This window comes from Hydrogenovibrio crunogenus (assembly GCF_004786015.1).
Classification (GTDB): Bacteria; Pseudomonadota; Gammaproteobacteria; order Thiomicrospirales; family Thiomicrospiraceae; genus Hydrogenovibrio; species Hydrogenovibrio crunogenus.
The window spans coordinates 865,074-922,744 of the sequence record NZ_CP032096.1 but is presented as its reverse complement, the minus strand read 5'-3'; the positions used below and the strand labels follow the sequence as shown (position 1 = coordinate 922,744).

At 41.7% G+C, this 57,671-nt stretch carries 58 protein-coding genes and 2 tRNA genes (2 of these 60 cut by a window edge); 18 read left to right on the top strand and 42 right to left on the bottom strand.

Going from position 1 to position 57,671, the window contains the following annotated elements; all coding sequences use genetic code 11:
- The 8 genes from GHNINEIG_RS04370 to rlmE form a co-directional block, all read right to left on the bottom strand.
- On the bottom strand, positions 1 to 315 hold the 5' portion of the coding sequence (locus tag GHNINEIG_RS04370; RefSeq protein ID WP_135795513.1) for an NADH-quinone oxidoreductase subunit A. The gene continues 42 nt to the left of window position 1, outside the view; the window shows 315 of its 357 coding nt (coding positions 1-315); it begins with the start codon at positions 313 to 315; the stop codon falls past the left edge of the window.
- A gap of 99 nt (positions 316 to 414) precedes the next feature.
- Positions 415 to 499: transfer RNA gene (locus tag GHNINEIG_RS04365), tRNA-Leu, on the bottom strand.
- Between the two features lie 19 nt (positions 500 to 518).
- Positions 519 to 839, bottom strand: coding sequence for a preprotein translocase subunit SecG (gene secG, locus GHNINEIG_RS04360; RefSeq protein ID WP_135795512.1), 321 nt, complete (start codon positions 837 to 839; stop codon positions 519 to 521).
- 1 nt (position 840) lies between these two features.
- Positions 841 to 1,602 carry a triose-phosphate isomerase gene (gene tpiA, locus GHNINEIG_RS04355; protein WP_135795511.1) on the bottom strand — a complete coding sequence of 254 codons (762 nt, stop codon included), beginning with the start codon at positions 1,600 to 1,602 and terminating at the stop codon, positions 841 to 843.
- A 71-nt stretch (positions 1,603 to 1,673) separates the two neighbouring features.
- Complete coding sequence (gene glmM / locus GHNINEIG_RS04350) at positions 1,674 to 3,008, bottom strand: phosphoglucosamine mutase (protein WP_135795510.1); 1,335 nt, start codon at positions 3,006 to 3,008, stop codon at positions 1,674 to 1,676.
- 23 nt (positions 3,009 to 3,031) lie between these two features.
- A complete protein-coding gene (gene folP / locus GHNINEIG_RS04345; RefSeq protein ID WP_223260937.1) occupies positions 3,032 to 3,859 on the bottom strand; it encodes a dihydropteroate synthase in 828 nt (275 codons plus the stop codon).
- Positions 3,860 to 3,919: 60 nt separating this feature from the next.
- Complete coding sequence (gene ftsH / locus GHNINEIG_RS04340) at positions 3,920 to 5,875, bottom strand: ATP-dependent zinc metalloprotease FtsH (protein WP_135795509.1); 1,956 nt, start codon at positions 5,873 to 5,875, stop codon at positions 3,920 to 3,922.
- Positions 5,876 to 6,027: 152 nt separating this feature from the next.
- The gene (gene rlmE, locus GHNINEIG_RS04335; RefSeq protein WP_135795508.1) at positions 6,028 to 6,648 is read right to left on the bottom strand and encodes a 23S rRNA (uridine(2552)-2'-O)-methyltransferase RlmE; all 621 of its coding nucleotides are present in this window, start codon (positions 6,646 to 6,648) and stop codon (positions 6,028 to 6,030) included.
- 178 nt (positions 6,649 to 6,826) lie between these two features.
- Here rlmE and yhbY point away from each other — a divergent pair, with 178 nt between their 5' ends.
- Positions 6,827 to 7,132, top strand: a complete 306-nt coding sequence (gene yhbY, locus GHNINEIG_RS04330; protein WP_135795507.1) for a ribosome assembly RNA-binding protein YhbY — start codon at positions 6,827 to 6,829, stop codon at positions 7,130 to 7,132.
- Between the two features lie 46 nt (positions 7,133 to 7,178).
- Here the strand turns inward: yhbY and GHNINEIG_RS04325 are convergent, their stop codons facing one another.
- From GHNINEIG_RS04325 to leuC, 15 genes are all read right to left on the bottom strand, one after another.
- Positions 7,179 to 8,372, bottom strand: coding sequence for an O-succinylhomoserine sulfhydrylase (locus GHNINEIG_RS04325; RefSeq protein ID WP_135795506.1), 1,194 nt, complete (start codon positions 8,370 to 8,372; stop codon positions 7,179 to 7,181).
- Complete coding sequence (gene purF / locus GHNINEIG_RS04320; RefSeq protein ID WP_135795505.1) at positions 8,362 to 9,873, bottom strand: amidophosphoribosyltransferase; 1,512 nt, start codon at positions 9,871 to 9,873, stop codon at positions 8,362 to 8,364. Before purF ends, GHNINEIG_RS04325 begins: the two co-directional genes overlap by 11 nt.
- Before the next feature lie 31 nt (positions 9,874 to 9,904).
- Positions 9,905 to 10,519 carry an SPOR domain-containing protein gene (locus GHNINEIG_RS04315; RefSeq protein WP_135795504.1) on the bottom strand — a complete coding sequence of 205 codons (615 nt, stop codon included), beginning with the start codon at positions 10,517 to 10,519 and terminating at the stop codon, positions 9,905 to 9,907.
- Positions 10,512 to 11,789, bottom strand: a complete 1,278-nt coding sequence (gene folC, locus GHNINEIG_RS04310; RefSeq protein ID WP_135795503.1) for a bifunctional tetrahydrofolate synthase/dihydrofolate synthase — start codon at positions 11,787 to 11,789, stop codon at positions 10,512 to 10,514. Before folC ends, GHNINEIG_RS04315 begins: the two co-directional genes overlap by 8 nt.
- A 24-nt stretch (positions 11,790 to 11,813) precedes the next feature.
- Complete coding sequence (accD, locus tag GHNINEIG_RS04305; RefSeq protein WP_135795502.1) at positions 11,814 to 12,668, bottom strand: acetyl-CoA carboxylase, carboxyltransferase subunit beta; 855 nt, start codon at positions 12,666 to 12,668, stop codon at positions 11,814 to 11,816.
- Between the two features lie 63 nt (positions 12,669 to 12,731).
- The gene (trpA, locus tag GHNINEIG_RS04300; RefSeq protein WP_135795501.1) at positions 12,732 to 13,550 is read right to left on the bottom strand and encodes a tryptophan synthase subunit alpha; all 819 of its coding nucleotides are present in this window, start codon (positions 13,548 to 13,550) and stop codon (positions 12,732 to 12,734) included.
- 1 nt (position 13,551) lies between these two features.
- The gene (trpB, locus tag GHNINEIG_RS04295; protein WP_135795500.1) at positions 13,552 to 14,757 is read right to left on the bottom strand and encodes a tryptophan synthase subunit beta; all 1,206 of its coding nucleotides are present in this window, start codon (positions 14,755 to 14,757) and stop codon (positions 13,552 to 13,554) included.
- A 43-nt stretch (positions 14,758 to 14,800) separates the two neighbouring features.
- The gene (locus GHNINEIG_RS04290; protein ID WP_317616031.1) at positions 14,801 to 15,442 is read right to left on the bottom strand and encodes a phosphoribosylanthranilate isomerase; all 642 of its coding nucleotides are present in this window, start codon (positions 15,440 to 15,442) and stop codon (positions 14,801 to 14,803) included.
- A gap of 10 nt (positions 15,443 to 15,452) precedes the next feature.
- Positions 15,453 to 16,241, bottom strand: coding sequence for a tRNA pseudouridine(38-40) synthase TruA (truA, locus tag GHNINEIG_RS04285; protein WP_135795499.1), 789 nt, complete (start codon positions 16,239 to 16,241; stop codon positions 15,453 to 15,455).
- Between the two features lie 5 nt (positions 16,242 to 16,246).
- A complete protein-coding gene (locus tag GHNINEIG_RS04280) occupies positions 16,247 to 17,269 on the bottom strand; it encodes an aspartate-semialdehyde dehydrogenase (protein WP_135795498.1) in 1,023 nt (340 codons plus the stop codon).
- A 10-nt stretch (positions 17,270 to 17,279) separates the two neighbouring features.
- The gene (locus tag GHNINEIG_RS04275) at positions 17,280 to 17,780 is read right to left on the bottom strand and encodes a bactofilin family protein (RefSeq protein WP_135795497.1); all 501 of its coding nucleotides are present in this window, start codon (positions 17,778 to 17,780) and stop codon (positions 17,280 to 17,282) included.
- Positions 17,702 to 18,652 carry a M23 family metallopeptidase gene (locus GHNINEIG_RS04270; protein WP_135795496.1) on the bottom strand — a complete coding sequence of 317 codons (951 nt, stop codon included), beginning with the start codon at positions 18,650 to 18,652 and terminating at the stop codon, positions 17,702 to 17,704. Before GHNINEIG_RS04270 ends, GHNINEIG_RS04275 begins: the two co-directional genes overlap by 79 nt.
- Before the next feature lie 83 nt (positions 18,653 to 18,735).
- Positions 18,736 to 19,809 (bottom strand): 3-isopropylmalate dehydrogenase, encoded by a 1,074-nt coding sequence (gene leuB / locus GHNINEIG_RS04265; protein WP_135795495.1) that lies wholly within the window; start codon positions 19,807 to 19,809, stop codon positions 18,736 to 18,738.
- 28 nt (positions 19,810 to 19,837) lie between these two features.
- Positions 19,838 to 20,482 carry a 3-isopropylmalate dehydratase small subunit gene (leuD, locus tag GHNINEIG_RS04260; RefSeq protein ID WP_223260936.1) on the bottom strand — a complete coding sequence of 215 codons (645 nt, stop codon included), beginning with the start codon at positions 20,480 to 20,482 and terminating at the stop codon, positions 19,838 to 19,840.
- 2 nt (positions 20,483 to 20,484) lie between these two features.
- Positions 20,485 to 21,909, bottom strand: a complete 1,425-nt coding sequence (gene leuC, locus GHNINEIG_RS04255; RefSeq protein WP_135795494.1) for a 3-isopropylmalate dehydratase large subunit — start codon at positions 21,907 to 21,909, stop codon at positions 20,485 to 20,487.
- Positions 21,910 to 22,154: 245 nt separating this feature from the next.
- Between leuC and queE the strand changes: the two genes are divergently transcribed.
- Positions 22,155 to 22,811, top strand: coding sequence for a 7-carboxy-7-deazaguanine synthase (gene queE, locus GHNINEIG_RS04250; RefSeq protein ID WP_135795493.1), 657 nt, complete (start codon positions 22,155 to 22,157; stop codon positions 22,809 to 22,811).
- A gap of 14 nt (positions 22,812 to 22,825) precedes the next feature.
- On the opposite strand, the gene GHNINEIG_RS04245 is transcribed toward queE, so the two are convergent.
- Positions 22,826 to 24,076 (bottom strand): D-alanyl-D-alanine carboxypeptidase/D-alanyl-D-alanine-endopeptidase, encoded by a 1,251-nt coding sequence (locus GHNINEIG_RS04245; protein WP_223260935.1) that lies wholly within the window; start codon positions 24,074 to 24,076, stop codon positions 22,826 to 22,828.
- Between the two features lie 268 nt (positions 24,077 to 24,344).
- Between GHNINEIG_RS04245 and GHNINEIG_RS04240 the strand changes: the two genes are divergently transcribed.
- Positions 24,345 to 25,001: a DUF6475 domain-containing protein gene (locus GHNINEIG_RS04240; protein WP_135795492.1), complete on the top strand. Its 657-nt coding sequence runs from the start codon at positions 24,345 to 24,347 to the stop codon at positions 24,999 to 25,001.
- A 14-nt stretch (positions 25,002 to 25,015) separates the two neighbouring features.
- Positions 25,016 to 25,717, top strand: coding sequence for a hypothetical protein (locus GHNINEIG_RS04235; RefSeq protein WP_135795491.1), 702 nt, complete (start codon positions 25,016 to 25,018; stop codon positions 25,715 to 25,717).
- Here the strand turns inward: GHNINEIG_RS04235 and GHNINEIG_RS04230 are convergent.
- The 4 genes from GHNINEIG_RS04230 to GHNINEIG_RS04215 all read right to left on the bottom strand — a co-directional run bounded on the left by GHNINEIG_RS04230 (position 25,704) and on the right by GHNINEIG_RS04215 (position 27,471).
- The gene (locus GHNINEIG_RS04230; protein WP_135795490.1) at positions 25,704 to 25,946 is read right to left on the bottom strand and encodes a GDCCVxC domain-containing (seleno)protein; all 243 of its coding nucleotides are present in this window, start codon (positions 25,944 to 25,946) and stop codon (positions 25,704 to 25,706) included. The two genes, GHNINEIG_RS04235 and GHNINEIG_RS04230, sit on opposite strands and share 14 nt — an antisense overlap.
- Before the next feature lie 24 nt (positions 25,947 to 25,970).
- Complete coding sequence (efpL, locus tag GHNINEIG_RS04225) at positions 25,971 to 26,549, bottom strand: elongation factor P-like protein EfpL (protein ID WP_135795489.1); 579 nt, start codon at positions 26,547 to 26,549, stop codon at positions 25,971 to 25,973.
- A gap of 23 nt (positions 26,550 to 26,572) precedes the next feature.
- Entirely contained in the window at positions 26,573 to 26,920 is a 348-nt protein-coding gene (locus GHNINEIG_RS04220; protein ID WP_135795488.1) for a YggL 50S ribosome-binding family protein, read from the bottom strand.
- Between the two features lie 113 nt (positions 26,921 to 27,033).
- The gene (locus GHNINEIG_RS04215) at positions 27,034 to 27,471 is read right to left on the bottom strand and encodes an RrF2 family transcriptional regulator (protein WP_135795487.1); all 438 of its coding nucleotides are present in this window, start codon (positions 27,469 to 27,471) and stop codon (positions 27,034 to 27,036) included.
- 134 nt (positions 27,472 to 27,605) lie between these two features.
- Here GHNINEIG_RS04215 and hmpA point away from each other — a divergent pair, with 134 nt between their 5' ends.
- Positions 27,606 to 28,793 carry an NO-inducible flavohemoprotein gene (gene hmpA / locus GHNINEIG_RS04210; RefSeq protein WP_135795486.1) on the top strand — a complete coding sequence of 396 codons (1,188 nt, stop codon included), beginning with the start codon at positions 27,606 to 27,608 and terminating at the stop codon, positions 28,791 to 28,793.
- A 46-nt stretch (positions 28,794 to 28,839) separates the two neighbouring features.
- Here hmpA and GHNINEIG_RS04205 read toward each other — a convergent pair whose 3' ends face one another.
- On the bottom strand, positions 28,840 to 29,385 hold the full coding sequence (locus GHNINEIG_RS04205) for a hypothetical protein (protein ID WP_135795485.1): 546 nt from the start codon (positions 29,383 to 29,385) through the stop codon (positions 28,840 to 28,842).
- A gap of 87 nt (positions 29,386 to 29,472) precedes the next feature.
- On the opposite strand from GHNINEIG_RS04205, the gene GHNINEIG_RS04200 reads away from it, so the two are divergent.
- On the top strand, positions 29,473 to 29,910 hold the full coding sequence (locus GHNINEIG_RS04200; protein WP_135795484.1) for an Rrf2 family transcriptional regulator: 438 nt from the start codon (positions 29,473 to 29,475) through the stop codon (positions 29,908 to 29,910).
- A gap of 11 nt (positions 29,911 to 29,921) precedes the next feature.
- Here GHNINEIG_RS04200 and GHNINEIG_RS04195 read toward each other — a convergent pair whose 3' ends face one another.
- The gene (locus tag GHNINEIG_RS04195) at positions 29,922 to 31,430 is read right to left on the bottom strand and encodes a sensor domain-containing diguanylate cyclase (RefSeq protein WP_135795483.1); all 1,509 of its coding nucleotides are present in this window, start codon (positions 31,428 to 31,430) and stop codon (positions 29,922 to 29,924) included.
- Positions 31,431 to 31,606: 176 nt separating this feature from the next.
- Here GHNINEIG_RS04195 and GHNINEIG_RS04190 point away from each other — a divergent pair, with 176 nt between their 5' ends.
- The 6 genes from GHNINEIG_RS04190 to GHNINEIG_RS04165 all read left to right on the top strand — a co-directional run bounded on the left by GHNINEIG_RS04190 (position 31,607) and on the right by GHNINEIG_RS04165 (position 37,384).
- Complete coding sequence (locus GHNINEIG_RS04190) at positions 31,607 to 32,131, top strand: peroxiredoxin (protein WP_135795482.1); 525 nt, start codon at positions 31,607 to 31,609, stop codon at positions 32,129 to 32,131.
- A 179-nt stretch (positions 32,132 to 32,310) separates the two neighbouring features.
- The gene (gene msrA / locus GHNINEIG_RS04185; protein ID WP_223260934.1) at positions 32,311 to 33,570 is read left to right on the top strand and encodes a peptide-methionine (S)-S-oxide reductase MsrA; all 1,260 of its coding nucleotides are present in this window, start codon (positions 32,311 to 32,313) and stop codon (positions 33,568 to 33,570) included.
- A gap of 30 nt (positions 33,571 to 33,600) precedes the next feature.
- Positions 33,601 to 34,464 carry a TIGR01777 family oxidoreductase gene (locus tag GHNINEIG_RS04180; RefSeq protein ID WP_135795480.1) on the top strand — a complete coding sequence of 288 codons (864 nt, stop codon included), beginning with the start codon at positions 33,601 to 33,603 and terminating at the stop codon, positions 34,462 to 34,464.
- Between the two features lie 185 nt (positions 34,465 to 34,649).
- Complete coding sequence (locus GHNINEIG_RS04175) at positions 34,650 to 35,201, top strand: cytochrome b (protein WP_135795479.1); 552 nt, start codon at positions 34,650 to 34,652, stop codon at positions 35,199 to 35,201.
- Positions 35,202 to 35,248: 47 nt separating this feature from the next.
- Positions 35,249 to 35,839, top strand: a complete 591-nt coding sequence (locus GHNINEIG_RS04170) for a YceI family protein (RefSeq protein WP_135795478.1) — start codon at positions 35,249 to 35,251, stop codon at positions 35,837 to 35,839.
- 216 nt (positions 35,840 to 36,055) lie between these two features.
- The gene (locus tag GHNINEIG_RS04165) at positions 36,056 to 37,384 is read left to right on the top strand and encodes a DEAD/DEAH box helicase (protein WP_135795477.1); all 1,329 of its coding nucleotides are present in this window, start codon (positions 36,056 to 36,058) and stop codon (positions 37,382 to 37,384) included.
- Positions 37,385 to 37,431: 47 nt separating this feature from the next.
- Here the strand turns inward: GHNINEIG_RS04165 and GHNINEIG_RS04160 are convergent, their stop codons facing one another.
- Positions 37,432 to 37,683, bottom strand: coding sequence for a DUF6868 family protein (locus tag GHNINEIG_RS04160; RefSeq protein WP_135795476.1), 252 nt, complete (start codon positions 37,681 to 37,683; stop codon positions 37,432 to 37,434).
- 285 nt (positions 37,684 to 37,968) lie between these two features.
- On the opposite strand from GHNINEIG_RS04160, the gene GHNINEIG_RS04155 reads away from it, so the two are divergent.
- Positions 37,969 to 40,098, top strand: coding sequence for a methyl-accepting chemotaxis protein (locus GHNINEIG_RS04155; protein WP_135795475.1), 2,130 nt, complete (start codon positions 37,969 to 37,971; stop codon positions 40,096 to 40,098).
- Positions 40,099 to 40,207: 109 nt separating this feature from the next.
- Here GHNINEIG_RS04155 and GHNINEIG_RS04150 read toward each other — a convergent pair whose 3' ends face one another.
- The 9 genes from GHNINEIG_RS04150 to GHNINEIG_RS04110 form a co-directional block, all read right to left on the bottom strand.
- Positions 40,208 to 42,817 (bottom strand): bifunctional diguanylate cyclase/phosphodiesterase, encoded by a 2,610-nt coding sequence (locus tag GHNINEIG_RS04150; RefSeq protein ID WP_223260933.1) that lies wholly within the window; start codon positions 42,815 to 42,817, stop codon positions 40,208 to 40,210.
- A gap of 184 nt (positions 42,818 to 43,001) precedes the next feature.
- The gene (locus GHNINEIG_RS04145; protein WP_135795474.1) at positions 43,002 to 44,171 is read right to left on the bottom strand and encodes a glycerate kinase; all 1,170 of its coding nucleotides are present in this window, start codon (positions 44,169 to 44,171) and stop codon (positions 43,002 to 43,004) included.
- Positions 44,172 to 44,247: 76 nt separating this feature from the next.
- Complete coding sequence (locus tag GHNINEIG_RS04140; protein ID WP_135795473.1) at positions 44,248 to 46,017, bottom strand: sugar phosphorylase; 1,770 nt, start codon at positions 46,015 to 46,017, stop codon at positions 44,248 to 44,250.
- A gap of 30 nt (positions 46,018 to 46,047) precedes the next feature.
- The gene (locus GHNINEIG_RS04135) at positions 46,048 to 47,259 is read right to left on the bottom strand and encodes a glycosyltransferase family protein (protein WP_135795472.1); all 1,212 of its coding nucleotides are present in this window, start codon (positions 47,257 to 47,259) and stop codon (positions 46,048 to 46,050) included.
- Complete coding sequence (locus GHNINEIG_RS04130; RefSeq protein WP_223260962.1) at positions 47,259 to 48,059, bottom strand: HAD-IIB family hydrolase; 801 nt, start codon at positions 48,057 to 48,059, stop codon at positions 47,259 to 47,261. The genes GHNINEIG_RS04135 and GHNINEIG_RS04130 overlap by 1 nt, the downstream gene beginning before the upstream one ends.
- Before the next feature lie 32 nt (positions 48,060 to 48,091).
- Positions 48,092 to 48,955, bottom strand: a complete 864-nt coding sequence (locus tag GHNINEIG_RS04125) for a hypothetical protein (RefSeq protein WP_135795470.1) — start codon at positions 48,953 to 48,955, stop codon at positions 48,092 to 48,094.
- Between the two features lie 150 nt (positions 48,956 to 49,105).
- Positions 49,106 to 50,335: an EAL domain-containing protein gene (locus tag GHNINEIG_RS04120; protein WP_189636927.1), complete on the bottom strand. Its 1,230-nt coding sequence runs from the start codon at positions 50,333 to 50,335 to the stop codon at positions 49,106 to 49,108.
- Positions 50,336 to 50,429: 94 nt separating this feature from the next.
- Positions 50,430 to 51,074 (bottom strand): ANTAR domain-containing response regulator, encoded by a 645-nt coding sequence (locus tag GHNINEIG_RS04115; protein WP_135795468.1) that lies wholly within the window; start codon positions 51,072 to 51,074, stop codon positions 50,430 to 50,432.
- A gap of 275 nt (positions 51,075 to 51,349) precedes the next feature.
- A tRNA-Arg gene (locus tag GHNINEIG_RS04110) sits at positions 51,350 to 51,426 on the bottom strand.
- An 816-nt stretch (positions 51,427 to 52,242) separates the two neighbouring features.
- Here GHNINEIG_RS04110 and GHNINEIG_RS04105 point away from each other — a divergent pair.
- Positions 52,243 to 52,557: a helix-turn-helix transcriptional regulator gene (locus tag GHNINEIG_RS04105; protein ID WP_135795467.1), complete on the top strand. Its 315-nt coding sequence runs from the start codon at positions 52,243 to 52,245 to the stop codon at positions 52,555 to 52,557.
- Positions 52,558 to 52,623: 66 nt separating this feature from the next.
- Here the strand turns inward: GHNINEIG_RS04105 and GHNINEIG_RS04100 are convergent, their stop codons facing one another.
- Together GHNINEIG_RS04100 and GHNINEIG_RS04095 are read right to left on the bottom strand one after the other, a co-directional pair.
- Positions 52,624 to 52,899: a hypothetical protein gene (locus tag GHNINEIG_RS04100; RefSeq protein WP_135795466.1), complete on the bottom strand. Its 276-nt coding sequence runs from the start codon at positions 52,897 to 52,899 to the stop codon at positions 52,624 to 52,626.
- Positions 52,896 to 53,141, bottom strand: coding sequence for a hypothetical protein (locus tag GHNINEIG_RS04095; protein WP_135795465.1), 246 nt, complete (start codon positions 53,139 to 53,141; stop codon positions 52,896 to 52,898). Before GHNINEIG_RS04095 ends, GHNINEIG_RS04100 begins: the two co-directional genes overlap by 4 nt.
- A gap of 154 nt (positions 53,142 to 53,295) precedes the next feature.
- Here GHNINEIG_RS04095 and GHNINEIG_RS04090 point away from each other — a divergent pair, with 154 nt between their 5' ends.
- The 4 genes in view from GHNINEIG_RS04090 to GHNINEIG_RS04075 are tightly spaced (at most 14 nt apart) and all read left to right on the top strand, a layout consistent with a single transcriptional unit that may run on beyond the window.
- The gene (locus GHNINEIG_RS04090; protein ID WP_189636926.1) at positions 53,296 to 54,009 is read left to right on the top strand and encodes a TnsA endonuclease N-terminal domain-containing protein; all 714 of its coding nucleotides are present in this window, start codon (positions 53,296 to 53,298) and stop codon (positions 54,007 to 54,009) included.
- Positions 53,999 to 55,888 carry a Mu transposase C-terminal domain-containing protein gene (locus GHNINEIG_RS04085; RefSeq protein WP_135795463.1) on the top strand — a complete coding sequence of 630 codons (1,890 nt, stop codon included), beginning with the start codon at positions 53,999 to 54,001 and terminating at the stop codon, positions 55,886 to 55,888. Before GHNINEIG_RS04090 ends, GHNINEIG_RS04085 begins: the two co-directional genes overlap by 11 nt.
- Before the next feature lie 14 nt (positions 55,889 to 55,902).
- Entirely contained in the window at positions 55,903 to 56,823 is a 921-nt protein-coding gene (locus GHNINEIG_RS04080) for a TniB family NTP-binding protein (protein WP_135795462.1), read from the top strand.
- On the top strand, positions 56,816 to 57,671 hold the 5' portion of the coding sequence (locus GHNINEIG_RS04075) for a TniQ family protein (protein ID WP_135795461.1). 218 nt of this gene lie beyond the right edge of the window; the window shows 856 of its 1,074 coding nt (coding positions 1-856); the start codon lies at positions 56,816 to 56,818; the stop codon falls past the right edge of the window. The genes GHNINEIG_RS04080 and GHNINEIG_RS04075 overlap by 8 nt, the downstream gene beginning before the upstream one ends.

Here is a 57,671-nt window from a genome sequence, read left to right as displayed (position 1 = left end):
ACCGACAACTAACAATGTTAGAAAAACTCCCATAGCCAGCAAACCAAATGTACCGACTTCTTCTAATGCAACCGCCCATGGAAATAGAAAAGCAATTTCTAAATCAAAAATAATGAACAAAATTGCGACTAGGTAAAACCGTACATCGAACTTCATTCTGGAGTCTTCAAATGCTTCAAAACCACACTCATAGGGTGAAAGTTTTTCAGAATCCGGTCTTTGTGGACCCAGTAAGTAACCTACTAAAATAGGCCCCACTCCAAAAAGAATCCCAAGTACGACAAATACTAGGATAGGTAAGTAATTTTCTAGCATAGGTTTCAAGCCTCTTCTCGTTCAGAGTTTTGACTCTGACACTTTTAGCAGTTGTTTTACAACCACCAGATCAACAGTTAGCAAAATGCTATTTTAATATGGTGCCGATGGCCGGAGTTGAACCGGCACGGCTTACGCCACTACCCCCTCAAGATAGCGTGTCTACCAATTCCACCACATCGGCAAATTCTTTTTTCAGCTTATTAGTTCGGCACCACTGGCTCATTGGTATCTGAATCAGTCGCTTTCTGCTCTGCAGCAGGCTTTTGAACCACACTCTGATACCCTTTCGCTTGTTGAGCACCTAAATAAGCAAGAGCCAAACTCGTTATAAAGAAAATAACTGCGACTACAGAAGTCATTTTCAACATAAAGTTATTAGACCCACTACTTCCAAATACGGATTGCGAGGAACCACCACCAAAGTTAGCGCCAGCATCAGCGCCTTTACCTTGCTGTAGCAACACCAACACAATCAGAATAAATGCGATGACTAAGTGAATAGCCAGAATAATTTGAAACATTTTATTGCTCTCCTGCAGCCTGACATATTGCGATAAAGTCATCTGCATTTAATGAAGCACCACCAATCAATCCACCATCGATATCTGGCTGACTAAATAATTCAGAAGCATTATTAGGTTTAACACTTCCACCGTATTGAATAATGACCTTTTCAGCAACGGAAGGATTCAACTTCGCTAGTTGCCCACGAATAAAAGCATGAACATCTTGTGCTTGTTGCGCACTGGCTGTTTTCCCAGTTCCAATTGCCCATACAGGCTCGTAAGCAATCACAACATTTGAAAACTGATCAATACCTACTTCCGCAACAGCCGCATCTAACTGCTGTGAAATAACCGACTCAAGCTGACCTGACTCACGTTCTTCAAGCGTTTCACCCACACATAAAATAGGCGTTAACCCAGAAGTTAATGCAGTCTTAACTTTGGCTGCGATTTCTTGATCAGTTTCGCCATAAATAGCTCGACGTTCTGAATGCCCAAGAATGACATATTGGCACCCAACATCTTTTAACATCGCAGCGGATGTCTCACCGGTATAAGCACCTTGCATAGGCTCAACCGCCATATTTTGACCACCTAATGCAATGTTATCTACCATTAAACAGTTTTTTGTATAATCAAGATAAACTGCAGGCGGACATACCGCTACCAACACATCCCCAACACTGTCTGCTTTCGCATTCAACCCAGTCACAAGTGTTTTAATGGAGGCTTTATCACCATGCATTTTCCAATTACCAGCAACAAATAACTGTCTCATTCTGTTTAGTCTCCGACGCAAAATTCCGCCTATATTAGCGGTTTCTTTTTAAAAAAACAATCTTGACAATGTTAACAAAATTCTGTTTTAACCAGTTCAACCAGGCTTTTCACTTCTGATTCGATCATTGATCTAGTGTCACCTTCTACCATCACCCGAATAAGAGGCTCGGTGCCTGAAGCCCGAATCAGCACTCTACCCTTGCCATCCATACGATCTTCTGAAGCTTGCACGGCTTTTTTCAATGCAACATTAGTGTCTAAACCAGCTTTGCTTTCAACTCTAACATTCTGCAAAATTTGTGGGTATTTTGTCATCCCTTGTCGTAATTCAGTTAACGTTTTACCCGAATTAACCATAATCGAAACCACTTGAAGGGCTGCAACAATACCATCTCCAGTTGTTGTTTTATTTAAACACAACACATGGCCTGAGGATTCTGCACCTAAAACCCACCCTTTTTCGCGAAGCGCTTCCATAACATAACGATCCCCAACTTGGGTTCGAATCAATTCAATATCTTTTTCTTTCAGGGCGACTTCTAATCCTAAATTACTCATCAAAGTTCCTGCCACACCTTTTACAGGAAGAGTCGTGCCTGTAGCGAGGATATATAGAATCTCATCACCATCAACCACTTCCCCTTGAGCGTCCACCATCATAACGCGGTCACCATCGCCATCAAATGCAATACCAAAGTCAGCCTTTTCTGCCACAACTCGTGCTTGAAGTTGTGCTAAGTCTGTCGCTCCACAGTTTTGATTAATATTAATACCGTCTGGCTCTACACCAATCGCAACCACTTCAGCACCCAGTTCTTTAAATACCATTGGCGCAATATGATAGGTAGCGCCCTGTGCGCAATCTAAAACAATCTTGAACCCGTCTAGTTTTTTGGCACCTTCATATGTACTTTTACAAAATTCGATATAACGACCAGCTGCATCATCAATTCGTTTGGCTCGCCCTAAATTTGAAGAAGGAACGATGCTCAAGTCTTGCTCATATGCTGCTTCGATTTCATGTTCTATCGCATCTGAAATTTTTTGACCCTTCGTTGAAAAAAACTTGATGCCATTATCACAATGCGGATTATGCGATGCACTAATGACAATGCCGGCATCGGCATGGAATGTTTGCGTTAAGTAAGCAACAGCAGGTGTTGGCATAGGACCAAGCAACATAACATCAACGCCTGCTGCAATAAAGCCAGCTTCTAGAGCTGATTCAAACATATAACCTGAGATGCGAGTATCTTTACCAATCATCACCACCGACTCTCCGTGGTCTTTGATAACTTTTCCTGTGGCCCAACCGAGCTTTAAAATTTTATCTGGGCAAATCAAGCCTTTACCAACTTGATCTCGAATCCCATCCGTTCCAAAATATTTTTTTTCTTTTTTCATTTTTCGACCTTTCTAAAAAAGGGTTAAAGCAAAGCCATCGCAACTTTCATTGCTTGCATTGTTTCTTTGACATCATGCACTCTTAAAACCTTAGCACCTTTCAGAGTTGCTAATACGGCGGCAGAAACGCTTCCAACGACTCGCTCTTCAACAGGCACACCACCTAAAAGTTCACCAATCATCGTTTTTCGCGACACCCCAACAAGAAGCGGGTATTGTAATTCAGAAAACCCTTCTAAATTTTCAAAAAGCTCAATATTATGGTGTAATTTTTTACCAAAACCAAAACCTGGATCAATCACAATATTTTCAGGCTGAATGCCTGCTTCTAAACAGTGCGCGCTTTGTCTAGATAAAAACTGATAAACATCTTCAAAAACACCTTCTTTATATTCAGGCGAGTGTTGCATATCTTTTGGCATCCCCTGCTTGTGCATTAAACAAGCCATAACACCGGATTCTCGCACAATTTCAATCGCACCGTCGGCCTGCAAGGCATTCACATCGTTAATCATATCGATCGTTAGTTTGGTGGATTCTTTCATCACCTCAGGTTTATAGGTATCAATGGAAATATAAGCATCCGAAACAGCTTTCACTGCTTCAATCGCAGGTAAAACGCGATCTAATTCTTCTTGCAAGCTGACTATTTTTGCACCAGGCCTGGTTGATTCTCCACCAATATCAACAATGTCTGCTCCAGCATTCGACATTTTTTCTACTTGTCGCTTTATAGCGTCCATTGAATTGAATTTCCCACCATCGGAAAAAGAATCTGGCGTGACATTCAAAATGCCCATTATTAATGGGTGATCTAATGTTGGATCATGTAATTTATCAGTTAATCTCACTTAACTTTCCCCATAAAAAAAACCCCATTCAAGGGGTTTTATATCGAATCAACCAACAGGTTAGTGTAACTTTGGCTCACCATTCTCAACCGAATCATCTGAACTCAAATCTGTTTTTGTATCGGATGCAGAAGAAGCATCAACCTCTGCACCCGTTTGAGCTGTACCATCATGATCATCAGAGCGATCTTCCCAGTCCTTAGGCTGACCAGGTTCTTCACCTGCCATCAATTTTTTAATTTGTTCAGAATCAATGGTTTCATACTGCAACAATGCTGCTGACATTGCATGCAGTATCGAAATATTATCCGTTAAGATTTTTTCTGCCCTTTTATAATTACGATCAATAAAGTGGCGCATTTCTATGTCAATTTCATTTGAAATCTCACTTGAAACATTGGCATTTCGAGACGTACCCATCAAAGAACCATTATCCTCTTCTTCATACATGAGAGGACCTAGCTTTTCGGACAAGCCCCATTTTGTCACCATATTGCGCGCAATCTGAGTGGCTCTCATAATATCGTTACTTGCACCCGTGGTTACCGCTTCCTTACCAAAGATCATCTCTTCGGCAATACGACCACCATACAAACTCGATAACTGACTTTCTAGCTTACGTTTACTGTAACTATAAGAGTCTTCTTCCGGTAAATACATCGTCACACCAAGCGCTCGGCCACGAGGCATAATACTGACTTTGTAAACTGGATCGTGCTCCGGTACTAAATACCCCACAATCGCATGTCCAGCTTCATGATAAGCAGTCAGCTTACGCTCTTCTTCACTCATGACCATACTCTTACGCTCAACACCCATCAATATCTTATCTTTAGCTTTTTCAAAGTGTTTCTGCGTAACTAAACGGTCATTATTTCTGGCGGCAAACAACGCTGCTTCATTTACCAGATTGGCCAGATCAGCCCCTGAAAAACCTGGCGTTCCTCGCGCTATCAGGGCTGGCTTCACATCATCCGCCAAAGGTACTTTACGCATATGTACTTTTAAAATTTGCTCACGACCACGAACATCCGGCAACCCAACAGTGACTTGTCGGTCAAAACGACCTGGGCGCAATAATGCCGGATCAAGTACATCTGCACGGTTTGTCGCAGCAATAACGATGACGCCTTCATTACCTTCAAACCCATCCATCTCAACCAACATCTGGTTTAATGTCTGCTCTCGTTCATCGTTACCACCGCCCATTCCGGCACCACGGCTTCGACCCACAGCATCGATCTCATCAATAAAGATAATACAAGGAGAGTGTGCTTTCGCCTGTTCAAACATATCTCTCACACGAGAAGCACCGACCCCGACGAACATTTCAACGAAATCAGACCCAGAAATACTAAAGAAAGGGACTTTCGCTTCACCAGCAATGGCTTTTGCTAATAAAGTTTTACCTGTCCCCGGAGGTCCGACCATCAAAACACCACGCGGAATATTTCCCCCTAAATTCTGGTATTTTTCAGGGTCTCTCAAGAAATCAACAATTTCACCCACTTCTTCTTTGGCTTCATCGGCACCAGCAACATCATCCAAAGTCACTTTGACCTGATCATCACTCAACATTCTGGCCTTACTTTTACCAAAGGACATAGGGCCGCCTTTGCCTCCCATTCCGCCACTCATTGAGCGCATGAAGAAAATCCAAATGGCAATCAGTAGCAACATCGGGAACCAAGAAATAAAGATTTGCATCAAAACACTTTGTTTTTCAGGTGGGCGCGCAACAACCTTGACATTATTATTCAATAAGTCACCCATCAATCCTGCATCACCCGGATTATAGGTAGTAAATGCTTTTCCATCGGTATAAACCCCATGGATAGTACCACCTTCTATAGATACTTGACTGACAGAGCCATCTCGTACACGGTCGATAAAGTCGGAATAGGCAAGTTGTGAACTTCCCCCCATTTTCTGACCACTGAAATGGTTGAAGATCGACAACATGACAGTCGCCACCACAGTCCAAATCAAAATATTTTTCAACATATCATTTTTCATAATTCACCTTCGGAATCATCTATATTCTATTTTTGTATTTATGTAGATAACTTTACCACAAAAACATATTAATATTCTTTATACATAAACACAGAAATCGTATTTTTTCTGCGTATCTAAGCGGAATTACTCAGTTCTTAAACCCTCTTAGATTAAGCTTTTTTACCTCGCGCTAGCAGATAAATCTCCTTGCTTCTAGGGCGTGATGCTTTAGGTTTTCGCGTGAATACCTTTTGATATTTTTCATGCAAGTTTTTTAATAGTTGATCATAGCCTTCGCCTTGAAAAACTTTCATTAGTAAATCGCCATTGGGCTTGAGAACCTGATCTGCCAAGTCAACGCATAACTCTACTAAATACATTGCTCTTGGAATATCGACCCCTTTATTGCCTGTCATATTCGGTGCCATATCAGACATCACCAAGTCAACTTCTCGTCCATCCAAAGCGTCTAACAAGGACTGGTAAACATCGTCTTCCTGAAAATCTCCTTGAATAAAGGTCACACCAGCAAACGGCTCAACCGGTAAAATATCCAATGCAAAGACACGCCCTTCATCACCTGTCTGGTGAGTGGTCCATTGCGACCATCCTCCTGGCGCAGCCCCTAAATCGATAACAGTCATCCCCTTGGAAAACAACCGGTCCTTTTCATCGATCTCTTGTAACTTATAAATCGCACGAGAACGCCAGCCGTCCTGTTTCGCCTTATTTACATAATAGTCGTCAAAATGCTCTTTTAGCCATCCTGCACTTGATTTACTTCTTGCCATTCGTTTTAAATCACTTTTTCTTATAGAATATATATGCTTAAATGAGCGACTTAAAAGGAAGCACTCATAAAACAGCTTCTTTTCTATCCCAGTAATGAGATGAGAATACATTTTCAAACAGACTTGTTTAAAAAACACGTCTGTTCGATACTTCATAATAATAAGTTTTGGAAAATCAATGTCACAAAGCAAAAAACTTTCTAAAAACCAGATCAAATTCTTAAAAGGAATTGCACATGGTTTAAATCCCATCATTATCATCGGCGCTAATGGCGTCACTGACAGCTTAATGGAAGAACTTGAAAAAACGTTAGAGCACCATGAGCTACTTAAGATTAAAATGGCTTCGGCTGAAAGATCTGATCGAAAAGAAATTATCGATTATATTTTGCAAAACACGGGCGCACAACTGGTTCAATCGATTGGTAAAACCGTTGTCATTTTCCGGCCAAGTGAAGAGTCTGAGCTTCAACTACCAAAGTAGTGATCAATCCCTGTCTTATTTTTCTTGAAGATAAGACAGGGGATTTCTATACAAGCTGACTTAACCCTCTCTCCAAGTCTGCTTTAATGTCTTCAACGCTTTCCAGCCCGACAGACACCCTTAATAAGTTATCGGTAATACCAGATTTGGCGCGCTCTTCCGGACTGATTCGTCCATGAGTTGTCGTGGCAGGATGAGTGATACTGGTTTTCACATCCCCTAAATTTGCCGTAATAGACACCATTTTAGTCGCATCAATCACCTTCCAAGCCTCCTGCTGACCACCTTTCACTCGGAAAGAAAGTAGTCCACCCGCGCCAGTCTGCTGGCGTTTAGCCAACGCATACTGGGGATGTGAAGATAACCCCGGATAAAAAACACCTTCTACCGCGTCATGCTGATTTAACCATTCTGCTAGCTGCTGAGCTCGCTGACAATGTGCCTCCATTCGAATAGACAAGGTTTCCAACCCTTTTAAAAACACCCAAGCATTAAACGTACTCATGGTTGGACCTGCTGTACGCAGGAACCCTCTGACCGCTTCTTCAACAATCGCTTCAGATCCGACTACGGCCCCCCCTATGACTCGCCCTTGTCCATCCAAAAACTTCGTTGCTGAATGAATGACAATATCTGCACCTAATGTCAGTGGTTTCTGTAACGCAGGTGTACAAAAGCAATTATCCACTACCAAAAGCGCGTCATTTTGATGAGCTAACGCTGCCAGTGCTGTAATATCTGCTACTTCCGTTAGGGGGTTTGATGGACTTTCCAAAAACAAGGCTTTGGTATTCGGTTGAATCGCCTGTTGCCAGTCTGTTAAATCCGTTTGAGAAACAAAGGTAATTTCGACACCGAATTTTTTTAAATACTTATTAAACAGGACTTGCGTGGTGCCGAAAACGCTTTGCGAAGAAACGATATGATCTCCCGATTCCAACAATCCCATAAAGGTCGATAAAATCGCTGACATGCCTGAAGCGGTTGCAACACAAGCCTCTCCTTGCTCAAGAGCTGCTAAGCGTTTTTCAAATGTTCTGACCGTCGGGTTCGTAAAACGAGAGTAAACATTTCCTTGCTCAACCCCACCAAAACGGTCAGCAGCTTGCTGGGCCGATTGATAACGGAAGCTTGACGTTGGAAAGATCGCTTCTGAATTTTCTTGCTCATGGGTTTGCTCGTAACCTGCACGAATCGCTAGGGTCTCGAGCTCATACAACTCAATTTCATTATCCGCCATTATAAATTCCTACTGGCTCCTGCCCTACTTTTTTCTGTTTTGATTGAGCATCATCATTTCGTGTTTTATCCAGTGAATCCAAATATTCTTGCGTAATGTCGCCTGTCACATAACACCCACTGAAACAGGATGTATCAAATTCTTTAATCGATTTATTTCCTTGCCATACTGCTTCAATCAAATCATCTAAATCTTGATAGAACAGTTTGTCGGCACCAATATAGTCGGCAATCTCGTCAATTTCACGACCATTAGCGACCAATTCAGAAGCACTAGGCATATCAATTCCGTACACATATGGGTAACGAACCGCTGGTGCAGCTGAAGCAAAATACACTTTTTTAGCGCCTGCATCTCGCGCCATTTGTACAATCTCACCCGATGTTGTGCCTCGAACAATCGAATCATCGACCAATAGAATATTTTTTCCTTCAAACTCTAAGGTCACTGGGTTTAATTTCTGGCGCACAGATTTCTTGCGCTGTTTTTGCCCAGGCATAATAAAAGTACGGCCGATATATCGATTCTTTATAAATCCTTCACGGTAAGGCTTACCGAGTTTATCAGCTAATTGTAACGCCGATGTACGACTGGTATCAGGAATTGGCATAACCACATCAATATCATTATCAGGCCAATCGCGCATAATCTGTTCAGCCAGTTTTTCTCCCATTCGTAACCGTGATTTATAAACGGAAATATCATCAATCATCGAATCAGGGCGAGCAAAATACACAAATTCAAAAATACATGGACTGTATTGCGGATTGTCGGCACACTGCTTAAACTGGACGGTTCCCTGCTCGGTCAAAACAACCGCTTCACCTGGTTCCAAATCTTTCAGTAATTCAAAACCGGCCGCATCCAGTGCCACACTTTCGGAGGCCACCATGTAGTCGATACCGGCCGGTGTTTCTCTTTTCCCAACAACAATTGGTCTGAGCGCAAACGGATCACGAAATGCAAACAGTCCCGTACTTGGAATGATACCCACTGCGGCATATCCGCCTCTTGCGCGCTTGTGAACACGATGAATTGCATTAAAGATATCTTCTGGCTCGATAAATAATTTCTTTTGCTGCATCAACTCGTGAGCAAAAATATTAAGCAACACCTCAGAATCGGAATTAGTGTTCAGATGGCGTAAATCCTGCTCATAAATTTCTTTACTAAGCTGCTCGGCATTGGTGATATTACCATTGTGCCCCATGGCAATCCCATAAGGAGAGTTCACATAGAACGGCTGAGCTTCTGCACTTGAAGCCGATCCTGCGGTTGGGTAACGTACATGACCAATCCCCATGTTGCCACGTAAATCTCTCATATGACGTGTACGAAAGACGTCTTTCACCATCCCATTATCTTTGCGTTGGTATAAACGGCCGTTATCACAAGTTACGATACCCGCCGCATCTTGTCCGCGATGCTGCAAAACAGTCAAGGCATCATAAATTTCTTGATTAACAGGTGAATTTGATACGATTCCAACGATCCCACACATGGTGATACTTCTCCGATTTCTTTACCCAGCTTTAACGGTTAAGCGATTTGGGTGATAGCTTAAACTTAACCAGTTCAGATTGAATTCGTAAAACTCGATCCAAACGTTGTTGATCTTTTACGGCTTCCTCCTTGGAAGCATAAGGCCCGACTCGTACAGAGTAATAATCATTTTCAGGAAAATGCTTAATAAAGGCTTCATAATCATATTTCAAGCGTTGCTGCAACGCTTCGGCCAATTCTTTTTTTCGATAAGCCACTAAACGAATAATCCATTCATACTGTTCAGCGCTTGCAGCTTGATGACCTGCAACACGACTTTGTTCAACAGGTGCATCAACTTTTTGTTGCACACCTGCATCCGTTTTTTGAGAAGTTGACGTAGCTTGCTCGTCAATTGAGTTGTTCAATTCTTTTTTGGCGGCTGTGTCATTTGTTTGATGCTCAGGCAAAACAAAAGGCTTTTCAATCAGCACCGACTTTTTAACAGCTGCTTCCTCTTGCTTGACCGGATCAAAATTCACTGGATTGCTGTACCAAATCGGCACAATAATCACCAACAACCCCAACCAAAAAATGGCGCCTGTTAAACGGTACTTCAGTGCCGTTTGATTTGATAATTCTTGATCGGATTCTAAATCAATCATTCTGAAAACAAGCCAATGTTTGTGAAACTGTAAAAAATGACCCCCAGACTAAAACATCTTTTTTCGATGTTTGACGATTATGCGCAACGGCCTCTGAAATATTAGAACATTTTACAATATTCTCAGGCAACACGCCCGATTGAAGTAGTACTCTTTCAAGCTTATCAATCGACAAGGCCCGAGGAACCCCCAAATCGGCAATAGACCATTTTTTAACATAAGGTTTAATGGCTTCAATCATAGGGGTTACATCTTTATCCTGCAACACAGAAAAGATGGCATCTGCCTGTATGGAGGCTTGTTTTAGATAATGTGCAAGAACCTCCGCTGCCTGCGGGTTATGCGCCACATCAATCAACCAGTTTTGATGATCTAATTGCATCTTTTGCAGGCGCCCCGGGTGCTTTACTTCGTTTAATCCCTGAGATAATTGATCAAAGGATACCGGAAGTTCAGCCTGCAGTGTCTCAATCAAAGCAACCACGCCTGACGCATTTTGAATTTGAAAGTCTCCTGAAAGTGCGGGTAATGCCAGAGTTTGATATACCAGTTGATTTTCAGAGTCTAAGAATGACCAGGCCTGGTTGTTTTTATGATAAAAGAAGTCTGTATCGAGTCTTTTTAAAGGCACATTATGCTGGCTTGCATACTTAACTAAGGTTTCCGGGATGTCATTATCGGAACAAACAGAGGGTTTTCCCGACCGCATAATGCCAGCTTTTTCCACTGCAATCTGGTTCCGATCACTGCCTAACCAATCTTCATGATCGATGCCAATCGCTGTAATCAAACTGGCATCGGCATCCACTAAATTAACCGCATCCAAACGTCCGCCCAACCCAACTTCCAACAGGATGACATCCAATGAATATTGAGCAAACACCCACAACGCTGCCAGCGTAGAAAATTCAAAATAGGTTAATTTGGTTTGCCCTCGCGCCGCTTCGATCTCGGCAAACGCTTGCACAATTTGCTGATCATCCGCTAAATGACCTTGAATCCGAATACGCTCATTGAAATGTAATAAATGCGGTGACGTATAAACCCCCACCTGATACCCAGCGGCTTCATAAATAGAGGCCAGCATTGCAATGCTCGACCCTTTTCCATTCGTTCCCGCGACAGAAATAACAACAGGGCTTGGAGAAGCCAGATTCATGGCCTCTGCAACCGATTTCACTCGATCGATTCCAAGGTCAATTTCATCTGCATGCAATGAAACTAACCAATCAATCCATTCGGTTAAAGACGTCGTCTCAGTGGGTTTCACTTAATTGAACTCACCCAGCGGTTTTCATGCTGTTTTTTGTAGCAACATACGGCAAATAGAAGCCAATTCATCACTGAGGTTATGACGATGTATAATGCGATCAATAGCACCATGTTCTAGCAAAAATTCACTGCGCTGAAAGCCTTCTGGAAGCTTTTCACGAACCGTTTGCTCAATAACACGCGGCCCAGCAAACCCAATCAACGCCTTCGGTTCAGCAATATTCAAATCCCCTAACATGGCAAAACTGGCTGAGACCCCACCCATTGTTGGGTCGGTTAAGACGGAAATAAACGGCAATTTATGTGCTCTCAAGCGGCCCAGCGCAGCACTCGTCTTGGCCATCTGCATCAAAGAAAACAACGCTTCTTGCATTCGAGCGCCACCACTGGCCGAAAAAACAATTAAAGGACAACGTTTTTCAATCGCTTCATTCACTGCTCGAACAAATTTTTCTCCCATTACCGACCCCATTGAGCCGCCCATGAATTTAAATTCAAATGCGCCTGCCACGACTTCTAGCCCTTGGATCTTTCCTGTCATCGTAACAAAAGAATCTTTTTCACCCGTGGCTTTTTGCGCTTGTGCAATGCGAGTTTTATAAGGTTTTATATCTTTAAACTTTAACGCATCTACAGGTGTAACTTCTGCTGAAATTTCAACCCCGGTTCCTTCATCGAAAAACGCTTCAAGACGATCACGTCCACCCAAACGCATATGATGATCACATTTTGGACAAACTTCCAAATTGCGTCTGACTTCTGCACGATATAAAGTGCTTTCGCATTTAGGGCATTTTGTCCACAAGCCTTCTGGAACATTTTTCTTACGTTCCGTTACCTGTTTAATACTGGGTAAAATCTTTTCAAACCAACTCATTTTTTTCTCCAAAGAGTTTTGTTTTTACTGTGTGCCAACGGTATGCACCGACACCATTCAATTTTATTCGTTATCTGCTTTATCAATTGCTTGTCTGAATTCGCGCATTTTATCACTTAATACCTGTTGAATCACTTCAGAGTCTTCTGAAGCATTCTGTTCAATCAAACTAACCAACGCTGAACCAACAATAATAGCATCACCAAGCTTGGCCATTTCGTAGGCTGTATTGCCATCACGAATACCAAACCCAATGGCTACAGGCATCGACATCCTTTCTCTCAAATGCCCAACATGATGAGCTACATCCTTAGCATCCAAGGCTTTTGAGCCGGTGACACCTTTTAAAGAAACGTAGTAAACAAATCCACTGCCTTTTTCACTGACGGCGTTGAGTCGTCCATCAGGTGTCGTCGGCGAGACGAGGAAGATTCGATCGAGTTGTGCTTGTGACAAGTTTTCAAAATACCCTTCACTTTCTTCCGGTGGCATATCGACTGTCAAAACTGCATCTACGCCAGCTTCAGCTGCCGCTTTCGCAAACACATCGCTCCCCATAGCTTCAATCGGGTTTAAATACCCCATTAAAATCACCGGCGTTTGCGCATCTTTCTTACGAAATTCAGTCACATACGCTAAAACATTTTTTAAACTAACATTATGTTCTAAAGCTCGTTCTACCGCTTTTTGAATGACGGGGCCATCCGCCATCGGGTCTGAAAAAGGCACACCGAGCTCAATCATATCTGCGCCCTGCTCAACCAAGCTGTGCATCAACGTTACTGTCATCTCAGGGTGGGGATCACCTGCTGTAATGTAAGGAATCAAAGCTGTCTTTTTTTCTGACTTCAAGGCCTTCAGCGTTGCATCAATTCTACTCATTTTAAATCTCAAACCCCTCAATTTTCGCTATGGTTCCCATATCTTTATCACCACGACCCGATAAATTGACAATGATAGTCTGATCTTTTGACATGGTTGGCGCCAGCTTGGTGGCATAGGCCAATGCATGACTCGATTCCAATGCTGGGATAATTCCTTCAAATTTTGTTAAATCACGAAAGCCTTGCATGGCTTCATCATCATTAATCGCAACATACTTGGCGCGACCAATGTCTTTTAACCAAGCATGCTCAGGACCAACACCTGGGTAATCTAATCCCGCAGAAATAGAATGTGTTCCTAAGATTTGTCCATTCTCATCTTCCATTAGATAGGTTCGGTTACCATGCAGTACGCCAGGCTTTCCTTCACACAAAGGCGCAGCGTGTTGCCCGGTTTCCAACCCTAGCCCACCGGCTTCCACTCCATAAATTTCGACCGATTCATCTGGTAAAAAATCGTAAAACAGACCGATTGCATTTGAACCTCCGCCCACACAAGCAATCAATGCATCAGGTAATTTACCTTCTTTTTCCATGTGTTGTTGCTTGGCTTCACGGCCAATAATCGCTTGAAAATCACGTACCATAGCCGGATAAGGGTGGGGCCCTGCTACGGTACCGATAATATAGAAGGTATCATCCACATTCGTTACCCAGTCACGCATGGCTTCATTCAGTGCATCCTTCAAGGTACGCGTCCCTGATTCAACACCGATGACTTCTGCTCCTAACATTTTCATCCGTGCCACATTCGGTGCTTGACGAACAATATCATCCGCCCCCATATAAACCACACACTCAAGTCCCAGTCTGGCCGCAACGGTTGCACTGGCAACCCCGTGTTGCCCCGCACCGGTTTCTGCGATAATACGTTTTTTACCAAGGCGTTTTGCCAGCAAGGCTTGACCAATAGTGTTATTGATTTTATGAGCACCGGTGTGATTCAAATCTTCTCGCTTCAGATAAATCTTGGCACCACCTAATGAGTCTGACCATCGCTCCGCATAATACAAAGGAGAAGGACGACCAACATAATCTTGAAAGTCCTTAGTCAATTCAGCGATAAATGCTGGATCGTTTTTGACACTTTCATACTGTTGGCTCAATTCTTCTAATGCAGCCATTAGAGTTTCGGGCGCAAAAATACCCCCATAAACTCCAAAATGTCCTTTTTTATCAGGATATTGCGAATAATCAATACTCATTCTATTAAATCCACTTTCGTTTTATCAAAACGGTAATCAAGCATTACCGAACATTATTTACAGCTTGAATAAAAGCTTGTATCTTTTCTGATGATTTTTGTCCTGGCACCGATTCCACGCCGCCACTGACATCAACTGCCCACGGATGAACAGAGCGGATGGCCTGCTCGACATTATCTTCATTTAACCCACCCGCCAAAATAACAGGCAGCGTCACATTCAGCCGTCTTTCAGGTGCCACCCAGTTCCAATTGAAGGCCGCTCCTGTTCCGCCAGGAACACCTTTAACATAAGTATCAAGTAGCAACCCTTGGCTCGAAGCATATTGAACAGCCAATTGTTCCAAATCCGTTTCCGCCTGCATCCGAACCGCTTTTATATAAGGTCTCGAAAATTGATCGCAAAATGCAGGGGACTCATCTCCATGAAACTGCAACAAGTCTATCTTCAAATCTTTGATAACTTTTTCAACCAAAGAGACATCCGGATTCACAAACAGCGCAGTCGTAGTAACAAAAGCCGGCAGTTTTTCAAAAACCGCCCAGGCCTGGTCAATTGTCACGACTCTAGGACTTTTGTCATAAAAGACGAACCCCAGTGCGTCAGCCCCTGCCTGAACGGCAGTTGTCGCATCCGTTATGTTCGTAATGCCGCAAATTTTAACACGCGTTCTATTTTGCATCATCTAACTCTTTTTAGGCTTGCCAAAGCAGCTCATCCAAAACAACCTGAGGGAGCTGGAACGATTCCGGATACAAAGCATTCACAAAATACAAACCCTCCGCTGGCGCTGTCATACCGGCCTGAGTTCGATCTTGTTTTTTTAACAATTCCAACACCCACTCGACCGGTTTCTCCAACCGCCCTACTTCCATCAAGGTACCGACAATGTTTCGAACCATATGATGTAAAAAAGCATTGGCTTGAATATCAACAAAGACAAAATTGCCTTGACGTGAAACCTGCAAAGACTGCACATTACGATTGGCGTGAGAGGCTTGGCAACCTGAGGCACGGAAAGATGAAAAATCATTTTCACCTAATAACCCCTGAGCGGCAATGTGCATTTTTTCCACATCTAAGGGACGATTCTCCCAGGTCACACGATTGGCTAAAATGGCAGAATGAACAGGACGGTTAAAGATGACATACCGGTATTGTCGAGCAATAGCAGAAAAACGTGCATGAAAGTCTTCAGGCATCATTTTCACCCAGGTTACCCGAATATCACTGGGTAACCGGGTATTAACGCCTTGAATCCAAGCTTTATCCGGCCGATTAACAGCCGTTTCAAAATGCGCAACCTGACCGATTGCATGCACCCCCGTATCTGTTCGACCTGCACAATTCAAACCAATCGGTTCATCGGCGATATAAGATAATGCCTTTTCAAGTTGCTGCTGAACAGAATCACAATGTTTCTGATGCTGCCAACCACAATAGGCGGTGCCTTGGTATTCAATACCAATCGCCAATAAAGCCATGTCTATTAGATATGATCTTTGATCAACAGCTCAGCAATTTGAACTGTATTTGTAGCGGCACCCTTACGGACATTATCCGCCACAACCCATAGATTCAAACCTTTCTCAAAAGAAATGTCTTCACGCACACGTCCAACATAAACTGGGTTCGTATCCGCAGCATCAGTAACAGCTGTCGGGTATCCGCCATCAACATGCTCATCAATAAGAACGATTCCGTCAGATTTTTTGAACAGCTCTTTCGCTTGCTCTGCTGTGATTTTTTCTTTTGTTTCTAAATGGATGGCTTCGCTGTGACCGAAAAATACCGGGACACGCACAGCCGTTGGGTTAACAAGAATCGATTCATCTTCCATGATCTTTTTCGTTTCCCAAACCATTTTCATTTCTTCTTTTGTGTAACCATTATCTTGGAACACATCGATTTGAGGAATACAGTTAAAGGCAATCTGCTTAGGATAAACTTTTGCCTCAACCGGCTTCATATTCAACAAATTAGCTGTTTGTGTTGCCAATTCATCAATCGCTTCTTTACCGGAGCCAGAAACTGCTTGATACGTTGATACATTGATACGCTCAATCCCGACAGCATCATAAATAGGTTTTAACGCAACCATCATCTGAATGGTTGAACAGTTAGGGTTGGCAATAATGCCTCGATTTTTATACCCAGCAACCGCATCAGGGTTGACTTCTGGGACCACTAAGGGAATGTCTTCGTCGTAACGAAATTCCGAGGTATTATCGACAACAATACATCCTGCCGCCGCAGCTTTTGGCGCATATTCTCTAGAAACACTGGCACCTGGTGAGAACAATCCGATTTGGGCTTTTGAAAAATCAAACGTTGCCAAGTCCTGAATCTCAACCCAACCGCCATTAAATTCCAGCTTTTTACCTGCAGAACGACTACTGGCCAGCGGATATAAATTACGAACTGGGAAATTACGCTCTTCAAGTACTTTTAAAATTGTTTCACCTACGGCACCCGTTGCACCTACAACGGCAATATCATACTGCTTTGTCATATTTTTCCCTTTACTTGCTTTTTACTGCTTCGGCTTCAGAGGGTTGTAGATCATCCATTATGGAAGCTTGATTTTTAATCATTTCAACAACCGATCTTGCCTGATTCTCTAATTTTTGTTTTTCATTTTCCGGAAAGCTGACAATCAACCCGCCTTCTGTCAGCTCACGGCTTTCACCAATGAACTTACCACCGGACTCAATCATCATCTCTCCACAAACCACTTCGCCCAAGAGCTTGCCTGTGGCAAGGATATCAATACTTTCACACGCCACCTTGCCTTCCAAAGTACCGCTGACAACAATGGTCTTTGCTTTAATCAGTCCAGTAACGATTCCTTCATCACCGATAGAAACATCGTAGTCCGTTTCAACGACACCATCAATATGGCCATCGATATGCAGAGCACCATCTAGGTCTTTAATTTCACCATTTATTTTACATCCCGCAGCAATAATTGTTTTTCCACCTGCTGGACGCGATTTTGAACCACCTGACTTAAAGATCCCCATGGCACACCTTTTACCTTTTTAAATATTTCATCATAATGTTTTAAATCCCAGTTAATAAATGGCACTGGATTCAGTTTACGCTGCACAAAACTCACCTCATAATGCAAGTGAGGTCCTGAAGACAATCCGGAAGAACCAATTTCACCAATAAGCTCTCCTTTTTTAACCACCTGACCGGTTTTCACATGCAATTTACTCATGTGTCCGTATAGTGTCTTAAACCCATTATCGTGGGAAATGATAATCAAACGCCCATAACCACTTCTTTTATGGTAGCCTGCGTATTCAATCGTGCCGCTAGCCGTGGCAATAACACCATCACCACGCTTACCACGATAATCAATTCCCCGATGAAATTCCTTCGTCCCCTTAACTGGGTGAATCCGCCAGCCAAAACTACTGCTCACACCTTGATATTTTTTAACAGGTCGTCCACTGGGTATGTCTTCCAACATGATTTGTTTTTCAAGCGTTGTCAGCTGAACAATCTTTACACGATCTGTTAACAGTTCGTCTTCATCCGGTTTGACCCCAATCAAATCTTCCAACCCCTGCAAGGTTTGATCTAAAAACTGGATTTGTTTCGATTTATTATCCAACTGACTTTGAAGCTTGCGCTTTTCCGCTTCCAAAGTCATGTACGAGTGTTTACTTTTCTCTAATACAGCCTGGTAACTGGCTTCAGCAACCTGTCGTTTATCTTGAATATCGATAATTTCCTGATTCAACCACCAGATGACGCCGGCAGCGCCAGCTAACATCAAAAAGATAAACATCACCACAAACAGCGCGAATTTTCGCATGAACTGTTTGAAAGAGAAGTGACGTGACCCATGCACATCACTTATGGTTATCGTAAAATGATTTTTCATCTTAAAAAGGCATTCCTAATCATCGTCTCGCAATGCAGTTTACACAATTATAGGAAAATTGCACTTTCTATCCGTAAAAATCTTTACAGAGCTGCGACCACTGCATCACCCATTTCTGATGTCGACACCTTCGTTAAGCCTTCTGACCAAATATCTCCTGTTCTTAAGCCTTGATCCAACACATGACTGACGGCCGCTTCAATTTTTAAAGCCAAATCTTCACGATTCAAACTGTAACGCAGCATCATGGCTGCAGACAAAATTGTCGCCAGCGGATTGGCAATATTTTTCCCTGCAATATCCGGTGCCGACCCATGACTTGGTTCATACATCCCTTTATTATTTGCATCCAAAGACGCTGAAGCCAACATGCCAATCGACCCAGTCAACATAGATGCTTCATCAGAAAGAATGTCACCAAACATATTCCCTGTCACCATCACGTCAAATTGTTTTGGGTTCAACACCAACTGCATCGCCGCGTTATCCACATACATGTGTTGAACCTCAACTTCTGGATATTCTTTTGCGACCTCATCCACAATTTCACGCCACATTTCCGTGACTTCCAATACATTCGCTTTATCGACTGAACACAGCTTTTTGTTACGCTTCATCGCCGCATCAAAAGCCACATGTGCAATGCGCTTAATTTCTGATTCTGAATAAACATAAGTGTTATAACCTTGGCGTTCCCCATTATCCAATGTACGAATACCACGAGGCTGACCAAAATAGATCCCACCAGTCAACTCACGAACAATCAGAATATCCAGTCCGGCAACCACTTCAGGCTTTAAAGTCGAGGCATCTGCCAACTGAGGGAACAAGTACGCCGGTCTCAAGTTAGCAAACAACTCTAAATTTGAACGTAATGCCAGCAACCCTTTTTCAGGACGCACAGAAATATCTAATGATTCCCACTGATAACCGCCAACCGCGCCTAACAAAATAGCATCAGACTGCTTTGCTTTCTCTAACGTCTCTTCCGCTAAAGGCACACCATGAGCATCATAAGCCGCACCGCCCACCAAGTCATGCGTCATAGTGATGTCTAAATTTTCTTTCTGTTGCAAGGCTTCCAAAACCTTAACGGCTTCGGCTGTAATTTCCGGTCCAATCCCGTCTCCGGGTAAAATCAATACTTCTTGTGTCATTACATTTCCACTCTAAATTTAATAATTCTTATCGGTACAACCAAGGAGAAGCGGCTTTGTGCTTCGCTTCAAAGGATTTGATTTCGTCTTCATGTTGCAGCGTCAACCCAATATCATCCAGACCATTCAGTAAACAATGACGACGGAAAGGGTCCACCTCAAACGGAATCGTTTCGCCATTTGGCTTTTTAATCTGTTGGTTTTCTAAATCAATTGTGAGCTGATACCCTTCTTCCGCAAAGACTTCTTTAAACAATCCATCCACAACAGCTTCATCCAACACAATTGGCAAAATACCGTTTTTAAAACTGTTGTTAAAAAAGATATCGGCAAAGCTGGGCGCAATAATGACATCAAAACCATAATCTTTTAATGCCCAAGGCGCATGCTCACGACTTGAACCACAGCCAAAATTCTCACGCGCCAACAAAATACGCGACCCCTGATAACGTGGCTGATTCAAGACAAAGTCTTTACGCAGAGGGCGATTCGAGTTATCCATCCCAGGCTCACCAACATCCTCATAGCGCCATTCATCAAACAAGTTAGGACCAAACCCCGTACGTTTAATCGACTTCAAAAACTGCTTAGGGATAATCGCATCGGTATCCACATTGGAACGATCCATCGGCGCCACAATTGCCGTTAAGGTTGTAAACTTATCCATACTCATTTTTAGCTTGCCTCTTTCATCATGTCGCGCACATCAACAAAGTGCCCTGCAACCGCTGCTGCGGCCGCCATTTGCGGGCTGACCAAATGTGTACGCCCCCCCGCGCCTTGACGCCCTTCAAAATTTCGGTTCGAAGTCGATGCGCAATGCTTTCCGCTTGGAAGTCGATCGGCATTCATTGCAAGACACATGGAGCACCCCGGATTACGCCATTCAAAACCGGCTTCAATGAAGATTTTATCCAACCCTTCTTCTTCCGCTTGTCTTTTGACCAAGCCTGATCCCGGCACAACCAACGCTTGTTCTACCGAACTGGCTACTTTCTGCCCTTTCAATACCGCAGCTGCTTCTCTAAAATCTTCAATTCGTGAATTGGTACAAGATCCAATAAAGACGTAATCAACCGGAATATCAGTAATAGCCATATCCGCTTCAAGCCCCATATACTCAAGTGCTCGACGGATACCACCCGCTTTCACTTCATCCGACTCATGTGCCGGGTTTGGCACCTTGCCATTCACATCCGACACCATTTCTGGAGAGGTTCCCCAAGACACTTGCGGCTCGATGGCTGAACCATCTATCTCAACCACTTTATCGAATTGAGCGTTGTCATCAGACTTCAAGTCCTGCCATGCCGCAACCGCGGCATCCCAATCTTCCGCTTTAGGCGCAAAAGGGCGATCCTTGACATACTCTACCGTTTTCTCGTCAACGGCCACCAAACCGACGCGCGCACCCGCTTCAATCGCCATATTACACACAGTCATACGCCCTTCGATTGACATATCACGAAAAACCTGCCCGCCAAATTCAATCGCATGGCCGTTTCCACCTGCGGTTCCGATCTGCCCGATAATCGCCAACACAACATCTTTCGGACTCACCCCAGGTTGAAGCTTGCCATCCACTTTGACCAACATGTTTTTCATTTTCTTTTGAATCAGACATTGTGTTGCTAAAACGTGTTCGACTTCAGAAGTTCCGACACCATGAGCCAACGCGCCTAACGCACCATGCGTGGCGGTATGAGAATCTCCACACACCAATGTCATCCCAGGCAAAGTCACCCCTTCTTCCGGGCCAACAACATGCACGATTCCTTGACGAACATCTCCAATACCAAACTCGGTAATACCGAATTGTTTGGTGTTTGCATCCAATGTCTGCACCTGAATACGTGAAATCGGATCAACAATGTCTTCAACCGAATTAAAGGCGGTTGTTGGCACGTTATGATCCGGCGTGGCCAGGTTTGCATCAATGCGCCAAGGCTTACGATTTGCAAGACGCAGCCCTTCAAATGCTTGAGGTGACGTCACTTCGTGCAACAACTGTCGATCAATATAAATCAAAGCCGTTCCGTCTTCTTCTTCACGGACGACATGACTATCCCACAATTTATCGTATAAGGTCTTAGCAGACATTGGTATAATTCCACTCCTAACATTGTTACTTGAACAGCTTGAATCTCATCTAAGCACTCAAAAGGCGGAAACCGCCGCTTTGATGCATTCAATCTTTCAAGCATCGAACAGTATTCGCTCTAGAATTCAATGAATTCACAGGAACACAAGGTCTAAAAAATAGCTAAACATTATAGCATTTCAAAACCGTTTCATTGGAAAAATTAGCGCGTTCCACTAACCAAAAAACCACACTAAGGAACAGCATGGGTTATCGCATTAAAGAAGCATTTTATTCTTTACAAGGGGAAGGATTTCATTCAGGACGTCCCGCTATTTTCTGCCGGTTTACAAATTGCAATCTGTGGACAGGGCGCGAAGCCGACCGAAGCGATGCCGTGTGTCAGTTCTGTGATACCGATTTTTTGGGCACGGATGGTCAAAATGGTGGCAGTTTTAAAGATGCTGACAGTTTAGCCAAGCATTTATTAGCACTCTGGCCAACCGATAAAAATGACCAGGCCTGCCCGCATCCATTTGCGGTCCTGACAGGAGGGGAACCTTTATTACAGGTCGACCAGACGTTAGTGGATGTTTTTCACCAGTATGGATTTGAAATTGCGATTGAAACCAATGGCACCCAAAAAGCGCCTGATAACATCGATTGGATTTGCGTCAGCCCGAAAGCGAACGCCCCCTTGATTCTAGACTCGGGAGATGAACTAAAACTGGTTTATCCACAAGCAGCACTTCCTCCTGAGCAGGTCGAAAACTTGGATTTCAAACATTTTTATTTACAAGCAATGGATGACGCCGACCCCGACACTCAAGCCAAGAATCTAAAAGCAACTTTAGCGTATTGCCTGAAACATCCACAATGGAAACTCAGTCTGCAAACACACAAAATATTAGGCGTCGACTAAACTTTTTTGCCAGATCAATCTTCCAACTGCTGTTTGAGCTTTATCGCCAACTGGTTTTTGTAGTGAAACGGCACAGACTGGTTAATCATCAGTGCAAACGGAAGCCAATGTTGCTCCTGATAAATATACCCTGCCAAAGTACTGACACCAATCAACGTACCGGATTTGGCAAAAATGCGATCTTCGATTTCCGGTAACAACGACTTCCATGGCCGGAATGCCTCCAATAAAATCACCAATTGTTGCGGACTGAGACGATTCTGATGAGATAATCCTGCCCCGTCTTCCAGATAGAAATCCTGCCACCCCAAATAATTGGTTAAATCCGATTTCATCATCTGTTTGACTTTTTCCGCTGAAGCAGGCGCGCCCAACTTCTCTGCACTCAATTTCAATGCCAATTGATTGGCAATAAAATTGGTCGAATAACGCATCATCGGCTGAATGATTTCAGCCAACGTCAAGCTGTTCAAATGCCGATAAAATGGCTGAGATTGCTTCAAAGCCAGCAACTCTTTTAAGTTGCGCCATTGAACCTCATTTTTCACTTGTATCCCTGACTGCTGCAAGAAAGCGCTTAATAGTTCAGCAAAATACCGCTCTCCGGTTTTGACACTCCCACCTAAATTGAAGCGACCATGTCGTAAGTTAGCGTGCTGTCCAAGCTTAATTGCCAACGGTGTCAGTGGCGTTTGGGATTCGGCAGACACGATTGCTCCATGCGCTTTTTTTAAATAAAGCGTATTAAAATTGGCAGCCAAAGCGCCGGGGATCGCATCATAAGGATTGTCTGTATCCGATCGACCAGGAAGCACCACATTGGTTTCAAAATACCCCGTATCCAAAATAACTTCATCAATTGTATTGATGCCAGAGGCTTTCAATCGATGCGCTAAAGCTTCAGCGAGCTTTTGAATTTCTTCAGACACCAGAAAAGGATCGCCATACCCTTTTATCCAAAGTGAGGCGGTGTTTTGAGCTGTTCGGGTGATATAAAAGTCCGTTTTAAACCGATAATCCGTTCCCCAATGTTTCAACGCTAAATAAGCGGTCACCAATTTCGTGGTGGAAGCGGGAACCCTGAGCTTGGAAGATTCTTTTTCAATAGCAGCTTCCTGCCGAGCATTCAGCACCAACACCCCGGTTTCATGGAGTTGACTCAAGGCTTCTTTTAAAGAAACGGAAGCCGGAGCAGCGTGCAGAAGCAAACTTCCCAGCAAAAGCACCGTGCCAACACTCCCTTGATACAGCAATCTTCTCAGCAACACATCAAACCTTTAACTAAATACTTTGTCTTTCATTTTAACGCCTTTTGCAGGTGTTTGATATACGCTTTTCTTCGACGAACTTTGAGCCCCCTATTTTAATCAGGCCTGGTCAAATTTCAGATGAATTTTCCCGATGAATTGCAATCACAGATACGGTTCAAAAATGATAAGATATCGAAATAACAATACAATTCATTTTACTTAATTTATCGGCAATGACTTAAGCCGCGCGCTTTGCTCAACAACGTCATTAATGGGACACGCTATGCAAGTTCAAGACATGGAAAAGTTCTCGCAAATCCTCAGCTGGGTATTTGCGTATTATGAAAAGGACTTAACGGACCTTACATTTGAAATGTACTGGAATGGTCTAAAAGATTATTCCATTGATGAGGTGCAAGCGGCATTTAATGCGCACATGCAACACCCAGAAGACGGAAAGTGGTGGCCAAAAGTTTCCGATATCATCAAAAACTGCAAAGGGGGCACACAGGACAATGCCCTTCGAGCCTGGAATGAAGTTGAAACCGCCATTCGAAAAGTCGGGGCTTATCAGGATGTGGTGTTTCATGACCCATTGATCCACCAAATCATTCATAAAATGGGTGGATGGATGGCCTTATGCGACATTCCGGATGAAAAATCTTTGGTGTTCAAAGCAAACGAATTTAAAAATGCTTACCGAGCTTTGTATGGTACGCCTGCTCAACAACAACCACCGATAGAGTTGACGGGCATTATTAATGCACAAAATGCCAAAATCAAAGGCGCTAAAAAAGCCCCACCCGTATTGATTGGAAACCCGGAGCAAGCCAAAGAAGTCATGAAACGCCTGCAAAGTCCAGACAATCTGATTACCATCAGTCAAGCGACTGAAAAGCTGGTCAAAAACTTACAAAACTCCACCAACGCTGCAAAATAATTTTAAGGCGCTCTATGAATATCCGTTTTGAAACGCAAGTTGCTGAAAAACTATCGATACATGAAGCGATTTTTTTGGGGTGGCTGCAATTTAACTATGCCCGAACGCCCATTAAAACCGATGAGTTGGAACAGATTTTTTCTTTCTGGAAAGACGAATTGCTCTATAAGGTATTGCTTCGTTTGGAAGAACGTAAAATCATTGAAGTCAGGCGCAACCTGGAAGACTTTTGTATTTTCACCATCAACCCAACCGCTTACCAAGCGCAAACAGGGCTGACACTGGAGGCGGACAGTAATTTACGTGGCAGCGAGCCATTATTGGATGACAACCTCAAAAAACATTTGAAACGATTCCAAGGCACCGATTCCATTCTCAATAAAAAACTGTCTCAATTGATTAAAGAAGACACCGAAGCGTTGCTTTTATACGCACAGGAAGAAGGCTTAACGGCCGAAGTAGCGAACGTCAGCTTTGATAAGTTTCTGCATTATGTGGCCTCCAACCCGGATCGTTTCTGGAACAGTGATCTCGTGGCTTATTGGCGTTTTTGGGTCAGCAATAACAAAGAAAAGGTGCAGACAGAGGCGAAAAACAACGGGACTGGCAAGCGTGCGGCCATAGAACGCTCAGTGCAAAGCGCCGCCAACAGCTGGTTAAAAAAGAAGGCCCAAGACCCGCAACTCTACAAGTCGGTTAAAATCACTCACGAATAATCTTTTCAGCATGTTTATTGGAACAACAGTGATCGTCATTCTGAATAGGCGGACAAGAAACGGTTCCATACGAACAGAACACACAACAATCGCCCTTCTCAGGCGTTAATATCGCATGACAGTGGCGACACTCGTAATACCATTGACAAGCATTGGTCGGCATCACCTCTTCGGATAGCTCGCCACACGCCGGACACGTGATGGTTGATTTAAGCTGAACCTCTTTCATACCCTTCTCCTTCTCTTTTTAAGATCACTCACGCACGCACGCACGCGACATGAACTTACCGGTTTCAGAGTTAACCTTAACCACTTCGCCTTGTTCGATATACTCCGGCACCTGAATTTCCAAGCCGGTGCTTAAAATCGCTGGCTTGGTTCGACTGGTTGCCGAGGCACTCTTCATGCCTGGCGCCGTTTCGGTAATTTCCAACGCTATCGCAATCGGCAATTCAATCGAAATCACCTGTTCATCTAAAACAATGGCGTCCATGCCTTCCAAAGATTCAGAAATATAGCCTATCTGACCTTCCAAATCCTCTGGAGACAACGTGTATTGTGAATAATCGGTTAGATTCATAAACACATAATTGTCACCATCCATGTAACTGAACTGAACCGGCATTCTCTGGCAATCCAACTCTTTTAGAAAGTCATCCCCTTTTAAAGATTCATCCAATTTTTGACCGGTTTTGACATTATTAAAACGCACCTTATATAAAGTCGCCGCTCCGCGAGAGGAAGGACTTTTACAATCGACTGTTTTCACTACATAAGGTGCATCGTTAATCTCAACCACCATCCCTTTTTTCAACTCATTCGCTTTTGGCATATTACAACTCTCAAATCTTTTGGTTAAAACACATCGTTCATATCAACCAGCTCGCCCACCGTGGCCACGTCACACTGAGATTGTTTCTTTAACCAGGCTTCCACCGTTTTGCGATCTTCTTCCGTGGCGGAGGCGTAACGTTTTTCAGAAGCGACTATGCCACGGAACTGACGTGTGCCATCTCCGCTTCCACCAAGAATCAATTGATTGTCTTCAATCACATCTATGAACTCATCCACAAACTGTTCAAACGACTCCAACGACATTTCTTTAAGCTCAAGCGTGACTTCGAACACGTAAACGGTGAACTCACCCACAAATAATTTTTTACGCAATCGTCTATTGCGTTGTGTCGTTTGCTCAATACTCATCAGGCAACTTCCTTAATTTGAAAAAATAAAAAGCAATATAACAGACTTACCCGGCAAAGAATGGCTTTAAACTCAAAAATGACCAGGCCTGGCTATTTTTCGAAATGCGAAATTCAGTTAAGGCGAATCATATCGGGAAAGATTTCCTGACGAATTGTATCATTGACAATATCGGCCAGCGTGAACTGCTCCAGATAAGTGAGATATTGATTTTGGGCTTGGATTAGATAGGTCTTTAACCGGCAAACCTCTTTAAGTTTACATACGGGTTCATCGCAGTTCACCGGGGTTAACGTCGCTTCCATCAACTCAATTACCTGTCGTAAGGTAATCTCATCCAGTTCTTTTTCCAACAAAATACCGCCATACTGCCCTCTGATAGAGGTCACCAAGCCGTGGCTGACCAGTTTTTGAACCACTTTCATCAAATGGCTTTTAGAAATCTCATATCGCTCAGAAATCATCTGAATATTCGACAACTCGCCTGTTTTTTTTGAAGCCAAATAGATCAGCACTCGAAAAGCAAAATCGGTTTGTTTGGTTAACTGCATTGCCACCTACTCCTAAATTAGACTTCATTATATTTGACATTCACTAAAACATTCAAATATCATGCATCTTTAAAGATGCATTTAATATGAATCTTTAAGAACAATCTCTTCAGTCAAAAAGGAATTTAATACAAATGTTATCAAACAGTGTGATACAAACGATCAAAGAAACCGCTCCAGTTTTAGCTGAACAAGGTCTTAAAATTACCGATCTTTTCTATCAAAAACTTTTTCTCAATCACCCGGAATTACAAAATATTTTTAATATGGCGAACCAAGCACAAGGCGAACAATCTCGCGCGTTAGCAGAATCGGTTTTCATGTATGCCAGTAAAATTGATGAATTACAGGAACTCACCCCCATGGTAAAACGCATTGCCAACAAGCATGCCAGTTTATCGATTCAACCTGAACATTACCCTATTGTTGGAAAATATCTTCTTGAAGCAATAGAAGAACACCTTGAACTCCCGAAATCGCACCCCATCCTTGATGCCTGGCGCATCGCTTACAATGCACTGGCAGATATTTTCATTGCGACAGAAGAAGATATCTACCTTGAAAATGAACAAAAAATACAAGGGTGGAGAGGATTCAAACCATTTAAGATTGATCAAATCACGACAGAATCAAAAGGCATTAAATCCTTCTACTTAAAGGCAGAAGACGGACGACATGCCAGCTTTGAAGCGGGTCAGTATGTTGGGGTTCGGGTTAAGCCAGAAAAAAGCGACTATGAAGAAATTCGACAATATTCCTTGTCTAATGCGCCAGGAGAAGATTTTTATAGAATCACGGTTAAACAAGAAGGTCATGGTTCCGAGTTTCCTGGCACTGTCTCAAACCATCTCCACAAAGCAAAAGTAAGCGATACAGTTTGGTTACAACCACCAACAGGAGACTTTACCATTCAATCTCCTGATTCCTCTCATATCACCTTTATTGCCGGTGGCGTTGGATTAACGCCATTATTAAGTATGCTTTTACAGCAGTTAAAAACCATGGACGCGAACAAAATCACCTTTATTCAATGCTGTCGTGACAGTGAACATCACCTTATGAAAAAGGCAATAACAAACTTACAGCAACGATATGGATTTCATTATTATGTTGCCTATGAAGTTGAATCTGGTGCGGATCATCAAGGTTATTTAACGAAAGAGGTTTTACAAAAGTGGCTACCGGATAATACTCAACCGGATGTATATTTTTGCGGCTCGAAACCTTTTATGAGTGCAGTAAACAAGATGTGCTCAGAAATTGGAATAAGCGAACAACAAAGACATTACGAAATATTTGGTCCGACAACCACATTAAGTTAACCTTTATTGCCCTCTTTCTCTTTGTTAAAAGACAGGGGGCAAGTTCTTATTTAGACAAACGACCATTTCCAGCTGGAAGAAGTTGTATCTGTTTCTCAAGTGCTCGTGTCATCTCACCTTTACTCGCATGCCAAACAGCACCACTACTCAACACAAAGGTCACCAGTAAAATCAACAGCATTAAATTACCGGATAAATACAAAAAAATGGTCATAACAATTTGCCCCATATTGGGATCAGGTGTCATATTATTTGACAAAAAATACCCGATTGATAACAAACTTCCGCCAATGGCATACCCCATTAAAATAATGCGATTATGACGGTTAACAAGTCTCCAGTTTGCTAGCACATACTGGTTAGTCGCTTTATGTTCGATTTCCTCTCTTGAAAGCAACGATCTGAAAAAAGCATATTGTGATAGCATAATCATGATTGAAACGATGGGAATAATCCAAAACCAATAATAAAGATGAAATTCAAATAAAAACACTACGGCAAATAAATGCACAAGAATCATGTTTAAATTAAAAATATGATGCGGGGTTTTCGACAGTTTCTTTTGACTATAATTTAAATGGGTAACGGACATGCTCCTACTCCTTTAAGATGCAATCAAAATACATCTTAAAGATTTTTCACCTCAATGTCCATAAAGATATATACAAGATACACCTTTATGCAATTAACCAAATATACCGACTACGCACTACGAGTACTTATGTACTTGGCAATGCAAGATGAGCCCGATACTAAAATACAAATCAAAACGATTTCAGAAAAATTTGATATCCCTAAAAATCATTTAATCAAAGTGGTCCACCAGTTAGGGAAAGAAGGCATGATCCGGACAATTCGAGGCAAAAACGGTGGCATCATTTTATGTAAAGCGCCGTCAGAAATACTTGTCGGTCAAGTTGTTAGAAAATTTGAAATGACATTAAATCCTGTCAACTGCGAAAAACCGTTATGTCAAATTCAAGAAATCTGTTTACTCAAGCCTGCTTTATTCAAGGCGATGGAAGCTTTTTTAGCAACTTTAGATCAATACACACTGGCTGACATCACTAAGAATCAGCAATGCTTAAAAAATTGTTTACTTTCACAAAGCAGCTGACAGGACTTTATTTATTCAAATTCGACACGATTACGGCCCGACTCTTTGGCCTGGTAAAGCAAGTCATCCAACCGCGCTTGTAACGACTTGAGATTGTCATTTTCATGTAATTCCGTCACACTGATACTGATGGTCATCTTGACGTCATTCGGCCAGGTTTTTTCTGCTACCGCTTGACGAAGCTCTTCTGCTTTTTCAACGGCTTCTTTTAAATGCGCTTCTTTTAAAACGATCGCAAACTCCTCCCCTCCCCATCGCACCAGAATATCTTCAGAGCGCAGATGGCTTCGCATAAATTGACTCAATGATTTTAAAATATCATCGCCGACTAAATGTCCATGGGTATCATTAATCTGCTTAAAAAAGTCAATATCATAAAACAATATTGAAACCGGATGACGTTTATCCTGATAGTGCAAAAGCTGACGTAACTTTTGATTAAAGAAACGTCGGTTGTAAGCTTGCGTCAACTCGTCAATTTCACTGCTGTATTTCATCGCCTCATTTTTTTGTTGCAAGACACTGATTGTATTCATGGATCTCATCAGGCGATCACTGTAACGCTTCAAAATAAAGTACACGAGAATTAAAAAGACCAACAAACCGGCAACATTCAATACCCAGTGCAACCAAAAACTTCGCATGTGTTTTTGATAAAAATGCGTGATATCCTCAAGCACTTGAAATTCAGCTAAAGTGTGACCATCATAAGAGTCCAGGTGTAATCCTGAAACGACTAAATACGTTTTATTATCTTTATGAATTAATTGAGACTTTTCAGATTTGTGGATTTCAACTTCATTAAAGATAGGATCGGAATAAAGGATTGAATAGTGACCAACAACCGGATAGTTTTCTTCGTATTTAAAATGCTTAAAAGCACGTTTTTTAACCAGTAAACGAGCTTGGACATCAAACCGGTTTTTAAGTCGTTTAATGAAATATTCCGGTTTCACACCGAATTCCAGCACACCTAAGTATTGTCCATTCTCGCTAAAAAAGGGCGTGTTGATTCGATACGAAAGCCCTGTTCTTCCAGCTTCAAATGCACTGATCTGATGACGGTTATTATTGACATAAACCACCATGGGGCGAGTATTTGTCACATCATCTCCATACACTTTGGGATTGTGTACCCGTAAAATCGTAATGTTATTTGGGTCATGAAAATGCATGACGAATAAGCTAGGGTCTTTCTGCTGCATGGCGTCAAAATCCACTTTAACTTTCTGGTACAGTGCCTCTCTGTCAGCATGATTGACTAACCGCGTAATCCCTTCCAAATGACTGTAATGTAATAACAAAAAGTTATACTTATCTTTAAGATTGGTCGCCGAATCATAAAACGCGCCCTGAACATTTTCTGTTAAATACTTTACCTGCGTATCAAATAAGGCCTGGTTTTGTTTCAAGCTGTAAACCAACTGAAACAACAACGCAACTGCGCCCACGACAGCGATAGCAATAAAATATCCCCACCTGGGCGGGAACGATTGAACAAGCGGCTTTTTATCTGACACAAATCATTCCTTTGACGGTTTCAGCAAGAATCATCCATTAAATCGTAAACTACAACCCAAAAAATTAAGTTAGAATAAAAACCATACGCATAACTCAGGTATAAAAAAAGTATAACTTAAATGACTTTTTGTCATTCAAATTATTTTCAACTGCGTGCAGAAAGGAGATTGACACCATGCTTCGAACACTCGGGTTATTTGCCTTAACACTCGTTACACTTTCTGCCCAAGCGGCTCCGTTAAGTATCGGAGCACCAGCCCCCGATTTTGCGTTATACAACCAACACCATGAGCGTATCAAACTCTCTGATGAACAAGGAAAATGGGTGGTGTTATACTTTTATCCCAAAAATGACACTCCCGGTTGTACTACTGAAGCTTGTAGCTTTCGGGACAATGTCAACAAGTTGATTCAGAAAAAAGCGGTTATCCTGGGGGTTAGTGTAGACAGTCTGGACAGCCACCAAGCATTTTCTCAAAAATATAAATTACCCTTTAGTCTACTGTCTGACACCGACGGGAAAGTGGCCAAAAAGTACGATGCCTTAAATGATTTTATCGTTTTTAAATTTGCCAAACGCCATAGTTTTATTATTGACCCGACCGGCCGCATTGCCAAAATTTATCGTGATGTCGACCCTCAAAAGCACGTCGGTATTGTTTTAAAAGATTTAACTATGTTACAAAAAACAGCCAATTAGTTTGTCAGTTAAGGACTCACAACTCCAAGCGTTTCGACCTCTATTAGAAAGATTCCGCTGTTTAACCGGTCTATTATAATAAGACGCCTAAAAAGGAAACGACCATGTTGAGCAAATTACTGACGATTTTTATTCTTTCAACCAGCTTAATACTCACTGCATGTGCAAAGGAGCCTGCTATGAATTCTTCGCCTACATCCTCTGACAAAACCGATTACATCGTACTGGGCATGGGATGCTTTTGGGGCGCTGAAAAACGCATGGGAGAAGTCCCAGGCGTTATCACGGTTGAAAGTGGTTACGCTGGTGGTGACCAAAAAAATGCTGGGTATTACGATGTTCTAGGTCTGGAAAAAGAAATTCGTTATGGTAAAAGCGACTTACGCAATCATGCAGAAGTGGTTAAAGTGACCTTTGACCCTCAAAAAACAGACCTGGAAACGGTTTTAATTAAATTTTGGGAAAGTCACGACCCCACGCAAGGAGACCGACAAGGCAATGATATCGGCACCAATTACCGAAGTGCCATTTACACCCACTCTGACGCGCAAACCGCTTTAGCCAAAAAAACCGAAGCGATTTACCAAAAGGCCTTGAACAAAGCAGGCTTTGGCAAAATTACCACAGAAATCGCGCCATTACGCAACTATATAACGGCAGAAGAATATCATCAGGATTATCTAAAAAAGAATCCGAATGGCTATTGTGGTCTTGGAGGAACAGGCGTTAAGTACCCAGTATCAACCCCTGATAGTGCCAATGCCATGCCTGAAAAATCTCCAGTTACAAAGCGACTGGAAGGCACCGACCTCAATAATGAAAGACAGCTGGTGGTCTTTGAAGCTGAAGACTGTGCTTTCTGTAAAAAATTCAAAGCAGAAATACTCTCAACCTGGCAGTCTGAAGTGCCGATTGTCACAACTCTAAATCCGAATGCACCGGAAGGCTGGAGCTTGGAAAAAGCACTCTTTGCAACCCCGACTATCGTTCTTTTTGAACAAGGTAAAGAGGTTTCCCGTTACACCGGTTATAACGGTGATAAAGAGCGCTTCTGGAAATGGTTAGGGTTTAGATTACTGACACCCGATCAACGCCGAATCGCATTTGAACAAGGAACGGAATATGCCTTTACAGGGTCGCATCTTGATGAAAAACGCCCAGGGACGTTTGTCGATCCAATTACAGGTGCCGCGCTGTTCCGTAGTGATACCAAATTTGAAAGCGGTTCCGGTTGGCCCAGTTTTTTCAACCCGGTTGAAGGAGCGATTACCGAACATAAAGACACCAGTCACGGCATGACACGCATTGAAGTTCGCAGTGCCAGTTCAGGCATTCACCTCGGGCATGTGTTTAATGATGGACCGCCTCCGACACACAAACGGTATTGCATTAACGGTAATGTCCTCAAGTTTGTACCGGATGAGCAAACTGAACAATAAACACCGTACAACACCTTATAAGGAGCGCGTATGAAAATAGTGATTCTAGGTGGTACAGGGTTAATCGGATCCTACCTAAAACCCTACTTTGAACAACAAGACCACACCGTGACCTGTTTGGGCAGAGAGGCTTTTGATGCCGATTTTGACCTGGCTGGCGTACTTAACGGAATTGACCTGTTAATCAATCTAGCCGGTGCGAATATCGGACAACGTTGGTCAAAACACTACCAAGAAGTTCTTTGGAACAGTCGAGTCCAAACCACTCATCAAGTAGCAAACCTCATCAAGACCCTTTCAGAGCCGCCGAAAAAAGTCATTGCCGCTTCGGCCATCGGTTTTTACCCTGAAACCGATTGTGCACAACCAGTCGATGAATTCACCACACAGCCAGGCAACCATTTTCTTGCAGAATTAAGTGTCGCTTGGGAAGCCGCATCCCAAAGATTGAGTGATGAAGTGCTAATCTTCCGCTTTGGCGTGGTTTTATCAACTCAAGGCGGCGCGTTATCGAAAATGCTTCCTGCTTTCAAATTTGGGATTGGCGGCCCGGTTGCAGGGGGTGAACAATGTTTTTCTTGGATTCATATTGAAGATCTAGCGCAAGGTTTCTTATTTGCACTGACACACCCAGATATGCAGGGGGTCTATAATCTGACCGCTCCGCAACCGCTCACACAAAAAGCGTTTGGAAAGACACTTGCCAAAACCTTACACCGCCCTTTTTTTCTTCCCTTACCGCTCTGGCAGCTCAAGCTTTTGTTCGGAAAAGGAGCACAAGTATTGACTCTCAGCAGCGCGGTTTTGCCTAGTAAGTTGATAATGAAAGGATTTCAATTCCGCTATCCAACCGCTGACAAAGCGTTACACAACTTATTGAAAGCTTCAGACTAATCATACGAACCGTTTTATAAGACATTAGAAATGGCCAGGCCTGGTGTCTTTTCTTCGCTCATTAACACCAATCAAAAACAATTGTTCTTTAAAAACGAACAGTCTTTTCATTTTTAAATGATTTTCAATCACTTAAGAAATCGGTACGCTATTCATAAACCTCAAGCGCAGGATGATAACAAAACATGAAACTTTCCAACACCCACACACATTATGGCTGGATCAGCATCGGATTCCATTGGTTTCTTGCCGTGGGATTGATTGGGCTTTTTGCGTTGGGACTTTGGATGGTCGATTTAAGTTTTTACAGCCCTTGGTATCACGATGCACCTGCCATTCACAAAAGCGTAGGGGTTTTATTGGTTGGAATCATGATACTACGCTTTATTTGGCGAGAGGTGACGCCTGTGCCCAAAGCCGTATCGAATCAAACCCCAGTTTTAAACAAGATTGCGCATATCGTACATCTTTTGTTTTATATCTTGGTGCTCGTACTGGGATTGAGTGGATACCTTATTTCCACCGCTGAAGGACATGGCATTGAGGTCTTTGACTGGTTTACGTTGCCGGCACTTGGGCCTCAAATAGAAAATCAGGCCGACCTAGCGGGTGACATTCATTTTTGGCTGGCCTGGACCTTGATTGGATTTGCAACACTGCATGCGCTGGCAGCTTTACAGCACCACTTTATTCATAAAGACGCTACGCTGAAACGCATGTTAACACCCAATGATTAATTTTTAACACTGAAACACGGACTTTTAATCTTTACAGGAGAACAAACATGACAATACTCAACCGATTTACCCCTTTCTTTTTAGCCACTGGTTTGATGGTCTTTTCAAGCTTCGCCTTATCGGCTCCAGTCAAATATGAAATTGACACCAAGGGAATGCATGCGTCCATCAACTTTAAAATTCAGCATTTAGGCTATAGTTGGTTAACGGGTCGATTTGACCAGTTTGGCGGAGACTTCACTTATGACAAAGAAAACGTCTCCAACAGTGAAGTGAATGTAACCATTGATACCAACAGCATCAACACCAACCATGCTGAAAGAGATAAACACTTAAGAAGCAATGATTTTCTGGATGTGAAAAAATTTCCAAAAGCGACGTTTGTCAGTAGCAGCATTGAAAAAACAGGTGACAAAACCTTAGCGGTCAAAGGAAAACTGACCTTACATGGCGTCACAAAAACGATTGAAATCGATGCACAAAAAGTTGGGGAAGGAAAAGATCCATGGGGTGGTTACCGTGCTGGCTTCAGCGGAACGACTCTAATCAAACTGGCGGATTATGGTATTACTTACAACCTTGGACCGGCTTCTGCCAATGTCTACTTTCAGCTAAACCTTGAAGGGGTTCGCCAATAACATTGAACAGCATCACTTGACTCCATAAGTGAGTTAACCACTAAAGTGTGAGGTGCACTTTAGTGGTTTTTTTTATCCTCCCTGCCTCGTTCTGCCTCATTACCGAAACTATCGCTTTCAATAGCAATATACAGCAATATGCTGTAAGCTACACGACCAATCGTTGTGTGTTGAAAATACAGCGATTTTATCGCTTTTATTTTACGAGACCTATCTATGACTTTTGCTTCCTTGGGTTTATCCAAACCCATACTTGATGCTGTAACCCAACAAGGTTACGAAACCCCTTCTCCAATTCAGGCACAAGCCATTCCGGCTGTTCTTGAGGGAAAAGATGTAATGGCTGCAGCACAAACCGGGACCGGAAAAACCGCTGGCTTTACCTTACCCATTTTAGAACGCCTCTCCCAAGGCAAACCGGCCGGCCCTAACCAAGCAAGAGCATTGATTCTAACCCCAACTCGTGAGCTGGCTGCTCAGGTCAGTGACAGTGTTGAAATCTATGGTAAACAACTCTCTTTGAAATCCACTGTTGTATTCGGCGGTGTCAAAATCAACCCTCAGATGATGCGCCTACGAAAAGGGGTGGATATTTTAGTCGCCACACCTGGACGTTTATTAGATTTATTTAATCAAAATGCGGTTAAATTTGATCAACTTGAAATTCTGGTACTGGATGAAGCGGATCGAATGCTCGACATGGGATTCATCCATGACATCAAACGGATTTTGAAAGTCCTACCGAAAAACCGTCAAAACTTATTGTTTTCTGCCACCTTTTCAAATGAAATCCGCCAACTGGCCAAAGGGTTGGTTAATAATCCCGTGGAAATTTCGGTTACGCCGAGAAATACCACCGCTGCCACCGTCACCCAATGGATTTATCCTGTAGACAAAGGACGCAAAGCCGCCTTACTGACTAAGCTTATTAAAGAGAATAATTGGTCACAAGTTTTGGTTTTTTCACGAACCAAACATGGTGCAAACCGTTTGACCAAACAGCTTGAAGGTAAAGGAATTAAAGCCGCAGCCATCCACGGAAACAAAAGCCAAGGCGCACGAACCAAAGCGCTTGCCAGCTTTAAAGACGGAACAGTACAAGCATTAGTGGCAACCGATATCGCAGCGCGAGGCATTGATATTGATCAACTACCGCACGTGGTGAACTTTGATTTACCGAATGTCGCAGAGGATTATGTGCACCGTATCGGGCGAACAGGTCGTGCCGGTGCGGTTGGTGAAGCGGTTTCACTGGTCAGTGCCGATGAGGTGAAGGAATTGTCGGGGATTGAAAACCTGATTCAGAAATTGTTGCCGCGAAAAATCATCGAGGGGTTTGAACCAACAAATGAAGTGCCTGAAACGCGCTTGAATCATCGCCCTAAAAAGCCGAAGAAACCAAAAGCACCACGTATTTCAGGCAGAGACACGTCTGAAAACAAACCGGGAACAACCGCCCCTAAAAAGAGACCGGCAAATCGAAACCGCCGCCCTAACAAACCTAAAAGCAGCCCACATTCCGGGTCCCCTAAAACGAGCCATTAAAGTAAATAGATATTCCTTCCAGCTAATAATAACCAGGCCTGGTTATTTTAGCTGGGCGGCATGATCATCAATAAGGCTAAATAAGGCACCAAATTAAACATCACGATCATAAGCTTATAAAAAGCCATGCCACTGTAGTGAACCTGATCAAAGCGCTCAACAGACAACTCAAACCAAAGTGCATGCAATCGATACATCCAGCGATGCGCAAAAGTGAAAAACACAAACCAGACAAGCAACAGGGAGATATTAAATACCACGCTCCAACCTAAGAAAGCCTGCAGTTGTTCTACTGTCATCCTGTTTCCCCTCTTTTTTCATTTTAAATCTTTATCTAAGAGTTAACCGTTTCCCACATTTAAACAAACCTATTCAAAAAAAGATAGATAAAACAATTGGTTATAATTATATACTTATATAAACAGCCATTATATAAGTAAATAATATTTGAATCCTCTATAGGAAGATTATTTGCTATTTTATGTTTGAGTAAACAATAAACACGATATTACAAAAGACTCACATAATTTATTAAGTTGCACCTAGGCCAAGCACGCCTACCTGCCCTTTCGCTGGAAATCTGCATGAAATTTTTTCTCAATCTTGGCATTAAAATCAAACTCATCTTATTAGTGACTGTCAGCATTTTAGGTATGTCCTTTATTACCATTAATGACAGTTTAAAAGAACGCAACATTATGCTGGACGCCAAAAAAGAACGCATTGAATCCATAATCAATGGTGTTTTCATGCAAATAGATCACTTACAGCAGGCCGTAAAGGCTGGCAACTTAACGAAAGATGAGGCGCAATCACAAGCAAAACAACTGGTGGCCACCTTTCGATATGACAACGGAAATTACCTCTGGATTAATGACTTTAAACCCAAGATGGTGATGCATCCATTGAATCCAAAACTGGATGGCAAAGATCTCAGTGACTATCAAGACAAAAAAGGCAACCTACTTTTTGTTGATATGGCTCAAACAGCTCAAAAATCAGGACAAGGCTACGTCGAATACTTTTGGATGAAACCAGACAACCCAAATCCAGTCCCGAAAATGTCGTTTGTCAAAGCCATTCCTCAGTGGCAGTGGGTAATTGGAACTGGGATTTACATTGATGATGTGAATGCCGAATTCATCAGCAGCCTAATCGAAAATTTAGTGATTTTGTTGCTGATCGTCTTGATCAGTATCGCCTTTGCCTATTTAGTATTTGTTTCCATTAATCGCCCGTTACAAAAAATGACCGAAATAATGAACAAGGTCAGTAATGAAGGCGATTTATCGGAAAAAATAGAAATCGATCAAACCGATGAATTGGGCAAAATCGCCCATGACTTCAATCATCATATTACATTTCTTGCCAATACAATTTCTGAAATACAACGCGTGATGAGTCAGGTCGAACAAGGCAAAACCGAAGTCAAAATCGAAACCGAGATGCAAGGCATCTTCAACCTTCTAAAACAGAGTATCAACCAATCCATCGGTAACATTAATCAAACCATTGTCATTCTAGGTAATTCGATTGAAGCCCTTTCGAAAGGACAGTTCAATAAACAAACCAACAGTAACTTACAAGGTCACTTCGGAGAAGTGATTCATCACACTGAAACCGTTATTCATACTCTCAAGGTGTCATTTGATGAAATTAATAAAATCATGGCAGAAATGAGTGTCGGAAAATTTGATCGCCGAATCAATATCGATGTCAGCGGTGAATTCAAAAAACTCGAAGACAATATCAACAAATCATTAGACTCTGTTGAGCATGCCATTCTACATATCGCTGATGCTTTAAACCGTCAGGCATCAGGCGACTATCACACTAAAACGCAAGCGAACTTAACCGGTGACTTGGAAATTCTTGAAAACAACCTGAATGCAACCTGCGACCAGATTGGGTCAACGATTTTACAAGTCAATGACAGTGCCACCAATGTCTTTAACATGTCGCAGCAATTATCTGAAGATGCTCAGCATTTCTCTGAGAAAACGCAAAGCCAAGCAGCCACCTTGGAAGAAACGTCTGCATCAACAGAAGAAATCACCTCGACCGTTAAGCAAAACACCGACTATGCCAGAGATGCCAACAACCTGGCGACGGCCGCACAAGAAAAAGCGGAAAAAGGTTCAGAAATCACCCAAAATGCGGTTGTCGCCATGGAACATATCACTAACGCCAGCCATCAGATTTCCGAGATTACCAGCCTGATTGACAGCATTGCTTTTCAAACCAATTTACTGGCTTTGAATGCGGCGGTTGAAGCGGCGCGCGCAGGTGAGCATGGTCGCGGGTTTGCCGTTGTGGCTGGAGAAGTCAGAAACTTGGCACAAAAATCTTCTGATGCGGCAAGAGACATTCGCAATCTGATCAACGACAGTGTTGAAAAAATAGAAGAAGGTGCGGCTTATGTCAATCAGTCCAAGTCATCTTTGAGCGAAATCAATGAAGGGATACAGGAAGTATCCAAAATCATTTATGAAATACTCAGCTCATCCGAAGAGCAGGCAAAATCGATTGAGCATATCAATCAAGCCATTATGAGCTTAGACAAAGACACACAGCAAAATGCGCATTTAATTGAACAAACCGCCCACAACGCTCAAAACATGCAGCAGGCCGCGCAACACATGCTACAACAGATGGATTTCTTTAAATCAAGCAAAGGAAAAGTCGGCAATATGTTGTTAAACAAACCGAAATAATCTGCTTTTTTATACTTAAACGTTATCGTTCCTTTTCTCTAATATCTCTTTAAAAACAGCCAGGCCTGGCTGTTTTTTTAATAAAGACGCTCTAGCTAAGTTTGACTGCTTAATCTTGAATCACAGACACTAACTCAGCATTCAATTCATTTAAGAACTCTGGTTGAGGCGTTGCCAATAAAAATCCTTGTGCATAATCAATGCCAAGCTGTTTAACCAACAATAAGGTCTCTTCATTCTCAATAAACTCCGCAATGGTTTTAATGCCCAAAGACTTCGCCATTGACACAGCACTTTCCACAAATGCCAAATCGATTTTATTTTTAGACATATTATTGATGAACTCCCCCTCAATTTTAATGAAGTCCACCGGAAACCGTTTCAAATATTGAAAGGATGAAAAACCGGAACCAAAATCATCAATCGCAAAACGGAACCCTTCGGAACGTAGTTCCCGAACAAATTTTTCAAGCAGCGCCATGTTATGCACCGTTTCACGCTCAGTTATTTCAAAAACAATGCGCTCATGATGAATTTCATATTTTTCCGTTAAACTTTTTATCTTGGCAATAAACTCACTGGCGACAATGGCTTTAGGCGACAAGTTTATAAACAGCAATCCGCGATACCTCAACGCTTGAACTTGTGCCAGCGCCTTATCAATCAAAACCAAGTCCATTTGATTGACCAATCCCATATGTTCGGCTGTTTCAATAAATCGACTCGCGCTGATCAGCTCACCATTTTGCCTTAACCGCATCAGCAACTCATGCACAATGATTTCGCCGGTTTCCATACAGACAATCGGTTGATAATGCGGTTCAATAGGCTCCCCCGTTTCCAATGAATGCATAATGAATAAGCTCTGGTCGTTAGATTCCTTATAAACTTCAACCAGATCTTCTTCCTCGGGATACGATAACGAATTCTTGCCGTTATCTTTCACGCGATATAGCATATTATCCGCCACCATAAAGAGGTCTTCTTTATCCTTCGCATGGTCTGGATAAACGCTCACCCCCACTGAACAAGTCATAGTGACCACACTTCCTTTTGGCTCAACCATTCTAAGGTCGGACGTCGCATCCAGAATTTTATAAGAGATGGATTTCACATCTTCCAGATCACTTTCCGGCAAAATGACACAGAACTCATCGCCACCGTAACGGGCAAAGATATCCCCTTCTCTTAAAACCTGCTGTATCGCATTGGCAAACGCCTGTAAAACTTCATCCCCGAAAGCATGCCCATATTGATCGTTAATCAGTTTGAAGTTATCAAAATCCAGCATCAATAACCCGAAAGAATAATGATGTGCATGCGCACGAGTCACTTCATAGGCTAATAATTCATGAAATACACGCTGGTTGAACAGATGCGTTAAAGGGTCCCGAGTGGCGTAATACTCCAATTCCTTGGTAAATTTATTAATCGCCTTAATCGACCCAATCACATTCACCAAAGTGGTTAGAATACTTTCCACCACCACCGAGCGGGAAGATTCTTTGGGTGGAAAGGTTTCCACACCCAACCCGACTACACCACCGATTTTCGGCGTATCAAGAATAAGGCTTTTACTTTGTGTCTGAATAGTATTTTTAATATCCAATGGCTCATGAGAGGCATAAGTATGATGAACATTGAAAATAGACCCCTTTTCAAAGATTGAGACCTTATCTAATAATTCTTTTGCATGCAGTTCCAATTCATCTTGCGCTTCCTGTGAAGGATGACCAAGCCAGAACACTTCAATCACATATTGCTCAGCATCATCCGTTCTAAACACCACAAACATGGTATACAGCGGTAAGATATGATTGATTTCATTCATCAGTAAGCAAATATGCTGCTTCCAATCCTTAATGAGCTCAGAAGACAGCACCAACTTATCCAGCAACTGAATTTCAAAATCAAGAATATCCCGGTCAATGGCGATATGTTTTATTTTGTCACCAAGTTGATTCAAACTGCGGTTTAAGTGATCAAATTCTTCATAATCAAACACTGAGTGGCCATGGGCGAATTTTTTTAAATCGTCTATCTGTTGAATCGATACAACTTGGTTGTCCAACTCTTCTACGCTCTTCACCAAACTTCTGGAAAAGCGTTTTCCTACCCACAAAGCCAACACAATCGGAATCGGGGTCAATATCAACATCAGTAATAAAAATTCATCTCGCGCAGAACGCATCACATCGCCGACATTTTGTTCAATCCCCATAATCCCCAAAACATCACCCTTTTGAGCAAGCGTATGACATTTAAGACAGGTTTCACGTGCTTGAAGGGGTTTTAGAATACGAATATGGTTACTTTCTTCAGTCACTTTTTTCTGTTTTGATAACAGAACTTCTTTAAAGAGAGGGCGCATGTCATCATTAACATCAGAGGCTAAAAAACCAAACTGCTGGTTAACAATATCCGCTCGATACATTGAAAACTCTAAATTCTGTTCTTTATAGGTACGCTTAAGATCTTGACGGAAATTCAATAATTGTTCTCGGCTCCACCCCTTACTCATAATTTGGTACATATTATCGAAAGATAATTGGCTAAGCGTTGTCGCATTTTTTTCGCTTTGCTTGGATAGGCTTTCAATAAAAATTTGCGATGCGGCAAACATCGTAATAGAAAAAATCGCTAATGCCGTAATCAACGCACCGGTAAGCATGGTTTGATTCAGATTTTTTTTGCGTTTTGAAAACAAATTAAAAGCCACGGGAATAAGATACCTTCGTCAAAAGAAATGAGTCATTTTCTAAAAAAATATTGTGCAATAGCTTAACGAAAGTTTGCAAAAATAAAATTGAGACAGGTCAATTCTAGCTAAAATAGGTAGGTAAAGATAATCAAATAAAATGATAGCAATCAGTGTTTTAACACGATAGCTGAACGTCTGGCCATCAAGCGGATAACCAGGAGGTCAGATAGCGATTAAAAGTTTTTTCCAGATTTTGATCCGTTTGTGCCAGTAATACATCTAACGATGTCGTCTCGGCTAGATCTTCATGAATAGAGCGTAAATCTTTAAAGGCCGCCAACTCTGCGGCGCTGGCTTCCAACTTTCCACACACGCCAACAGCAGGCACTTGATAACGGTTGGCTAACTCTGCAATTCGATTAGGCAGTTTTCCAAACTGGGTTTGTAAATCCATTTTCCCTTCTCCGGTAATCACCAAATCAATCGCGTGCGTCTGAAACAGTTTTTCAAGTTGTAATAGTTCAGATAATAAATCAAACCCGGAAACCAATTGCGCATTCAGCAAGCCCACAAAAGAACCCGCCATCCCGCCTGCCGCGCCGGCACCAGGTAAATCTCTGATATCTTGATGCCAATCCTTTTTTAAAATATCAGCCAGCCTAGCCAACCCATTTTCCAGTGTTGTGAAAGACTGCTCATCAACGCCTTTTTGCGGCCCGAACACAGCTGTCGCGCCTTGTTCACCCAATAAAGGATTAGAAACGTCGCAAGCAATTACCCACTCTATTTCATCTAAAGATTTCCGTTTATTTTCAGCCATGCCTGGCGATTTTTTCACAATTTTAGACAAAGACGTTAACGCTTCTCCTCCCAATTCAATAGGATCACCTTGATCATCCAGAAAAGCAAACCCCAATGATTGTAACGCGCCCACTCCACCGTCATTGGTGGCGCTGCCGCCCAGTCCCAGAATAATTTTTTCCGCACCAAGATCAATCGCGGCATTAAGCAGTTGCCCCGTGCCATAAGTGGAAGCTTTGAGCGGATTGCGTTCATAGGGTGCAAGCAACGGAAGTCCAGAGGCTTGCGCCATTTCGACAATGGCGGTTTTTGTTTCCGGTTGCCAGGCAAATTTTGCGGTGGTCGCTCGCCCTAAAGGATCTTGCACCACCACTTTTTTGACTTCCGCTAGGCCAGCATAAATCAAGGCTTCGACAAACCCTTCGCCCCCATCGGACATCGGGCGAGAAAGAACATGAATTTCGTTGGCATGCGCCTGCCCTACCTTTTCGGCAATACGACAAAAATTAACCGCCGATAACGACCCTTTAAAAGAATCAGGCGCCACTAAAATGGTTTTGGGCACACTCATGAATGACTTCCTTGGTAAGTTCTCGCCCAAAAAGTTAGCATTATTTTTTTTATAACAAATCTCATCATCACTGTCATCAGTCTGTAAACGGTGCCCAAAGAGCTGACACGTCATCTACGGTTTCCGGCATCAGCCAAACCGATTGATACGGTTGCAGCACAAAGTTGTTTTCCGCACTGGAAACACCTCGATTATCCAGCAAATTCACCCAATACGAAAAACGCTCAACACCGTCTATTTTGGATAAGTCAATGAGCTTAATCTCACTGGTTAAGTTATGAATGGCCAATAATGGAAAACGTAACCCCTCTTCATCCCGCCACAAGGCGAAAAAAGATTGCCCTAAATCAATCACATGCTGCGGTACATCCGGATGAAACGCTTTGTGCTTTTTACGGCGTTGCAAAATATTGGTCAACCGTTTCAAAACTTCCGCATTCGAGGTTCTACCACTTTCAATCAAGGCCTGCAGATAATCATAATCCCAGCGACGCCGGTTAATAGAACGTGTTCTTCCGGTTTTCTCAACCCCTTCTCTGTCATTTGGAGCGGCCACCAAACTGTGAATGTAAAAAGCCGGAATGCCCTGCAATGTCATCATGATATTTTGTGAACAAATAAAACGATCCACCTGCCATTGATCTGGGCCATTGGAATGATAGGTTTCACGAAACGCACTGAATAAGGCGATATTAATCTCATAAGGCGACTCAGAGCCATCCGGGTTGGACTTGGTTGTCACAAACCCGCCCAGACGGTGCATACTGGTAATCAAATCTTCCACTTCCCGCTCTGGCAAAATCCCTTCAACCGGTCGAACCCCAATCCCATCATGCGAAGCGGTAAAGTTTAAAAAGGTACACCCTTTTGGCGGCGCATCTAACGTACTGGCCCATTCGGTCAAATAACTGCCATCGCCACGATGCAACGCATGCAACACCAATGGTGCCAACGCAAATTGATACACCATATGCGCTTCGTCTTGTTGACCGAAATAAGATAAATTTTCCAGATGCGGCACATTGGTTTCTGTCAGCAAAATGCTTTCCGGCTTCACAATAGACATCACATCGCGGAATAATTTCACCATTTGATGGGTTTCAGGCAAATGAATACATTTGCTGCCCAACTCTTTCCATAAAAAGGCAATCGCATCCAAACGAATCGTTTTTGCCCCTTTTTCCAGATACAACAACAAAACTTCCAGCATCTTAATCAAGACTTTCGGGTTCTTGAAATTCAAGTCAATCTGATCAGCACTGAATGTCGCCCAAACCATCTTCCGACCACGATGCGTATAGGCAGGCACCAACAACGGCGTGTTCCGTGGCCGGGTAACTTGAGACACATCTTCCGAACCTTCCATGGCAATGAAAAACTCGTTAAATGGTGGAATATTCGCTTTAAAGTCAGTAAACCAAAGACTCTCGCGAGAAATATGGTTTACCACCAGGTCAAACATCAATTGATAAGAGTCTCCGATTGCCTCCACCTGAGGCCAATCTCCCAAATCGGGGTTAACCAGAGTGTAATCAATGACAGAAAACCCATCGTCCGAACTGTAAGGAAAAAAAGGCAAAATATGGACGTTATTAATCGCATCCTTGATATGTGTTTTCAAAAAACGGGATAAGGTCTCAAGTGGCACTTCACCTTCTTTTTGAAAGGTATCCCCATAAGTTATGAGCATGACATCTTCATGTGACCAACGTGAATCAGGAAGCGGTTGTTCGGAAGGAAATGATTGCAACAAATCACAGATTTCTTGGTACGCGACTTCGGCATCTTCTTCGCCATAACAATAATGAAGTCTTTCTTTAATTCGGCTTAATGCTTGTTCTTTCATCTCCAACCCTTTAAAACGGTTCAGGCCGTTTTACTGATTATCCAATTCAACCGCTTCATAAATACTTTCCAGAATATCCGGACACGCACTCACCACTCGATTCCAGTTCGGCATAAATGGCACTTCACTAGGAGATTCAATAAAGGCCTTCCCGGCATCTAAAATATTTTGAGCAAACAATTCAATTACCTGCTCTTCGCTATGCAAGTCAATCTTGAGACCGTTCATTTCGGCATCAAATGCATAAGACTCCAATTGATCCAAAGCGGTACGATAGTATTTTGCTCGAATGGTTCTTAAAGTACTGTTTGAAAATTGATGCCCTCTGACCGCCAGTTTTCTAAACAAGGATTTTGCAATATCCTGACTCATTCTCGACAAGCCGGCTTGCTTGTTCTCAAAAGACACTTCCTGATGCTTATGGTCATATACATTGGCAATATCAACCTGACACACGCGACGGTTCGAATAGTTCTTCAACACCTCTGACATTACCCCGATTTCCAACCCCCAGTCCGAAGGAATTCGAATCTCTTTTAAACAATGGACGTCCATAGCGAATTCCCCCGCCAACGGATAACGAAAGCTGTCGAGGTACGTTAACAGGTCATCATTCCCCAGAACCCCTTTTAATGCCCTCAACAAAGGTGTGACCAATAAACGTGATGCCCGTCCGTTTAATTTGCCATCGGCATAACGCGGGTAATAGCCTTTCGAGAAAACAAAGTTAAACGTCGGATGAGCGACGGGATAAATCAAACGCGCCAACAGGCTTCGGTCATAGGTCAACACATCACAATCATGTAACGCCACCGCTTCCGCTTTATCAGAAGCCAAAATATAGCCAAAGCAGTTCCAGACATTACTGCCCTTGCCACGCTCTTTCGGCGCCAGCTCTTTCTCATTCAGTTTGGCGGTGATCGCCTGCATTCTCGGCCCGTCATTCCAGACGATTTTGGTATCCTGCGGCAAACCCGAAAAATATTCCTTCGCAAATTCAAATTGCTTTTCATCGGCTCGGTCCAACCCGATGACAATCTGGTTTAAGTAAGGTACTTTTTTCAGCTCTTCAACGATATTCAAAAGTGCTGGTCCTTCTAACTCGCTGAATAGAGAAGGCAAAATCAACCCCAGAGGTTTTTGTTTACCATGGCGAACCAGTTCAGATTCAATGTCCTCTACAGGTCTATCGGTTATGTTGTGAAAGGTTGTTACTGTCCCATTTTGAAAAAAATCACTCATCACTCCCCCTTGAGCTTTCTAGAAAATTGGTCAAACGGTGTTTCCAATACTTTTTCAATCGCTTCAACCCAACCAAAAGGCGCTTCTGAATCGGTGTAAATGGCGTTCTGAATATTCAACCCTTTTCCTGACGGGTTACAAATCACAATCGGCACATCAGCATAATTAAGCATGGCAATGTCGTTATCACTATCGCCTAATGCGACAATCACACAATCTTTGTTATCAGAAAAATATTCTTTATTCACCAAGAAGTGCATCGCATCTGCTTTATCGTGATGCCCCATCACATGATAAAATCGCCCGCCCTTCTTCAAGGTCAGATTCTCTTTTTCTAATGCCGCTTTAAACGCCTCTAAATTCGCTTCGGAATCCTGCCATAAAATCGGCTCGGTCACTTCGCGCTCTGTCGCCAGCAATGCTTCTTTTGAATGTAAACCGGTATGATTCATCACCCCAGAAAGTGTCCAGTCGCCAAATCCTTCAAACTGCCAGCCATGTCGTTTGCGAAGATGTTTGATAAAGGACCGGATTTCCTCGTAAGGCCGCCCGATCAAAATCTTTTCTTCCCCTTTTTTTGACAAAGACGGCACCGTCATGACGCCACCATTTTCAGCGATCACCGGGGTTGACAGCTTCAACTTCAATTTCCATTCATCCAGCTCTGACAATGTTTTGCTTGAATTCAGCACCACTGGAATATCCAAGCTTTTCAGCCGTTCCAGCAAGGGCAAAACCGCCTTGTAATCATAAGACTTATGATTCAGTAACGTGCCATCCAAATCTGTAAAGATGATCATCTTTGACACATCTTCTCTCCTTTAAAATCGCATTATTTCGTGTTTGATGGCACCTTTACCCAACGCGAGTAAAGTGCCAAAGACAAAATAATCAATGCAATTCCAATAATTAAATATAACGCATGTAACATCATTGTCGGGTCATTCAACGCGATCTTGAACACCACCATCAAGGCTTCAATCGACAAGGCGATAATGATGGCAATCAAAAACTTCGACAGCAGTCTAGATTCGTCTTTCTTATCCGAGTAGGCTTTAAAAAAGACCTCTCGTTCCAGCAGCGTTTTCGATAAATCAAAAATAGCCAAGCCCATCGTTAATGCGACAATAGGTTTAAAAACACTTTCTAAAGTATAGTCAGCCGGATGCATCCACTGTATAAAATAATCATAAAACGCATACCCGATCGACATAATTGAAAAGAACATCAACGAAAGCCCAATGAGTAAATAAAAGCTTTTCGTCACTTTATTAAAAACCGGATGTAACTCCACCAATCCCAGTCGAGTTAACAATGACACCACATTAAAATCAAAAAAGAAAAAAGAGCCATTGTCTTCCACCATCACGGTCACACAAAATTCACCAGTGGCAGAGCTGATATAAGGCGGCGTCACCGACACCCCCTGTTCCTGCCGAGCCACTTGGGACACCAGATAAATACGGTTCTTCCCTTTCGCCGCTTCATTCAGCTTATTTTTATAAATATTAGGCGAGGTTTGAATATAGTCGGAATTAGCAGTATAAACCAATTCCAAACAAGAAAATATTGAATAGAATTTTCGTAATTGGTAGGTATCTAAATGTAAAAGCTGGGCATTATTACAAATAGTTTCAATCAGAAATTTTTCAATTTCAGATTTATGTTCGTTGTATAGACTAATAAATTCTTGCATGTCATCACTCCCAGATTTCTTTAAATCTAATAGCGACAGGCAAGCCAAAAAAAACTTTTACATTACATATCAATAAGTTAACAATAAATGGTGTTTTTTATAGAAAATAGCGCACCATTTCGTATTCATTTTGAACCAAAAAGAACAGGTTTAAACTGAAATCTGTACCGACTTCATGGACTTGTCATGATAAACCACATCGAAACAAGCTACATAACGACCTTCATCCAAGATAACTTGTTTTGAAATCGTAAAACACAGCTGCATATCAATCAAAGATCGATACGGCTCAGAGACATGCACTTGCCCCGACTTTTGTAATGCCTTAGTGAAGTAACGGCGATTCTTCCAACAGAGCCCCTTCCCTTTCTTCAAAACTTCAACCCGGTTATTCACACTGGGCGGATTATATTCATCACTGACCTGAAACCCTTCCTGATCAAGAATGAAATACCGTTTAACGAATGAAAGATTGGAAACATGGCTTGCCATCTTTTCTTCTAACAGATCAAACTGTTCTGAATCTTCCATTGATTCAAATAAGGTTTCATAGCCTTTGCGCTGAATACTGGTGATAAAAGCCCGTTCTTTAATATAGAGCGGATATTCATCGATCACCTCTTTCACGCAGCTTTTCCCTTTTTCCACTTGGTCAAGCAATCGATTCGGGCGAGCGAAATAAAACCCTTGTACCAAATCCACCCCTGCATTCATTGCCAACAGTGCTTGCTCTTTGTTTTCCACTCCTTCCAGCAAACAGACACTGCCTGCCTCTTTAATCAGACGTGTCAAGTTCTTAAGGATACTCTGGCTTCGTAAACTCTTAGTGGCTTCCAGCAACACCCCTCGATCCAGTTTTACAATATCGGGCTGCGCTTTCCAAATACGGTCCACATTGGAATGCCCGGCCCCAAAGTCATCTAGAGCAATTAAGCACCCCAACCGCCTCAAGGTCTCAATGACCTGTTCAAACAAAGCCTCATCCGTGATTTCACTTTCGACGACTTCTATGACAATTTCATGCCCTTTAACGCCCAAATCCTTCAACACCTGCTCAATGCAAATATCATCCAGATTACTGACATTTTCAAAATCCAAATTCAAAAACAACCAACTGTCAGGCAGTTTTGACTGTTGCCAGTTCATGACGTGCAAATGATTCAATGCCTGACTGAAATCCGCTTGCTCCATAGAATCAGGAACGGATAAACACTCTTCCACTGTTACTTGAAACCCTGTCTCTAAAGAAGTGCCTCTTACCAGAGCCTCCACCCCAACACAGGCTTGGTTCGAAAAACTGTAAATCGGTTGAAACACCGAATATAAATTCTTATTATCAATACTTAGCGATTGAGAACCCACCTTTTCAGGGCTTTGCATATATAGTCTTCTATTTATCACAGTCATTTAAAATTCATAGCATCTACTATGACGCTCTTTATCCCATACCACATTCAAAATCACCCCTAACTTTTCAGTCAAAAATAGGGTTCTGCTGCACTTCAGCAATTGGCTTATTGGAAAATAAACTCTCTTCTTGCTGAGTTTCGCAGCACAAGGTTGTGCAAAGAGCTTCCGCCACTTCGGACAACCTTTTCCCCTGGTTCATCGCATGCCTCCTTATTTCATGATATGCCTCATCCTCTGACAATCCTCTTGCTTGCATTAAAAGACCTTTTGCTTTTTCTATTACAGCTCTATTGGCCAGCTTATCTTTTAATTGCGATAATTCTTTTTTTAAGGCTCGTTGTTCGCTAAAGCGAGCTAAAGCGACATCAACGATGGGTTTCATACGATTCTGGTTTTTATCCCCCACTACATAAGCCATCACACCTGATTTAACGGATTGCTTAATCACTTTCGAATCACGTTCACCGGTAAAGCATATGACGGGAATGGCTGGATTCTCATTCAATTCGGCTAATGTATTCAAGACATTTTCCGACACCTGATGACACTCCAAGACCAATAACTCATAAGTGTCTGCAGACAACGTATCGAGCCAAGCTTCATCCATTGCCGTAACTGTCACATTTTGAGCACCCGCGAAAATTAAACCTGACTTCAGTTCCGCTGAATGGTTAACATCATCGCTGACTAATAACGCATTAAAGCCCATTTTTGGTCATCTCCACCATTGCAAATATATCACCTATAAAACAGCATGCGTACCAAGGGGAACATTTACATAAAAAACAACAACTTAAATAAAAAACCTCACTTAATTGTGTCGAAAGAATGCCTCTAAAAAAATAGGCATGAACCAGTTTAGTGCAAACACTGCATGCTTTATGACATCTGTCAGAAAAAAGGTGAAAGGAAAAGAAAGGATAAAAAACGAAAGGTTTAAAAACAAAAAAGCCCCGTTAGAAAACTAACGAGGCTTTGAAATAATGGCGCGCCCGAAGGGAGTCGAACCCCTAACCGCTCGGTTCGTAGCCGAGTACTCTATCCAGTTGAGCTACGGGCGCATTTTGTGAAGTGCGTATTCTAGGGAGTAAAAGACTTATTGTCAAGCAAATTACCGCTTGTTTTTGCTTTTATTCCTAACGCAATTTTAAAAGCAGAACTTGAATCAATAACAACTCTACTTTTGAAATAATGGCGGTGGACTAGGGATTCATAATAAAACTACAAATCCTTTTTAATTCAAAAGGTTAAAGGCTTTTATCTTTCCTAAATACCCGTCAGGATACCCGTTTAAATCAAATTCAAAACAAGCCTGTAACAACTTGGTTTGCGTCCATCTCTTAATTTGTGCGCTATGATACTCTAAAAAAAATAAATTTCAAATAAATATGGCACATATTTTTATTTATTTATTTATTTATTTATTTTTAATTTTTAATTTTTAATTTTTAATTTTTAATTTTTAATTTTTAATTTTTAATTTTTAATTTTTAATTTTTAATTTTTAATTTTTAATTTTTAATTTTTAATTTTTAATTTTTAAAAAAGTTACCTCGCCATTCCTACTAAGGTCAAACTAAAAATTAATTTCATTTTTTTTATAAATAAAGTAAAGAAACTATAGATATGAGATTAGGCGGATACTAAAATTTAGAAAAGTACGGTAAAACCCATCGCAAACACAGTTTAGATGGGTCGATTCCATAAGCATTTACAGTGCTTAAGATTGGTGCTTCACAACAGTATTTATGAATTGTGAATATGTATTTAGAAGATACATATGAAATTGTAAAAAATAACCTCTTATTTAGCAATTTTTTAATTTTAATTTACAATTCAAAATACTTTTTTATTTTTATATAAAAAGGTACAGCAAAATGAATAAAGATTTAAATCTACCAAAAATGGTGGCGACACTTCCTGATGAAGATTTACGTAACCTGATTGCGGTGATCATTACTGAATTCTTTGAAATCTATAAACCTCAACAGAAGACTGATAATTTACAACAAAAAGTACTTCTCCCAAAAGAGGTTCAACAAATCCTTGGTTATTCTAGAGCGCAAATAGATTTACTCAGCCAAAAGGACCCTGGCTTTCCGATAGTCATCAGACTAGATAACGGTTGTACAGGCTACTTAGAATCAGAAATCAATCTATATATTGAACGAGAAGGGAAAACAATTCATTAAATACCGCTTCACGGGCGACAGTAAGTTGCGCTAACTTACCTGGCAACAACAACCCTTTTTTAATTTTTATCTTGTAGTTGTTAGTCTTACAACGGTTTCAACAGCATTTTTCAATACACCCAAAATAAGAATAAGAATTAAAGCAATTACAGGGAATATATAGCGCACAGAAATCATCCATACCGCAGAAAGTAAACCAAAAGTCACAAGAGATACTAGAATACTTTGACCAATAATGAGATTCTCATTTTCAGCATCAGCAGAAAAAAAACCATACCAAACTGATGCGACAATCATTGCAGTAAATACACCCCATTCAAATACTAATTTTACTTTTTTCATAACCCTGCTTCTATTATCATATTCAAGCTGAGTTTCACCGTAATTAGGTAGGATCTCACCATTATAGTTCTCTTTTTCCCATTCTTTATCAAACGTTTCTTTTTTTCAGCTTCTTCTCTGGCAAGGCGTTTTTGCCTGCCCTCTTCCAGACCGTCTTGCCAGGCCTTCTTTAAATCACGTTTAAACTTTTTTTGATCACTAATTACCTTGTCATAAAAGTTACCACCAAAATCACCCAGCATGTGACAGTTTTCGTTAAATATGCTACTATTTTTGAAATAATCAATGAGTTAGATGGAATCATGGTCAAAAAACCTGCTACTATTATCATTAAACCTGCTACTACCTTTACATTCCGTCACAAACAGTGCTACAACCTTACCAACCAGGAATATTATGAAGTTTTCTCATAAAAATCGCAAAATTGGCTATACATACGGTAGTTTATCAGGTGTTTTTTCATTCCGAGGAGAAAAGAGTATTTCTTTTGAGTCATCACTTGAAAGAGACTTGTTAAGAGTGCTTGAGTTTAATGAATCTGTAATTGATGTTATTGAACAACCCTTTACGATTGAATACATCAATAAAAACAATCGCCCAACAACTTACACACCAGATTTTCTAGTTAACTTCGCTACAAGCCAATCCTCTTGGCAAACAATTCCCGATCCAAAACCTCTGATAATTGAAGTAAAGCCTAGAAGAAAAATCATTAAAGATTTCGATAAATTACGTCCGAAATTCCGTGTCGGACTCCGCTTTGCTAAAGAAAACGATATGAATTATCGCATCTACGATGAATCACGAATCAGAACTTTAGAATTTAAAAATATTAACTTTTTAAGCCAATACAAACGCAGAGAATATGACACTTTTGAGGAAATCAGAATCATTCAACATCTTAAAGATATTGGTCATACATCAATTGACTATCTGTTAGCCCATCTATATGTAACCAAGGAAGAACGTGGAATCGCTTTAGCACAAATTTGGCACTTAATTTCTGTCAAAAAACTAGGTTGTGACATTGGACGACCGCTTAATCAATCTACAACAATTTGGCTGAACATCGATCAATCCTACTTGGAAGGAGTTTATTATGACGACTGAAAACGATAATGGCTTTAAAGCAGACCGCAGAAAGATTTCTTTCCGTCTAGGTGAATATGTCTCCAACTCAGGTGAAATTTATAAAATCACCCAAATTATTAACTTTGATGAATTGGTCGGAATAAGTATTAAAAGTGGTCAAGCGTCCAGGCTGCTCATTACAAATTTAAAAGCAGTCAGTACTCCTTCTCAAGATAAGTTTGACAACAAATTCATCCACAGAGACCTTGAAGATTTTTCAGATAACGATTGGAAGGAAATTGAAAGACGCTTTAATCTTATTACACCTTTAGTTAATGGAGCTTCGAAAAGTGAAATAGTAATTCATGCCAAACAACAAAATGTTCACTACACAACACTATATCGTTGGTTTAAAAACTACCAAGAGACAGGAACACTTACTGGCCTATTACCTAAAAAGAACGGACGAAAACCTAACACACTATTAGTTGAACCAAGGGTTGAAGCCATTATAGAACAAGTAATTAATGACATTTACCTGAACAACAGTAGAGCTCCTATAGATAGCGTAATTAAAGCTATTTTCCTCTCTTGTGATGAAAAAAACTTAAATCGTCCTAGTGAAAGCACGATAAGAAGACGCATTAATAACCAGTCTGAATATCATAGAACAAAGAGACGGAATGGTTCCAAACAAGCTAACACGAAATTTGCCCCAACACCTGGTGAGTATGTTGCTGATTATCCACTGCAAGTTGTGCAAATTGACCATACACCTGTAGATTTAATTCTGGTAGATGATGAGTTCAGACTCCCAATTGGCAGGCCATTTATAACTGTTGCCATAGATATTTATAGCCGAATGATAACTGGCTACTATCTCTCTCTAGAGCCACCAAGCACTACTTCTGTTGCAATGTGCGTCGCACATTCCATAAACCCAAAGGATCACTGGCTACTTCTGCACGATGTCGAGAGTACATGGCCTGTTTGGGGATTTATGACTACGATTCACACGGATAATGGTGCTGAATTCAGGTCTGAAACTTTACAAAGGGCATGTTTAACCCATGATATTAACCTTGAATACCGTCCCGTAAAAAGTCCAAACTTTGGTGGTCATATTGAAAGAATGATTGGTACCGTTATGAAATCAGTCCATTCCATACCTGGTACCACGTTTTCAAATATCAAAGAAAAGGCTGAATATGATTCTGATGGCAATGCTTGCATGACTTACAGCGAATTTGAAAAATGGCTTGTAACCTGGATTACTAAGGTTTATCACAAAAGAAAACACTCTACTTTAGGAATGACTCCTGAAGACAAGTGGAATGAGGGAATATTTGGTTCACTTCACAGTGAAGGCATTGGCTATATGCCTAAACCAAACAATCCTGAAACAATATTGATTGATTTCTTGCCAATGGTAAAAAGAACCGTACAAAAAAATGGCGTTAATATCGATGGCTTAAATTATTACGACAATGTTCTTCGTCAGTTCATTCGTGTAATTGACAAAACCACGAACAAAAATAAAAAGTTTATTTTCAAACAAGATCCTAGAGACATAACTTATGTCTGGTTTTATGAACCTCAAGAACAAAAATACTACAAAATCCCATTAGCTAACCAAGCTATTCCGAAAATGACGTCATGGGAATTTTTAGCGATTAAAAAAAGAATCAAAGAAAAAAATTACACTTTCTCAGAACACTCTTTAATCACTGTTTATGCAGAAATGAGGGAGATGGTAGAAGAATCTACTAAAAAGACGAAAAAAGCTCGTCGAATGAGTCAAAAGTTAAAAAACAATGAAAACCAACTAGTTGATATAGCTATAAAGCCCAAACTAAATACCCCTGTAATTGAAATTGATGACGATATTTGGGATGAAGACATCCCTGAATTTGATTAACTTTAGGACTTGAAATGACAATTAACACAGACCATTTACACGAGTCATTAACAAACATCATTCACCAATCAAAAGAAGAACGAATTCGGTTTCTGGACAATGATATTTGGATCAACCACCATATTTCAAATGAAATATTACAGCTACTAAATAAACTGTTGCATCAACCTAAAAAGCAGAGAATGCAGAGCCTTTTGATTATTGCTGAACCCAATATGGGAAAATCATCATTGATAGCACAGTTTTCACTACTCCACCCGAATACAACAATTGAAGATGATGAAGGTATGTCATCAGCTCATTGCCCCGTACTGTTGATAGATGCACCAACTACAGCTGATGAAAAGGGATTATTTATTGCCATCCTAGAACAGATGTGGGCACCTTTTAGACCCAATGATACACCAGCAAAACTGAAACATCAGGCTAAACATATACTTCGTGAATGTAATGTTAGGATGATTATTATTGATGAAATCCATAACTTACTGAGTACGACACCTGTTAAGCAACGACAAATAATGAACACCCTCAAAACGACGTTATCCAATGAATTGAAAATACCAATTGTAGGCGTAGGTACCAGTGATGCAGCAATAATTCTTACCAATGACCCTCAGCACGCAAGTCGATTTGATACAGTGGTTATTCCAAAGTGGGGAATGGATAAAAACTTTAGAGGATTGTTAGCTGCTTTTGAAAAAAGATTTCCTCTCAAGAAACCCTCTAATTTAGCATCTAAAGATAAGGCACCATTATTGTTGGCTTTTTCTGGTGGCAATATTGGGGACTTGCATCGTTTGTTAAAGGAATGTTGTGCCTATGCAATTGAGCATGATATTGAAGAAATCACCGTTGATATTATTAATAAATTTAAGTGGGTAAAACCAACTAATACTAGACTCTCACGGCAAATTGTTTTTGATAATGCTTAACCCTATCAGACTTAAACCTGCTGAAGGTGAAATTTTAAGTTCATTTATTATTCGTACATCAATTGTTACGGGTACTGACCCATTAGGGTTTTCAGGTGCCATTTGGCCTAATAAACGAATATGGACAGCTGATATTGACAGGGCTATGAGTGATGAAGATTTATTACTTTTGTCAAAAGCAACGGGGGTAGAAATAGATACCCTTAAGAGCCTTACTCTAAATCATGCATTATCCGAACTTTTTAAAACAACCCCTAATACGCTTGCCGCGTGGGATTGGATTACTCCAATAAGTTCAAGAAATCGTTCAAGAGTGAATGGCTTACATTACTGCCCTGACTGCATTAGGAACCCAACAACTTACTTTCGCCTAAATTGGCGTATAGCATGGAATGTGGCTTGCGAAACACATGGAAATCTATTGAGTATTTCGTGCCCTAAATGCAACACCGTTATCTCACCCCATCTCATCAACTACCATTCAACTGATTTAACATCTTGTATCAAATGCCAATATGACTTAACTACCGTTGAACAAACAATGGCCTCTCCCAAGGTCATTAAGCTTCAAAAACTTCTGAATGATGCAATGAATAATAAAAAAGTAAGCTACCCTTGGGATATAAGTGACAAGATTGAGTTTTTCGCGACGATTAATGCCTTAACATCCTTCATTCATAAGACACGTTCAGTAAAGGCTTTAGCAGAAAAGTTGTTTAATTCTTTAGGTACCATCGATTCAAACTTAACGCTCCCGCCAAACTCTAAAATCAGATTTATCAATCAACCTGTTTCAGAACGCCACTTTATACTATTCAATTGTGCAGTTCTTTTAGATATGCCACTTA

Coding starts and splice junctions, on each gene's coding strand:
- secG (WP_135795512.1), bottom strand. CDS start 839: ATGTTTCAAATTATTCTGGCTATTCACTTAGTCATCGCATTTATTCTG.
- tpiA (WP_135795511.1), bottom strand. CDS start 1,602: ATGAGACAGTTATTTGTTGCTGGTAATTGGAAAATGCATGGTGATAAA.
- glmM (WP_135795510.1), bottom strand. CDS start 3,008: ATGAAAAAAGAAAAAAAATATTTTGGAACGGATGGGATTCGAGATCAA.
- ftsH (WP_135795509.1), bottom strand. CDS start 5,875: ATGAAAAATGATATGTTGAAAAATATTTTGATTTGGACTGTGGTGGCG.
- rlmE (WP_135795508.1), bottom strand. CDS start 6,648: ATGGCAAGAAGTAAATCAAGTGCAGGATGGCTAAAAGAGCATTTTGAC.
- yhbY (WP_135795507.1), top strand. CDS start 6,827: ATGTCACAAAGCAAAAAACTTTCTAAAAACCAGATCAAATTCTTAAAA.
- GHNINEIG_RS04325 (WP_135795506.1), bottom strand. CDS start 8,372: ATGGCGGATAATGAAATTGAGTTGTATGAGCTCGAGACCCTAGCGATT.
- purF (WP_135795505.1), bottom strand. CDS start 9,873: ATGTGTGGGATCGTTGGAATCGTATCAAATTCACCTGTTAATCAAGAA.
- GHNINEIG_RS04315 (WP_135795504.1), bottom strand. CDS start 10,519: ATGATTGATTTAGAATCCGATCAAGAATTATCAAATCAAACGGCACTG.
- accD (WP_135795502.1), bottom strand. CDS start 12,668: ATGAGTTGGTTTGAAAAGATTTTACCCAGTATTAAACAGGTAACGGAA.
- trpA (WP_135795501.1), bottom strand. CDS start 13,550: ATGAGTAGAATTGATGCAACGCTGAAGGCCTTGAAGTCAGAAAAAAAG.
- trpB (WP_135795500.1), bottom strand. CDS start 14,757: ATGAGTATTGATTATTCGCAATATCCTGATAAAAAAGGACATTTTGGA.
- GHNINEIG_RS04290 (WP_317616031.1), bottom strand. CDS start 15,442: ATGATGCAAAATAGAACGCGTGTTAAAATTTGCGGCATTACGAACATA.
- truA (WP_135795499.1), bottom strand. CDS start 16,241: ATGGCTTTATTGGCGATTGGTATTGAATACCAAGGCACCGCCTATTGT.
- GHNINEIG_RS04280 (WP_135795498.1), bottom strand. CDS start 17,269: ATGACAAAGCAGTATGATATTGCCGTTGTAGGTGCAACGGGTGCCGTA.
- GHNINEIG_RS04275 (WP_135795497.1), bottom strand. CDS start 17,780: ATGGGGATCTTTAAGTCAGGTGGTTCAAAATCGCGTCCAGCAGGTGGA.
- GHNINEIG_RS04270 (WP_135795496.1), bottom strand. CDS start 18,652: ATGAAAAATCATTTTACGATAACCATAAGTGATGTGCATGGGTCACGT.
- leuB (WP_135795495.1), bottom strand. CDS start 19,809: ATGACACAAGAAGTATTGATTTTACCCGGAGACGGGATTGGACCGGAA.
- leuD (WP_223260936.1), bottom strand. CDS start 20,482: ATGAGTATGGATAAGTTTACAACCTTAACGGCAATTGTGGCGCCGATG.
- leuC (WP_135795494.1), bottom strand. CDS start 21,909: ATGTCTGCTAAGACCTTATACGATAAATTGTGGGATAGTCATGTCGTC.
- queE (WP_135795493.1), top strand. CDS start 22,155: ATGGGTTATCGCATTAAAGAAGCATTTTATTCTTTACAAGGGGAAGGA.
- GHNINEIG_RS04240 (WP_135795492.1), top strand. CDS start 24,345: ATGCAAGTTCAAGACATGGAAAAGTTCTCGCAAATCCTCAGCTGGGTA.
- GHNINEIG_RS04235 (WP_135795491.1), top strand. CDS start 25,016: ATGAATATCCGTTTTGAAACGCAAGTTGCTGAAAAACTATCGATACAT.
- GHNINEIG_RS04230 (WP_135795490.1), bottom strand. CDS start 25,946: ATGAAAGAGGTTCAGCTTAAATCAACCATCACGTGTCCGGCGTGTGGC.
- efpL (WP_135795489.1), bottom strand. CDS start 26,549: ATGCCAAAAGCGAATGAGTTGAAAAAAGGGATGGTGGTTGAGATTAAC.
- GHNINEIG_RS04220 (WP_135795488.1), bottom strand. CDS start 26,920: ATGAGTATTGAGCAAACGACACAACGCAATAGACGATTGCGTAAAAAA.
- GHNINEIG_RS04215 (WP_135795487.1), bottom strand. CDS start 27,471: ATGCAGTTAACCAAACAAACCGATTTTGCTTTTCGAGTGCTGATCTAT.
- hmpA (WP_135795486.1), top strand. CDS start 27,606: ATGTTATCAAACAGTGTGATACAAACGATCAAAGAAACCGCTCCAGTT.
- GHNINEIG_RS04205 (WP_135795485.1), bottom strand. CDS start 29,385: ATGTCCGTTACCCATTTAAATTATAGTCAAAAGAAACTGTCGAAAACC.
- GHNINEIG_RS04200 (WP_135795484.1), top strand. CDS start 29,473: ATGCAATTAACCAAATATACCGACTACGCACTACGAGTACTTATGTAC.
- GHNINEIG_RS04190 (WP_135795482.1), top strand. CDS start 31,607: ATGCTTCGAACACTCGGGTTATTTGCCTTAACACTCGTTACACTTTCT.
- msrA (WP_223260934.1), top strand. CDS start 32,311: ATGAATTCTTCGCCTACATCCTCTGACAAAACCGATTACATCGTACTG.
- GHNINEIG_RS04180 (WP_135795480.1), top strand. CDS start 33,601: ATGAAAATAGTGATTCTAGGTGGTACAGGGTTAATCGGATCCTACCTA.
- GHNINEIG_RS04175 (WP_135795479.1), top strand. CDS start 34,650: ATGAAACTTTCCAACACCCACACACATTATGGCTGGATCAGCATCGGA.
- GHNINEIG_RS04170 (WP_135795478.1), top strand. CDS start 35,249: ATGACAATACTCAACCGATTTACCCCTTTCTTTTTAGCCACTGGTTTG.
- GHNINEIG_RS04165 (WP_135795477.1), top strand. CDS start 36,056: ATGACTTTTGCTTCCTTGGGTTTATCCAAACCCATACTTGATGCTGTA.
- GHNINEIG_RS04160 (WP_135795476.1), bottom strand. CDS start 37,683: ATGACAGTAGAACAACTGCAGGCTTTCTTAGGTTGGAGCGTGGTATTT.
- GHNINEIG_RS04155 (WP_135795475.1), top strand. CDS start 37,969: ATGAAATTTTTTCTCAATCTTGGCATTAAAATCAAACTCATCTTATTA.
- GHNINEIG_RS04145 (WP_135795474.1), bottom strand. CDS start 44,171: ATGAGTGTGCCCAAAACCATTTTAGTGGCGCCTGATTCTTTTAAAGGG.
- GHNINEIG_RS04140 (WP_135795473.1), bottom strand. CDS start 46,017: ATGAAAGAACAAGCATTAAGCCGAATTAAAGAAAGACTTCATTATTGT.
- GHNINEIG_RS04135 (WP_135795472.1), bottom strand. CDS start 47,259: ATGAGTGATTTTTTTCAAAATGGGACAGTAACAACCTTTCACAACATA.
- GHNINEIG_RS04130 (WP_223260962.1), bottom strand. CDS start 48,059: ATGATCATCTTTACAGATTTGGATGGCACGTTACTGAATCATAAGTCT.
- GHNINEIG_RS04125 (WP_135795470.1), bottom strand. CDS start 48,955: ATGCAAGAATTTATTAGTCTATACAACGAACATAAATCTGAAATTGAA.
- GHNINEIG_RS04120 (WP_189636927.1), bottom strand. CDS start 50,335: ATGCAAAGCCCTGAAAAGGTGGGTTCTCAATCGCTAAGTATTGATAAT.
- GHNINEIG_RS04115 (WP_135795468.1), bottom strand. CDS start 51,074: ATGGGCTTTAATGCGTTATTAGTCAGCGATGATGTTAACCATTCAGCG.
- GHNINEIG_RS04105 (WP_135795467.1), top strand. CDS start 52,243: ATGAATAAAGATTTAAATCTACCAAAAATGGTGGCGACACTTCCTGAT.
- GHNINEIG_RS04100 (WP_135795466.1), bottom strand. CDS start 52,899: ATGAAAAAAGTAAAATTAGTATTTGAATGGGGTGTATTTACTGCAATG.
- GHNINEIG_RS04095 (WP_135795465.1), bottom strand. CDS start 53,141: ATGCTGGGTGATTTTGGTGGTAACTTTTATGACAAGGTAATTAGTGAT.
- GHNINEIG_RS04090 (WP_189636926.1), top strand. CDS start 53,296: ATGAAGTTTTCTCATAAAAATCGCAAAATTGGCTATACATACGGTAGT.
- GHNINEIG_RS04085 (WP_135795463.1), top strand. CDS start 53,999: ATGACGACTGAAAACGATAATGGCTTTAAAGCAGACCGCAGAAAGATT.
- GHNINEIG_RS04080 (WP_135795462.1), top strand. CDS start 55,903: ATGACAATTAACACAGACCATTTACACGAGTCATTAACAAACATCATT.